The sequence below is a fragment of the Streptomyces pseudovenezuelae genome, from assembly GCF_029892565.1.
In the GTDB taxonomy this organism is placed as follows: domain Bacteria; phylum Actinomycetota; class Actinomycetes; order Streptomycetales; family Streptomycetaceae; genus Streptomyces; species Streptomyces pseudovenezuelae_A.
The window spans coordinates 112,756-169,286 of record NZ_JARXVH010000009.1; the positions used below are offsets into that span (position 1 = coordinate 112,756).

The following is a 56,531-nucleotide window of genomic DNA, read 5'->3' on the forward strand; positions in this document are numbered from 1 at the left end:
TCCACCGCCCACGACGCCGGCACGGCCGCTGCTCCGCCGGGATACGGGGGTGCGGTGTGAGCGATGCGTACCCTTCCGACGACGGGAGCGGGGACGAGCGGCGAGAGGGTGACCGACAGCCCGGCCAGGGCGACCCCGGCAGCCCCGACGCCTCCGACGCCACCGGTGGGAACGGCCTAGGCGGCCCGCCCGGCGCCGACCCGTCCCCCGCCCCCGACCGGCCGCCCCGCATACCCATGCCCCGTGCCTCGGTCGAGGACGGCGAGAGGCCCCTGCCGACCCTGTCGGCCGCGGAGAACCCGCCCGTTCCGGCGCTCGTGCTGGAGCACCCCGTGCTGAAGTCGCTGCTCGGGGCGTGGGCCCTGGCCGCGTGCTCGGCGGCCGAGGCCACGGCCGTCGAGGAGCATCTCGGCGACTGCGGGAGCTGCGCGGACGAGGCACTGCGGCTGCGCGAGGCGGTCGGGCTGCTGCATCCGCCGGAGAGCCTCGACCTGGACCCGGCCCTGCGCACCCGCGTCCTGGAGAGCTGCCTGGACCGGCGCCCGCCGCGCATCCCGGTGCCCGAGTGGGCGGCTGCGTACGACGCCGAGACGGCCCGCCTGGACGCGCTGCTGCAGGACATAGGGGACGCCGAGTGGCACGCCCCGGTGCGGTTGCGGTGGTTCGACGGGGAGGGCCCGACGAGCCGTCGTACGACCGTCGCCGGGGTCATCGCCCACCTGCTGAGCGTCGACGGGCTGGTCGCGCTCGCGCTCGGCCTCGACGACCCGCTGGCCGAGGTGAAGGCGGCCACGCGAGCACCGGCCGTCCGTACGGAGACGTACTGGCAGACCTCGCACTTCCCGCCCACGCGGTCCGTCCGGACGCCGTGGCGGGAGCAGAGCCACGACCTGGTCCGCACGGTGTCCTTCGCCGGCGGCTCCGACTCCGGCTCGGCCAAACTCGCCGTCTCCTACGGTGACTTCTCGCTCCCGCTGCATGACGCGATGCTCGACCGGGCCTTCGAGTGCTGGGTGCACGCGGAGGACATCGCCGAGGCGGTGGACTATCCGTACGGGCCGCCGTCCGGGCGGCACCTGAACCGGATGATCGACCTTGCGGCCCGGATGCTGCCGGTTGCCCTCGCGGCGCGTCGGCGGTCCCTGGTTGACGCGGGCAAGGTTGGGCGGACGCTTCGGTTGGAGATCGAGGGGTCGGGGGGTGGGGAGTGGTTGATCCCGCTGGATGGATCCCCGGCGGCTGGCTCCGCGACTGGCTCCGCCGGTGAGGAGGTGGCTCATATCGCGTTGGACGGGGTGGAGTTCTGTCACCTCGCGGCGGGGCATGTGCCTCCGGCCGAGGCGGCGGCTGGGCAGCTCGGGGATCGGGAGGCGATCAGGGATGTGCTGTTCGCGGCAGCGTCGTTGAGCCGGATGTAGCGGGGCGGCTGCGGGTGTGTGGGGGCTGGTCGCGCAGTTCCCCGCGCCCCTTGAGGTAGGCGCAGTGAACCGACCTTCTTTCAGGGGCGCGGGGAACTGCGCGACCAGCCACGAACCACCCGCAGCCGCCTTGCGACAGAACCCACCGAGCTCCTAGGCGAAGACGACCGTCCGGCGTCCGTTCAGCAGAATCCGACGCTCGGCATGCCACTTGACGGCCCGCGCCAGCGCCCCGCACTCCACGTCCCGCCCCACCGCCACCAACTGGTCCGGCGTCACCTCATGACCGACCCGCTCGACCTCTTGCTCGATGATCGGCCCCTCGTCAAGGTCGGCGGTCACGTAATGCGCCGTCGCTCCGATCAGCTTCACGCCCCGCGCATGAGCCTGGTGATACGGCTTCGCGCCCTTGAAGCTCGGCAGGAAGGAGTGGTGGATGTTGATGATCCGGCCGCTGAGTTGCTTGCAGAGGTCGTCGGAGAGGACCTGCATGTAGCGGGCCAGCACCACCAGCTCGACGTCCTGCTCGCGCACGATCTCCAGCAGCCGCGCCTCCGCGTCCGCCTTGGTGTCCTTGGTCACCGGGATGTGGTGGAAGGGGATGTCGTACGACCCCACCAGCTCCGCGAACTCCGTGTGGTTGGACACCACCGCCGCGATCTCCACCGGCAGGGCCCCGGTGCGGGCGCGGAACAACAGGTCGTTCAGGCAGTGCCCGAACTTGCTGACCATGAGGACGATGCGCATCTTCTCGTCGGCGCGGTTGAGCTGCCAGTCCATGTGGAAGGCGTCGCCGATCGCCGCGAAACTGGCCCGCAGCTTGTCCAACGTCACCGGCTCCTCGGCCGAGAAGTGGACGCGCATGAAGAACAGACCCGTGTCGTGGTCGCCGAACTGCTGGCTGTCCTCGATGTTGCAGCCGGTCATGAAGAGATAGCTCGACACGGCGTGCACGATGCCCTGCTTGTCGGGGCACGAGAGGGTGAGGACGTACTGGTCGGACGCGACCGCGGCTCGGCTGGACTGCTCATTCATGCAGGACAGGGTCCCACACCCGGCCCGACCCGCAGTTGAGCCGTCCGCTACGCGGACCTGGTCATGATCCGCAGCACCTCCAGCGTGCGCGGTGGTACGTCCGGGTCGTCGCCGTCGGCCATCGCCAGCCGTACGTGCGCGTCCCGCGCCGCCCGTACCGCCTCCGGCCAGGCCTCGTGCTCGACGTACACCGAGACATGGGCGTCCGGTCCGACCTGGTGCATGATCCGCAGCACCCGGAGCACGGCGGTGTCGACGAGGGCCGCCTCCTGGGAGTCCCGGAAGATCGTGCCGACGTACTTCTCGGCGGACCAGTTGTCGAGCCAGGTGTCCTCGACCAGGCGGTACACGGCGTCGGTGACGTCACCGTATCCGTCGACGCCGGCCAGCCAGACGTTCTGCTGGAAGGCCGGGTCGGAGAGCATGTGCAGCGCGGAGCGCACATTGCTGCGCCAGCGCCACCACGGGATGTCGTTCTGTGGCATGTCGCCCATGGTGGAGGAGCGACGGCCGCGACGGGAAGAGTTCTCCGAACCTTGCACGGTCACCGATCGTACGTTCTTACCGCGCGGCCCCTCGCCGACCCCCGTAATTCACCTCCAGGTCACTGCTCGCTAACCCTGGGTCACCCGGGCATTGGCGGGGTCCCGGAAGCGTGTGTGTCCATGACCGGCAGCCGACGCAACCGCAGCACCTTCCTCCCCAGGTTCACCGGGACCGGCGCGAGAACCGCCCGCGCGGCGGGTGCCCTGGTCGCGTGCGCGTCGCTCGCCGCCGGCTGCGGGGCCATCCCCGGCACCGCGGGGGCCGGGGGCGACGACTCGATCACCGTCATGACCTGGGCGCCCTCCGACACGAAGGCGACCAACAAGCCCGGCATGCCCGCCTTCGCGCAGGCCTACGCCCGCTGGATCAACGCCCAGGGCGGGATCAACGGCCGCAAGCTCAAGGTCATCACCTGCAACGAGCACAACGACAGCGTGGCCGCCGCGAAGTGCGCCCGTATCGCCGTCAAGCGGAACGTCGTCGCGGTCGTCGGCTCCTACAGCCAGTACGGCGACTCCTACCTCCCCACGCTGGAAGGCGCCGGCATCCCCTACATAGGCGGCTACGGCATCACCAACGCGGAGTTCACCAGCCCGCTGTCCTACCCGGTCAACGGCGGCCAGCCGGCCCTCCTCGCCGGTCTCGGCAAGGAACTGGCCGCGGGCTGCGGTCCCGTGGTGCTCGTGCGGCCCGACACCATCGCGGGCGACGAACTGCCCGCCATGCTCGACTCGGGCCTGACGTGGAACAAGCACGCGGCCGCGATCGACCAGCGCGCGGCGGACGACACCACCGAGTACTCGACACCGGCCGAGCGGTCACTGACCTCGGCGAGCGACGACCCCGAGAAGAAGGGGTGCGTGATACCCACGCTCGGGGATCGGACCGGCACCTTCATGGACTCCTTCCGGCGCTCCCGCGACCAGTACCCCAAGGTGAGCACCGCGGCCACGCTCGGCAACGTCGACCAGACGGTGATCAACGAGTCCGGCGGGGCGTCGAGTCCGTACGAGGGCTCCTACATCACCGGCTGGTACCCGGCGGCGACCGACCCGCTCTGGGACCCGATGAAGAAGGTCGTCAGCGAGCAGGCCTTCGGCGACAACCGCATCGACGCGGCGGACGCCGGGGTGCAGACGACCTGGATCGCGTACACCGTCCTCAAGGCGGCCATCACGTCCTTGGACGGCGGCGAGGTGACCGCCGAGACCGTGCGCCGGGCCCTGAACAACGGGCTGAAGGTGGAGACGGGCGGACTCACGCCGACGCTGAAGTGGGGCTTCCAGGGCAAGCTGGCCACGATCGGCTTCTCCCGCATGGTCAACGCCGACGTGACCCTCCAGGTGGTCCGCAAGGGCCGGCTCGTGGCGGCCCGCAAGGGCTTCCTGGACGTCACCAAGACCCTGCAGACCGCCGAGGTGAACTGAGCCCCTCGGGGCGGTGGTTGCTCCAAGCCGGGTTGCCGGTCGCTACAGCTGGGTCGGCTGGCGCTGGGTCAGGCCGTACGTCTTCGCGATCGCGTTCCACAGCTGCGAGGCCTTGACCTTCTGGGCGCTGGCGGTACCGCTCGCGGTGTTGCCCGCCGCCGTCTGGCCGGTGCTGCGGGCCTGGCCCTTGCGGCAGCCCTTCTTGCCTGCGGCCTGGTCGGCCCAGGCCGCGTAGTGGTTGTCGGCCGACGCGGACGCCTGCCAGGCCTGGGTGAGGGCGGTGGTCAGTTCGCCGTGGTTCGCCAGCTTGTCGACGGACAGGCCGGAGAGCCGGGTGACCAGCTGGGTGCGCTGCTTGGCCGCGTCACGCAGGTTGGAGGCGGCCTGGCCCAGGTTGTCGCAGCCCTTCACGTCGGCGACGGCCTTGATCACCGAGGCCCGGCTGTCGCCGCTGTCGGACAGCAGCTTGTCCAGGGCCACAGCCTGCGCCTTCGCCGGATCGGCGGCCGGTGCGCCGGAGCTCGCGTCGGTCACGGGCGCCGTCGCGGAGACGGTCTGGTTCTTGTCCTTGGAGTCGTCGCTCCCGCCGCCACCGAGCAGCGCGCCTGCCCCGACGCCGAGGACGACGATGCCGATGCCCACGGCGGCGATGAGCGGCACGCGTGAACGCGAACGCCCGCCGCGGCCCGAGTCCTGCGGCTCGTGGCCGTTGTGGCCGGACCCGTTCTGGGGCGGCTGCTGGCCGTAGCCCGGCCCACCGGCCTGCGGGTAGGGCTGTGACGGGGACCTCGGCGGCTGCGCCTGCGGCTGGGCGAAGCGCGGCAGTTGCTGGGTGGCCGGGGCCGGGGACCCGGCGCCGGGTCCGCTGCGGAAGAGGTTGTCGAACTCGGCGTGCGGCTGCCGGTCGCCGTACGGGGAGGCGGGATTCTGGTCGGTCACCGGCGGGATGTACTGCGTGGCATCGGAGTCGGACCCCGCGGCGGGCGGCAACGGCCCCGCCCCGGCCTGGGCCTGCGGCGGCCGTCCCAGGAAGCGCGTCTCCTCACCGTGCCCGGCTCCACCCACCTCGGGCGGCAGCGCTCCCGGCCCCACCGGGGGCAGGAGCTGGGTCGCCCCTTCGTTGTTCAGGGGCGCGGCGGGTACGGGCGGGATGAACTGCGTGGCCCCCTCGTCCCCACCGGGAGCACCCGCGCCGGGGACGGGCGGGATGAACTGGGTGGCTCCCTCGTCGACGGCGGGCGGAAGCGGGGAGCCGAAGGCGCCGGGAACCGACGGGACCACGGCGGACCCGGGGGCCGGAGTTCCCTGCGCGCCCTGGCCGCCGTACGGGCCGGGCGTCGCGGGGGTGCCGTACGTGTTGTCGTTGGTGGCCGGCGGCAGCGGCGCGCTCGGGGTCGAGGTCCCGTAGCCGTTGGTGCCGTAGGACGGGTTCGGGGCGTCCTCGCCCGGGAGGGGCTGGGACGGGGCGCCGGGCGCCTGGTCCTGCGCGCCCCAGGTGTGGGGGGCCTGCGGCTGGTGCTGGTCGGGGGAACTCCACGTCTGGGCCGGCGGGGTCGCCCAGCCCTGGTCCTGCTCCGGCGTCGGGGGCTGGTGCCGCTCGGGGCCCCACGGGGTGCCCCAGGCCTGGCCGCTTGGCGGGGCCGAGGCGGGTATCGGCGCGTTCGGCTGGCCGCCGGTGTAGGAGCCGCTCTGCTGACCGCCGTACGGGCCGGGCTGCTGCCCCGGGAAGGGGCCGCTCTGCTGGTCGCTGTAAGCGCCGGCTTGCTGGTCGCCGTAGGAACCGGCCTGGCGGTCACCGTAGGAACCGCCCGGCTCAGCGCTGTACGCCCCTGCCTGCTGGTCCCCGTAGGTCCCGGCCTGACGGTCCCCGTAAGGGCCGGTCTGCGGACCGGGGTAGGAGGCGCCCTGCTGGCCGCCGTACGGGCCGGGCTGCTGGTCGCCGCCGTACGAACCGCCGGACTGGGCGCCGTAGGAACTGCCCTGCTCAGCGCTGTAGGAATTGCCCGGCTGAGCGCCGTAGGACCCATCCTGCGGGGTGCCGTAGGACGACCCGTCCTGCTGCGTGCCGTAAGTCCCGTCCTGCCCGTCCCCGTAGGAGCCGCCTCGCTGACCGGCGCGTGGGCCCGGTGGGATGGGGGTCGCCCTGCCCGCCATGCCCGGGAGCAAGGGCTCTCCGCCGTCGGAGGGCAGCACGATGCCTTCGCGCGGCTGCCGCGCCGAGGGCTCCTCGCCCTGTCCACTCTGCGTCACCGGGACTCCTACGAATGGGGGACCTTCGGAATCATCGGCTCACGCTACCGGGTCCCCGGAGCCGGGTGCCACGCAGCTCAGGCCTCAACCTCCTTACCTGTGACAGCACTAACAACGCGCCTGTACAGCCCTGGGTATCTGTCCACCCTTTGCGCGCTTCTGCGCGTCAACCGGCCGTTCCCCGCGCATTCACGCAGCGGCCGGTCCCGCGTCAACTTCCGTCACGCCGCCGCCTGTAGCTCCATCCGGGCCCCGAACTCCCGTACCACCGGCTCTTCCTGGTACGGCTCCAGGCGTTGCTGGAAGTCCTCCAGGTACTCGGCGCCGCGGTTGGAGCGGACGGATTCGAGCAGTTCGACGGCCTTCAGGCCGGTGTTGCAGGCCTGCTCGATCTCCCGCTGCTGCACCTGCGCGGTGGCCAGCAGGACGTACCCGATGGCCCGTCGGCGCGCCTTCGACTCGGGGAGCCCGGCCAGCGCCTCCTCCGCGCGCCGTGCCGCCGCTTCGGCCTGGCCGAGGTCGCGGTGGCAGTGCGCCAACTCGTCGGCCAGGTACGCCTCGTCGAAGTGCGTGATCCACGCCGGATCGTCGCCGGCGGCGACGTCGGCCGACTCCAGCGCCGAGACCGCCCGCCCGGACGCCACCTGGGCCGCCCGCGCGTCGCCCATCAACGCGTGCCCACGGGCCTCCGCCGCGTGGAACATCGCTTCCGCGCGCGGGGTCACCCGCCCACGCGCCCCCTCCTGCGCCGCCCGCGCCAACTGCGCGATCTCCCGTGGGTTTCCGAGCTGCGCGGCGAGGTGGCTCATGGACGCGGCGAGCACGTAGCCGCCGTAGCCGCGGTCGCCCGCCGCCTGGGCCAGGCGCAACGCCTGGATGTAGTACCGCTGGGCCAGGCCCGGTTGGCCGGTGTCGATGGCCATGTACCCGGCCAGCTCGGTCAGTCGGGCCACCGCGGCGAACAGGTCGCGCCCGACCGCCTCCCGGTACGACCCGGCCAGCAGCCCGGAGACGACGCTGTTGAGGTAGTGCACGACGACCGGGCGCACATGCCCGCTGCCGTACTGGTGGTCCAGGTCGACCAGCGCCTGGGTCATCGCGCGCACGGCCGCCACGTCGGACTGTCCCACCCGCGGTCCCGCCGAGCGGGCCACCTGGGAGTCCGGCGAGGAGATCAGCCAGTCGCGGCTGGGCTCGACCAGCGCGGACGCGGCGACCGAGGAGCCGGACAGGAAGTCCCGGCGCCCCACGTCACTGCGCCACAGCTCGCAGACCTGCTCGATGGCGCCCAGGACGGTCGGTGAGAACTGGAGCCCGACGCCGGAGGCGAGGTTCTTGCCGTTGGCCATGCCGATCTCGTCGATCGTGACCGTACGGCCGAGCTTGCGGCCCAGCGCCTCCGCGATGATCGCCGGGGCACGGCCGCGCGGCTGCTGTCCGCGCAGCCAGCGGGCGACGGACGTCTTGTCGTAGCGCAGGTCGAGCCCGTGCTCGGCACCGCACATGTTGACCCGGCGGGCGAGCCCGGCGTTCGAGCACCCCGCTTCCTGGATGAGCGACTGCAGCCGTTCGTTCGGCTGCCGCGCGACGAGAGGCCTTGCGGCCATGGCGTAACCCCCTGCGAACCTCTGGAGCGAAAAGATCCGGCCGTGAAGATCAATGCCCCGCGGACATACCGACAATGCGAGACATGCGAGGATTGCCGGGGTAAAGGCGTCAGCCGACCCCACTCCTGGCTACCCAGCCCACGCCGCGGTTCCTCCTGCGCGCCCCCTCACGTGCATCCATGCGCCCCAGTTGCGGAATCGATGCCCCTCCCCCGCGCGCGCTACGCCCGTAACTCCAGGTGGGTGCGGGAGTTGAGTTCACCGTGGAAGAGACGATCGCGGGCACCGAAGCCGCTCAGATTCCGAAGCAGCGCGGGGAATCGCTGCTGGAGACCGCCGTACGCTACGCCGAGGAGCGCCACTGGGACGTCTTCCCCGGCACCTGGCTGGAAGCCGTCGACGGGGTGCAGCGCTGCTCCTGCGGCGAGGCCGCGTGCGCCGCCCCCGGCGCGCATCCGGCGCGCGAGGACTGGGCGACGCAGGCGACGGGGAGTGCGACGGTCGCCCGACGGATGTGGCAGAAGCAGCCGACGGCTTCGATCCTGCTGCCGACCGGGCGGACCTTCGATGCGGTGTCCGTCCCGGAGACCGCGGGGTTTCTCGCGCTGGCCCGCATGGAGCGTATGGAGTTGACGCTCGGTCCTGTCACGTTGACGCCTGATCGCCGGATGCAGTTCTTTGTGTTGCCGGGGGCGTCGGTGAAGATTCCCGACCTGGTGCGGAAGGTCGGGTGGGCGCCGGCCTCTCTTGATCTGGTGGCGCTCGGTGAGGGGGCGTATGTGGCTGCGCCGCCTACTCGGTTCGGGTCTCGGGGGGCTGTGCAGTGGGCCTGCCGGCCTACGCCTGCCAATCGGTGGTTGCCGGATGCGGAGGAGTTGATCTCGCCGCTCGCCTATGCGTGTGGGCGGGATCGGTAGTTTCGCGGGCTCCGGTCGGTGGGGGCTTGTCGCGCAGTTCCCCGCGCCCCTAACAGGTCGGACGCCTGGCCGTAGGGTGCTTGCATGACGTCTGCTGTACGCGTTGAAGGGCTCTGGAAGCGGTTCGGGCAGCAAATCGCCGTGGCCGGGATCGATCTTGAGCTGCCTGCCGGGAAGTTCATCGGGCTCGTCGGGCCGAACGGGGCCGGGAAGACCACCACGCTCTCCATGGTGACGGGGCTGCTCAGGCCCGATCAGGGGATCGTGGAGGTCGGGGGGCACGACGTGTGGCGGGACCCCGTGGCGGTGAAGGCGCGGATCGGGGTGCTGCCGGAGGGGCTGCGGCTGTTCGAGCGGCTGTCGGGGCGTGAACTGCTCGGGTACAGCGGGCGGTTGCGGGGGCTGCCCGGTGCCGAGGTCGACAAGCGGGCCAGCCAGCTGCTCGACGTGCTCGACCTGGCGGGCGCGCAGCACAAGCTCGTCGTCGACTACTCGACCGGTATGCGCAAGAAGATCGGGCTCGCCGCCGCGCTCCTCCACAACCCCGAAGTGCTCTTCCTGGACGAGCCGTTCGAGGGCGTCGACCCGGTCTCCGCGCAGACCATCCGCCGGGTCCTGGAGCGGTACACGGCCTCTGGCGCCACCGTGGTCTTCTCCTCCCACGTCATGGAGCTGGTCGAGTCCCTGTGCGACTGGGTGGCCGTGATGGCCGCCGGCCGTATCCGCGCCCACGGCACCCTCGCCGAGGTCCGCGGCGACGCCCCCTCGCTGCAGGAGGCGTTCCTGGAACTCGTCGGCGCCGGTGGCCGCGACGCGGGCTCCGACCTCGACTGGCTGGGCGGCGGGGCACGATGACGACCCCACTCGTACCGGCCGACATCACACCCGTCTTCGTACGGCTGAAGCTGTCCCTGCTGCGCAACGGGCTGCGGCAGTCCGGTGGGCGGCGGGCCGCGTACATCGCTTCCGCCGTCGTCGTGCTGCTCCTCGGGGCGCTGCAACTGCTCGGGCTGATCGCGCTGCGCGGGCACGCGCACGCCGAGTCGCTGGTCGTGCTGCTGATCGCCGTACTGGCGCTGGGCTGGGCGGTGATGCCGCTGTTCTTCCCCGGCGGCGACGAGACCCTCGACCCGACCCGGCTCGTGATGCTCCCGCTGCGGCCCCGGCCGCTGGTCCGGGCGCTGCTCGCGGCCTCGCTGGTCGGCATCGGGCCGCTGTTCACGCTCTGTCTGCTGGCCGGTTCGGTGATCGCGGTCGCGCACGGCGGAGCGGCCTACGCCGTCGGTGTGGTCGCGCTCTGCCTCGCGCTGCTGGTGTGCGTGGCCCTCGCGCGGACCGTGGCCGCCGCCAACATCCGGCTGCTGACCAGCCGCAAGGGCCGGGATCTGGCGGTGCTGAGCGGGCTCGTCATCGCGATCGGGGCGCAGTTGGTCAACTTCGGTGCGCAGCGGCTCGGTTCGTCCGGGCTCGCGCAGCTGGACCCGGTGGCCGACGTGCTGCGGTGGGTGCCGCCGGCGTCCGCGATCGGCGCGGTGGACTCGGTGAGCGAGGGTTCGTACGGTGTCGCGGTCGCCCAACTCGCGCTCAGCGTGGCCGCGTTGGTGCTGCTGCTGTGGGTCTGGTCGCGGCATCTGACCCAGCTGATGACCGCGCCCGACGGCTCCACCCTGCAGACCGCCGAGCCCGTCGCCCGCGGTCGCGCCGGCTCCGGCGGCCTCGCCCGGCTGCTGCCGGCCGGGCGCACCGGCACGGTCATGGAGCGCAGTCTGCGGTATGTGTGGCGGGACCCCAAGACCAAGGCCGCGTGGGTGACTTCGCTGGCCATCGGGCTGATCGTGCCGGTCTTCAACGCGCTGCAGGGCACCGGCTCGATCTACTTCGCCTGCTTCGCCGCGGGGATGCTCGGCATCCAGATGTACAACCAGTTCGGGCAGGACACGTCCGCGTTCTGGATGGTCGCGACGACGATCTCCTCCGCGCGCGACGCCTACGACGAACTGCGCGCCCGTGCGCTGGCCCTGCTGGTGATCACCCTCCCGTACGCCACCTTCGTGACCGTCGTGACGACCGCGATGCTCGGCGACTGGCCGCGCCTGCCCGAGGTGCTCGGCCTGTCCTTCGCACTGCTCGGCGCGATGCTGGCGACCGGCGCGTGGACCTCGGCCCGGTTCCCGTACTCCATCCCGCAGGAGGGCTACAAGAACGTGGCCCCCGGCCAGACCAGCATCGCCTGGATCTCCATCTTCGGCGGCATGGTCGCCTCGGCCCTCCTGTGCGCCCCCGTCATCGCCGCGACCATCACCCTGAACGTGATCGAGGGCGGTGACAGGTGGACCTGGGTCCTGCTGCCCCTGGGCGCGGTCTACGGAGCGGCCCTCACCTGGTCGGGCCTGCGTCTGGCGGCTCCGCGGACGGCGGCCCGGCTGCCGGAGATCCTGTCGGCGGTGAGCAAGGGGTGAGCGAGGGCTGACCCTGCCGGCGTCTACTCGTGGGCGCTGTCGGGGTGTTCGGGGGTGTCCGTGCCGGTGTCGATCCGGTAGCCGACGCCGGGCACCGTGGCGATGAGCCAGGGTTCGCCGAGTCGTTTGCGCAGGGCGGAGACGGTGATGCGGACGGCGTTGGTGAAGGGGTTGGCGTTCTCGTCCCAGGCCCGGGTCAGGAGTTCTTCGGCGCTGATGACACCGCCCTCGGCGGCGACGAGGACTTCGAGCACGGCGAACTGCTTGCGGGTGAGCGCGACATGGCGTCCGTCGCGGGAGACCTCCCGGCGGAAGGGGTCGAGGCGCAGGCCCGCGATCTCGCTGACCGGGGGCCGGGCGTACGCGCGCCGGCGGTCCAGCGCCCGCAGCCGCATGACGAGTTCGCGCAGCTCGAAGGGCTTGGTGAGGTAGTCGTCGGCGCCGAGCTCGAACCCGGAGGCCTTGTCGTCGATCCGGTCGGCGGCGGTGAGCATGAGGATCGGGATGCCGCTGCCGGAGGCGACGATGCGCCGGGCGATCTCGTCGCCGGAGGGGCCGGGGATGTCACGGTCGAGGACCGCGAGATCGTAGGCGTTGATGCTCAACAGCTCCAGGGCGGAGTCGCCGTCGCCGGCGATGTCCGCGGCGATCGCCTCCAGCCGGAGACCGTCACGGACGGCCTCGGCCAGGTAGGGCTCGTCCTCGACGACTAGCACGCGCATACCCGAAGCCTAGGCGGCACGGCATATCGCCGACGTATGCGAAGACGTATGCGAACCGGGCACGCGCCTGGGTCCTACGACGCCCACTTCGGTTTCTACGACGCCCACTTCGGTCCCTACGGCGCTTCGGCCGACCCGCGCCACCAGCCGCGTGACGCCAGCGCGGCCAGCCCGGCGCCGGCGGCGTTGAGCAGCACGTCGTCCACGGAGGACACCCGGTCCAGCCGCAGGACGTACTGCGCGGTCTCGACCAGGACCGAGCACCCGGCCCCGAGCGCCAGGACCCGCCAGACCGACGACAGTGCCGTGAACCGCAGCGGGGCGAGGAAGCCCAGCGCCGCGAAGACCAGCAGGTTGCCGATGATCTGGCCCGCGTCCATCGTGGCCAGGTCCCGCAGCGGGACCAGGCTCAGGACGGCGCCGTCCTCGTCGCCCGGCAGCAGGATGATCCAGACCCACGGCACGGTCCCGTACACGATGCCGACCTCGGCCAGCGAGAGCCGCCATGCCGAGGTGACGCCGGCGGCACGGCGACGGCGGGCCAGCACCCATGCCGTCAGCGCGGCCAGCGGCAGTGCGGTCACCGTGATGAGTGCGACGCCGTTGAACGTGCCGAACCAGACGTACCACCCGGGCGTGTGCAGCGGCATGAACAGCATCTTCGGAGTCATCCGGAGCGGGCCGAGCGCGGCGAGCGCCAGCACGCCGAGGACCGCCAGACCGAGGATCACGGCCCCGCGCGTACGACGGGCCGGGGCCGGAGGCGGCAGGGAGGTGCTGTTGTCCATGCCCTCATTGAAGACGGGCGCCCGTATCGCGGGCGTATCCGTTTCCCCACGCACCCTCCGGGATCTCGACGCCTCCTCCGGGCGACCCGCCTCACACGGTGAGCACCGCGTCCAGGAACGGCTCGATGGCCGCCCGCCAGGCCTCGGGCTGGTCGTAGTGGACCAGGTGCCCGGCGTCGGCCACCTCCGCGTACTCCCCGCGCGGCAGCACCCGCACCATCTCCTGCGCCTCGGCCCGCCCCAGCTCCCCGTCCAGCCCCCGCACGACCAGCGCCGGGCAGCGCACCTGCGCCAGCTCCTCCCAGTGCGCGTCGTACACCCACGTCTCCCGGGACTTCAGCATCTGGTCGGGGTCGAAGACGGGCCGCCAGCCGTCGGCGCACTCGTGCATCACCTCGGCGTAGAACTCCCCCCGCGCCGGATTGGGCCGCTCCACCCAGGGATCGTCCTCGCCGAACCACTTGCGCACATCGGCCAGCGTGGCGAACGGCATCGGCCAGGCCTTGAACCAGTCCGCCCATTCCCGCTGCGAGGCCGCGCCGAGCGCGGAGGCCCGCATGTCGCAGATGACCACGCCCCGGACCAGGTCGGGCCGCTTGGCGGCGAGCTGCCAGGCGGTCAACGCGCCCATCGCGTGGCCGACGAGGACGACCGGGGTGAGGCCGAGCTGTTCGAGCGCGGCCTCCGCGTCCTCGACGTATGCCTCGCGGGTGAAGGAGGCCTGCGGGGGCTTGTCGCTCTGGCCGTGGCCGCGCTGGTCGAGCGCGACGGCGCGATGGCGTCCGGAGAGCCAGCGGGCGGTGGACGCCCAGTGCGAGGCGCGGCCCATCAGGCCGTGCAGTAAGAGCACGCCGGGTGTGTCCTCGACCCCGGCGGCGGTCCGCCCCGGCAGGCCGGGTCGGCCCAGGGGTCCCGGCTGGTCCGGTACGAGCTTGGCCGGGTCGCTCTTGGGAGGGTCGCCGAACTCCCAGGCCGCGAGGCGTACGCCGCCCGCTCCGGTCACGTCGATACGCCGCGCCATTGGTCCCGGCACCCCCCTAGCTCCGCTCGGACCGATCGAGCCGTCGGCCCTGTGCACCGTGTCCTGCCGTTGCCGTGCAGCTGCCTTTCCGCGCTCACTCCAGAAGCGCACATTCCGCGTTTCGCGTCACCCGCAGGCTATCGAATGGGCATTCGAAATTACTCTCTCCGTGAGCAACACCCCTCGTTTGGGTGACCCTCCTCAAGGAATGATCGCCGCTGCCGAGGGGAGATCTTCAGCGGGAGGCGGGCCGCTCGGGGAAAACGGTCCGAGGGGATTGACCCTGGGAGCTCGGGGCTCCGGGTCAGCACAGGGGAGGACAGGCCCCGGCGCCATAAGGCGCCGGGGCCCTCCACACGTCTCCGGCACATCTTCCCGCCCCTCAGGTCATATGCCTCACGCGACAGCCTTGCACGCGAAGCGTCCGAGCGCTGCGATTCGACGGACTGAATCTTGAATTCGACAAGATCCACTCGGCGCCCCGCGCAACAGTTGACGGAACCGCACAACTGCCACCCGTTTCACGGGAGTTGACGCGGGGAAACGACGCTCAGCGCTTGGCCACGAACACGTGCGAGGCGACGTCCGCCTCCAGCTCGGCGGCCTCACCGCCGCTGCCCACCAGCACCCCGCCCGCCGACTCCGTCACGCTCACCACCGAGCCGGGCTGCACGCCCGCCCGACGCAGCGTGTACATCAGCTGGGCGTCGGTCTGGATGGGCTCGCCGATCCGGCGCACCACGACCGTCTTGCCGTCCAGGCCGGGGTCGAGGTCCGCCAGCGAGACCATGCCCTCGTCCAGGAACGGGTCGGCGCCGTCCTTCTCGCCCAGCTCCTCAAGGCCCGGGATCGGGTTGCCGTACGGCGACTCGGTGGGGTGGCGCAGCAGCTCCAGCACGCGGCGCTCCACCGCCTCGCTCATCACGTGCTCCCAGCGACAGGCCTCGGCGTGCACCTGCTCCCACTCCAGGCCGATCACGTCGACGAGCAGACACTCCGCGAGTCGGTGCTTGCGCATCACGCGCGTGGCCAGCCGGCGGCCCTCGTCCGTCAGCTCCAGGTGACGGTCGGTGGCGACGGACACAAGGCCGTCGCGCTCCATCCGCGCCACCGTCTGGCTGACGGTCGGTCCGCTCTGGTCCAGCCGCTCGGCGATCCGGGCGCGCATGGGGACCACACCTTCCTCCTCCAGCTCGAGGATGGTGCGGAGATACATCTCCGTGGTGTCGATCAGTCCGGACATACGTGCCCCTCGATGAGATCTGCCGGAAGCGCCACAGCTTCCCGGCGCGTGCGCTGGCCCTGGAGTCAATTCTGACGCATAGCACTGACAACCGTGCCGCGCCGTTGAAACCAAGGCGTTACGCGGGGTACCGCGGTGTCTGCGTCGACATTCGCACAGGTACGGCGCCTCGGCGGCGGCGGGCGCGTCACCGCCGTATCGCAGCCCCCTCACCGCCGTATTGACAGGGTGCTGGTCCAGACCGCACGGTGATCCGCGACACAGACCGCCCCACGCCGCCCCGGAAGGACCCGCATGAGCGACGGCACACCGGCCGACCAGTTCCTCGACGCCGCGATCGGCCTGTTGCGACGGGTGCGGGAAGAGGAGGCGGAGAGCATCGCCGCGGCCGGCACGCTGCTCGCCGACACCGTCGCCGCGGGCGGTCGCCTGTTCGCTTTCGGCGCAGGGCACTCCTCGCTCGCCGCGCAGGATGTCGTCTATCGGGCGGGCGGGCTCGCCCTGATGAACCTGCTCGCCGTGCCGGGTGCCGTCGGCGTGGAGATGCCGGCCACGCTGGGCTCCGCGCTGGAGCGGGTGGACGGTCTCGCGAGCGCCGTCCTGGACACCTCGCCGATCCGCGCGGGCGACGCCCTCGTGATCATCTCCCTCTCGGGGCGCAACGCCCTCCCGGTCGAGATGGCCATGAACGCCCGCGCCCTCGGTGTGAAGGTCATCGGCCTGACCTCGGTGGCGTACGCGTCCGAGACCCGGTCCCGGCACGTCTCCGGCACGTACATGCGCGACCACTGCGACGTCGTGCTCGACTCGAAGATCTCGATCGGCGACGCGGAACTCACCCTCGACACCATCCCGGCACCCTTCGCCCCCGCCTCCACGGTCGTCACCTCGGCGATCCTCCAGTCCGTCATGGCCACCACCGCCGCGACCCTGGCCGACCGCGGCATCGAACCCCCGCTGCTGCGGTCCGGGAACGTGGACGGCGGCCACGAGTGGAACGGGCGCGTGTTCAAGGAGTACGGGGACCGGATCTTCTACCAGCGGTAGGGCGTGCGGGGCTGAAGTACGCGCGCGTGGAATGCGGGTGCTGGAGTACGCGCGCGTTGGCGTGCGGGTGCTGGCTGTAAACGCGCGCGTGGCGTGCGGCTTGGGCGCTACGGCTTTTCCGTCGCGCCCGCCAGGTCCAGCGCCGCCGCGATCCGTACCGCCACGTCCTCCGCGTACACGGCGTCCGCGCGCTCGAACTGGCTGCGGGCGCCGCCGCGCAGGAACGTCACGACGCCCAGGGTGCGGCCGCGGCTGCGCAGGACCGCGCACAGGGCCTGCACCGCGTCCGTGGGCCACTGGCGGGCCGCGGCCCACTCGCGGGCCTGTTCGGGCGGCACCGAGCCCACGCTGGCCCGCACCGACCCGGTCCGCTCCACGCACTGCAGCGCGGGGTGCCCCTGCGCGTACCGCACGGGCAGCCCGGCCCGGCCGGTCAGCAGGCTCGGTCCGGGCGCCCCGGAGGGCGTGGCGGCGACCCGTACCAGGCGTACGGACGCCGTGGCCTCGCCGTCGGCGAGCGAACCGCCCGCCACCCGATCGATCAGGGCGTGGTCGGCGAAGCCGGCGAGCGCGAAGTCGAGGTGGACGGTGACCGCCTCCGCGGGGTCCTCGCACTCGGCGGCGGCGCGGGCGGCGCGGTGCAACTGGTTGGTGCGGAAGCGCAGTTGGGCCGCCTCCTGCTCGCCCTGCTTGGTCTCGGTGACGTCCTGGAAGAGCCAGGCGACGCCGAGCGGCACGGGCTCCTCGGCGAGCGGCGAGGCCAGCCGGACGAAGCCGCAGCGCCAGCAGCGCCGCTGCTCGCCCTCCGGAGTGCGCACGCCGACCCAGATCTCGGCGGGCGCGGGCGGCGCGCCCTCCGCGAGCACGTGGGTGAGCGCGCTCTCCAGCTCCTCGACGCCCTGGGCGAGCAGTTCGCCGAGGGGGCGGCCGAGCGCGGAGGTGCGGCCGATGCCGAGCGAGCGGGCCGCGTGCGCGTTGAGCACGGCGGGGCGCAGGTCGGCGTCGACGAGCACGACACCCCAGGAGGCGTCCTCGAAGAGGGCCTCGCTGAGCGCGATGGAGCGCTCCAGGTCGATCTGGGTGTGCACCTCGCTGAAGGCGCAGTACACCCCGGCCGGCTTGCCGTCGGGGCCGCGTACGGCGGCGGACTGCGTGCGCACCAGCACGCGCCCGCCGTCCTTGGTCAGCAGCGCGAACTCGTGCACCTGGCGCCCGGGGGCCTCCATGGCGGACATCAGCCGCGCCTCGACCTCCTCGGCGTCCGCGCTGCGCACGGCCCAGCCCGCGAACCCGTGCCGCCCCACGGCCTCGGCCGCGGTCCAGCCCAGAATCCGCTCCGCCTCGCGGTTCCAGTGGGTGACGACGCCGTCCGCGTCGAAGGCGCACAGCGCCGCGTCCATCCCGTCCAGCAACGCCGCGAGCAGATCCGAGCCGTCGGGGCCCACGGGGCCGGCCCGCTCGGGCTCATCGGGCCCGAGCTCGTCGGTGGCCCCACTACGCCGGGAAGCACTCACCTGGACCCCCTGCCAAGCTGCGTCCGCACGTACGGCGCGGCGGTTCGCTCACTCGCAATCATCTAACTTGAACGTGATGCAGCCCACACCGAGTTCCCCAAGATTGAGAGAATCGTTGTACGCCGCTGTCCGGCTGCGCCTACCCCAGTCTCAGGTCGATCCACACATCCGACATCCCATCCAGTACGTACTGTTCCACCTCCACGAAGCCATGCGCCTCGGCGAACCGCAGCCCGTCCTCGTTCACGGCGAGCACACACGTCTCGACCACCCGGCACCCAGCACGCGCGCGTGGGCCAGCCCCTCCTCGTACAGGACCGTCCCGTAGCCGCGTCGCCGGTACTCGGGCAGCACGCGCGCGATGACCGTCGCCGCACCGCCCTCCCGCTCGGGCGGCCGCACGGTGGAGCAGCCGACGAGGACGTCCTCCACGTAGGCGTTCTCCAGCCGGTACCGGCCCGCCCGCTCCCGTACCTCGGCCAGGTCAAGCGCGGCCGACGGCACGATCACGTTGTGGACGTGCCGCCACTGCTCCAGCATGGCGTCGCCGCGCACGGCCTCGGTACGGAGGTCAGTCACCCGTGATCACCGTCAGGTACTCCTCGGTGCGGAAACCGGCCGCCGTGTAGACCGGCTCGCCCATCTCGCTCGCGTAGAGGTAGGTGGTGGGGGCGCCGGTGGTGAAGGTCGCGCGGATCATGTCCAGGGTGATGGCGCGTCCGTAGCCGCGGCGGCGGTGGGCCGGGAGCGTGGTGATGTTGAAGAGGCCCGTCAGGTCGCCGGTGACGGCCGTCATGCCCGTGCCCACCGGTACGCCGTCCAGTTCCGCCAGGTAGAACGTCATGCCGTCGATCTCCGCCAGGGACGGGTCGGTGAGGACCTTGAACAGCTCGTGCGGCGCCTCGAAGCCGTCCGCGACGGTCCCGGCGTAGAGGTCGAGTTCGTCGCCCGACACGGGCCGCACGGTCAGGGAGTCGATGCCCGACTCCGGCGGCAGACCCTGGTCGGGGTGGCGCACCATGAGGGGTTCCCGGGTGAAGCGGGTCAGGCCGTGGCTCGCCGCCAGCGCGGTGACGGGCGGGCTCGGCACCCCGCGGACGTGGATGCTCCAGGGCAGCTCCCACGGGCTCTCGGAGGCCGCCAGGGCGGCTATCTCGTCGGTGCTCGGCTCCGGGGCCGGACTGATGATCGCGTTCAGCGAGGCGATCTGCGCGCCGGAGATCGCCAGCACCGCGCCGTCGGGACCGCGTCGCGTGCGGCCCGTGGTGGCGGTGGCCAGCTTCTCGAACACGGCGGCGTACGCGGATACGACCGCCCCCGATGGGTCGCTTCGGTTCATACGGTGATCGTAGGCGCACGCGGTCGGCCGCAACCGGTGCCGTCAAGATCTCGGCAGCATCCCGAAAAACCGGTTGAACGGTCGCCGATCGGTTCCTAGTGTGTGGCACACGCATGAGAGGAGGTGATCGGGTACATGAGTGAAACCCGGACGCGCGAGGTGGCTGCGGGCTGACGGCCCAGCACCCCACCCTGTGCGGTGCCGGACCAGCGTGTGCGAGATGCACGCGGCCGGCCCAATCCAGTGCAGTCACCCGACCCGCGAGCTCGCCGGTACGTCCGGCCGGCTCCCCAGCCGTCAGGCGGGGGACCCGAGTTCGCGGGTCGTCTGCGTTCGTGAGTGCGTGCGTTCATGACGGAGTGTTCGGCGGTCGGTCCGCGCCGGGTACGGATCCTTCGGCGCGCAGTAGTCTGGGCCAATGTTTCCGATACTTGTTCGACGCCGACACGTGGACTACGTGCGCGTCACGAGCACGGGCTGTCGGCGCTCCGCCTGACCCAGCCCCTGCTTCTCCTTCGGAATTCGCTCCGCCTCTCCTTTCGGACGCATCTCATGACGCACCCCGCCACGGCTCCGTCGTACGACCAGCTCCCGATCATCGACCTGTCGGCCGCCGACCGCGGTCTCCAGGCCCGTGCGCTGCTCCATGCCCAACTGCACAGCGCCGCCCATGAGGTGGGCTTCTTCCAGCTAGTCGGGCACGGGGTCACGACCGCCGAGACCGACGCGCTGATCCGGGCCACGCACGCCTTCTTCCGGCTGCCCGAGGCCGACCGGCTCGCCCTCGACAACGTCAACTCGCCCCACTTCCGCGGCTATACGCGCACCGGCGACGAGCGGACGGGCGGACTGCGGGACCGGCACGACCAGTTGGACATAGGCGCCGAGCGGCCGGCCCGCACACCCGCGCCCGGCGAGCCCGCCTACTGGTGGCTGGAGGGGCCGAACCAGTGGCCCGCTGCCCTCCCCGAACTCCGTACCGCCGCGCTGGCCTGGATCGACCGGCTGAGCGCGGTCGCCAGGCGGCTGCTGCACGAACTGCTCACCGCGATCGGGGCGCCGGCCGACTTCTACGACCCGGTGTTCGGCGAGCACGCCCATCCGCATCTCAAGCTCGTGCGGTGCCCGGGCGGCGCCGGTGCCGGTGCCGCGACCAGGGCCGATCAGGGCGTGGGCGCCCACAAGGACTACGGCTTTCTGACCCTCCTGATGCAGGACCAGGTCGGCGGGCCGCAGGTGCAGCGCGCGGACGGGTTCTTCCACGAAGTGCCGCCGCTGGAGCGGACGTTCGTGGTCAACCTGGGTGAGCTGCTGGAGGTGGCGACCGACGGGTACCTGATCGCCACCAACCACCGGGTGGTGTCCCCGCCCGGCGCCACCGAACGGTTCTCCGTGCCCTTCTTCTACAACCCGCGCCTGGACGCCCGCGTCGAACCGCTCCCGTTCCCGTACGCCTCGGCCGCCCCCGGCGTGACCGTCGACCCGGCCGACCCGCTCTTCGCCGAGTACGGCCACAACGAGCTGAAGGGCAAGCTGAGGGCGCACCCGCTGGTGGCGGAGCGGCACCACGCGGGCCTGTTGGCCCCGGCGTAACTCCGGGGTGGTCCTCCCTCAGTCCCGTCAGTCGCTGTCAGTCAGCGATGTCTCCGTACCCCTCGATCTCCTGCGGGTTGCGCGTGCCGGGGCCGATGTACCGCGCGGACGGCCGCACGAGCCGGCCCGTGCGCTTCTGCTCCAGGATGTGCGCCGACCAGCCCGCCGTGCGGGCACAGGTGAACATCGACGTGAACATGTGCGCCGGGACCTCCGCGAAGTCCAGGACGATGGCCGCCCAGAACTCGACGTTGGTGGCCAGCACGCGGTCCGGGCGGCGGGCGTGCAGCTCCGCCAGGGCCGCCTTCTCCAGGGCCTCGGCGATCTCGAAGCGCGGGGCGCCCAGCTCGCGGGCGGTGCGGCGCAGCACGCGCGCGCGGGGGTCCTCGGCGCGGTAGACGCGGTGGCCGAAGCCCATCAGGCGCTCGCCCTTGTCGAGGGCCTGCTTCACATACGCCTCGGCGTCGCCGGTCCGCTCGATCTCCTCGATCATGCCGAGGACACGGGAGGGGGCGCCGCCGTGCAGCGGCCCTGACATGGCTCCCACCGCGCCGGAGAGGGCCGCGGCGACGTCTGCGCCGGTGGAGGCGATCACGCGCGCGGTGAAGGTGGACGCGTTCATGCCGTGCTCGGCGGCGGAGGTCCAGTAGGCGTCGACGGCGGCCACGTGCTTGGGGTCCGGCTCGCCCCGCCAGCGGATCATGAACCGCTCGACGACGGACTGCGCCTTGTCGATCTCGCTCTGCGGCACCATGGGCGTGCCTTGGCCGCGGGCCGACTGGGCGACGTAGGACAGGGCCATGACGGCGGCGCGGGCGAGGTCGTCGCGGGCCTGCTCGGCATCGATGTCGAGCAGCGGCTTGAGGCCCCACACGGGCGCGAGCATGGCCAGCGCGGACTGGACGTCCACGCGGATGTCGCCGGAGTGCACGGGGATCGGGAAGGGCTCGGCGGGCGGCAGGCCGGGGTTGAAGGCACCGTCGACGAGCAGGCCCCAGACGTTGCCGAACGAGACGTGGCCGACCAGGTCCTCGATGTCGACGCCCCGGTACCGCAGGGCGCCGCCCTCCTTGTCCGGTTCGGCGATCTCCGTCTCGAACGCGACGACTCCCTCGAGTCCGGGTACGAAGTCGGACATCAGGCGGCTCCTCGTGATGTGTGCGACAGATGGTGTTGTGGGGTGGGACGACCATGTGTCATACGGCGGAAACGGCGGCTCGGCCGGTGGATCCGCGGTCGTCGATCGACTCGCGGTCCGGGTGGCCATCCTGGTGATGCCCCGTGCGGCTGGCGGTCACCCAACCGGAACGGCATCAGCACGATATCCCGGAGTGTCACCTTTGGGGAGTCCCTACGGCACTGAGTGCCACTCGGCTGTCGAGGACACCGCGTCGGACGGCGACCGCGATACGGCAAGATGACCGCGTGACCGACCGAGACGCCGTTCCCCTCGATCCCTCCACGATGCGCAAGCAGTACCGGGCCGAGGGCATCGCCGAGCCCGATCTGGCCGCCACCCCGGTGCGGCAGTTCGCCCGCTGGTTCGAGCAGGCCGCGACCGAGGGGCACCTCTTCGAGCCGAACGCCATGGTCGTGTCCACGGCGAACGCCGAGGGGCGGATCAGCTCCCGCACGGTGCTGCTCAAGCACTTCGACGAGCAGGGCTTCGTCTTCTACACCAACTACGGCTCCCGCAAGGCCACCGACCTCGCCGAGAACCCGTACGTCTCGCTGCTCTTCCCCTGGCATCCGATGGCCCGCCAGGTCATCGTCTCGGGCGTCGCCCGGCGTACCGGCCGTGACGAGACCGCCGCGTACTTCCGCACCCGCCCGCACGGCTCCCAGCTCGGTGCTTGGGCCAGCGCGCAGTCCAGCGTCATCCCCTCCCGCGCCGAGCTCGACGCCTCCTACGCGGAGCTCGCCGCCCGCTACCCCGAGGGCGAGCAGGTGCCCGTCCCGCCGAACTGGGGCGGTTTCCGGGTGGCCCCGCAGTCGGTGGAGTTCTGGCAGGGCCGCGAGAACCGGCTGCACGACCGTCTGCGGTACGCGGCCGAGCCGGACGGCGGCTGGCGGGTGGAGCGGCTGAGCCCGTGACCGCGCGGCAGTCTCCATGGCCTGAACCGTAGCTCCCGCCACTGACAACGGGATCGGGGATCGGGGCTGCTCAGCCCAGCGCCTCGTCCAGCAGGGCCGCCCACTGGGCCACCACGCGCGCGCGGCGCGGTCCGTCGTCCGTGAGCAGGTTGGCCAGGCCCAGGCCGCGGGCCATGTCGAGGAGGCCCTGGACGGTTTCACGGACGCCCGGTCCGGACTCGTCGGCGTTCAGCAACTCCACGGCGATGCGATGGGTCTCGCGGCCGACGCGGGACTCCAGTTCCGTCACGCGGGGGCGCAGCTGCTCCTCGTCGGAGGCGGCGACCCACAGGTGCAGGGCGGCCCGGAAGAGCGGGCCCGTGTAGAGGTCGACCAGGGCGGCCACGACCACCCGGCGGTCTTCGTGCGCGCCCTCGGGGAAGAGGGCGCGCAGGGCCGTGGAGCGTTCCTCGGCGACGTACTCGACGGCCGCCGTGAAGAGGTCCTCACGGGTCGGGAAGTGGTGCTGGGCGGCGCCGCGGGAGACGCCGGCTCGTTCGGCGACCACGGCGACCGTGGAGCCCGCCCAGCCGTACTCGGCGAGACAGGCCACGGCGGCCTCCAGGAGCCGTTGCCGGGTGGCCCGGCTGCGGTCCTGCTTGGGAGCGCGGTCGTGTTCCGCCGTACTCACACCCATCGTGCGCTCACACCGTCCCTGCGGATTCCGCCCATGCGGGATCCACCCACGCGGGATCCCGTCGTTCCAGGAAGGCCGTCATCCCCTCGCGGGCCTGCGCGGAGGCGAACAGCCGGGCCGAGAGCGCGGTGAGGTCGGCCGCGTCCCGGTCGAATGCCTCCAGCACCCTAGCCGTGAGCAGCCGTTTCGTCTCCGCCAGGCCCTGCGGCGAGGAGCGGCGCAGACCGTCCAGGATCGATTCCAGTACGGCGTCCACGTCCTCGCCCGCCGCCGTCAGCAGGCCGATGCGGGCGGCCTCGGCGGCGTCGAAGCGCTCGCCGGTCAGGTAGTAGCGGGCGAGTGCGCGGGGGTCGGTGCGGGGCAGCAGCGGGAGGGAGATGACCGCCGGGGCCACGCCGATCCGCACCTCGGTGAACGCGAACGTCGACGCGGTCGACGCGGTCGCGATGTCACAGGCGCCCAGCAGCCCCAGGCCGCCCGCGCGGACGTGTCCCGTGACGCGGGCCACGACCGGTTTCGGCAGGTCGACGATCTGCCGGAGCAGGCCCACCAGGGCGTCCGGGTGGGGCGGGTCCTTGAGGTCGGCGCCCGCGCTGAAGGTGTTGCCGGTGTGGGTGAGGACGATCGCGCGTACGTCGGTGTCCTTGGCGCACTCCGTCAGCGCGTCGGCCAACTCGCCCACCAGGGCGGCCGACAGGGCGTTGCGGTTGGCCGGGGAGTCGAGGGCGATGGTCTCCACGCCACGCGCGCGTGTACGTCCGATCAGTGTCACAGGCGCTCCCTGAGTTCGCGGCGCAGGATCTTGCCGGAGGCGGCCCGCGGGACGTCCTTGATGAAGGTGACGTTGCGGACGCGCTTGTAGGGGGCGACGCGTTCGGCGACGTACATCATCACCTCTCCCTCGGAGAGGTCGGAGGCGGCCTGCTGGCGGACGACGTAGGCGTGCGGGACCTCGTTGCCCTGGTCGTTGTACCGGCCGACGACGGCGGCGTCGGCGATGCCGGGGTGGGTGAGCAGGAGTGCCTCCAGTTCGGCGGGGGCCACCTGGAAGCCCTTGTACTTGATGAGTTCCTTGACGCGGTCGACGACGAACAGCCAGCCGTCGGCGTCGACATGGCCGACGTCGCCGGTGTGCAGCCAGCCGTCCTTGTCGATCATCGCGGCGGTGTCGTCGGGGCGGCCCAGGTAGCCCTTCATGACCTGGGGGCCGCGGATGAGGATCTCGCCGGGCTCGCCGATGTCGAGGTCCTTGTCGGGGTCGTCGAGGGTGACGATCCGCATCTCGGTGCCGGCGACGAGCTTGCCGACCGTGCCGGGCGGGGCCGCGTGCATGGCGTCGAGGGGGACGATGTGCGTGCCCGGGGACAGCTCGGTCATGCCGTAGGCCTGGCCGACGGGCGGCAGGCCCAGCCGCCGCGCGCAGGCGGCGGCGAGCTGCGCGTCCAGCGGGGCGGCGGCGCTGATGATGTAGCGCAGGGACGACAGGTCGTACTGCTCGACCAGCGGGTGCTTGGCCAGCGCGAGGACGATCGGCGGGGCCACGTACAGGCCGGTGATGCGGTGGTTCTGGATGGCCGCGAGGAAGCTGTCGAGCGTGAAGCGGGGCAGGACGACGACCGTGGCGCCCTTGCGCAGGGGCGCGTTCATGAGGGCGGTCAGGCCGTAGATGTGGAAGAACGGCAGGACCGCGAGGATGCGTTCGCCCGGGCCGGTCGGGACGAGCGGTTCCATCTGGGCGAGATTCGTGGCGATCTGACGGTGGGTCAGCATCACGCCCTTGGGTATGCCGGTCGTCCCCGAGGAGTACGGCAGCGCGGCCACGTCCGCCACCGGGTCGATGTCGATCTCCGGCTCGGGGGCGGTGGACGCCAGCATGTCGATCAGCGAGCGGTGGCCGGGCGCGCTGTCGCAGACCAGGATCTCCTCGACGCCGCCCGCGAGTTCGGCGGCCCGGCGGGCGGTCTCCAGGAGCGGTGACACGGTGATGATCCAGCGGGCCGCGGAGTCCGTGAGCTGCTTGGCGAACTCCTCGGGCGTGGACAGGGGATGGACGGTCGTGACCGACGCCCCCGCGCGCGTGGCCGCGTAGAAGGCGGTCGGGAAGGCCACCGTGTTCGGGCTGTGCAGGGCCACCACGTCACCCTTGCGCACCCCCGTCTCCACGAGCGCGGCGGCGATCCGCCGGTGGAACCGGTCCAGTTGCTCGTACGAGAGCGTGGTGCCGTCCGTGCCGTCGATCAGGGCGGGCGCGTCACCGAACTCGGCGGCCCGGCCGAGCACCGCCTCGTGGATGGGGAGTTCTACGGGCGAAACGTCTGCGTACTCGCTGCGGAACACGGTTCCTCCTCGCACGTCGCTGTGCCGGATCACTACGAGCTGTGCCGGATCAGTACGACTTGGGCAGGCCCAGGGTCTGGTGGGAGACGTAGTTGAGAATCATCTCCCGGCTCACCGGAGCAATACGAGCCACGCGGGAGGCGGTTATCAATGTGGCGAGCCCGAATTCACGGGTGAGCCCGTTGCCCCCGAGGGTGTGCACGGCCTGGTCGACGGCCCGCACACAGGCCTCTCCGGCCGCGTACTTCGCCATGTTGGCGGCCTCACCGGCCCCGACGTCGTCCCCGGCGTCGTACAGGTGCGCCGCCTTCTGCATCATCAGGCGGGCGAGTTCGAGGTCGATGTGCGCCTGGGCGAGGGGGTGCGCGATGGCCTGGTGGGCGCCGATGGGGGTCTTCCAGACGACACGGTCGCGCGCGTACTCGACGGCACGCGCGAGTGCGTAGCGGCCCATGCCGATCGCGAACGCGGCCGTCATGATCCGCTCGGGGTTGAGCCCGGCGAACAGTTGCAGCAGGCCGGCGTCCTCGTCCCCGACGAGCGCCTCGGCGGGCAGTCGTACGTCGTCCAGGGCCAGCTCGAACTGCTTCTCCGCGCCGTGCAGTTCCATGTCGATCTTCCGGCGCGTGAAGCCGGGGGCGTCGCGCGGGACGATGAACAGGCAGGGCTTCAGGTTGCCCGTGCGGGCGTCCTCGGTGCGGCCGACGATCAGCGTCGCGTCCGCGATGTCGACGCCCGACACGAAGACCTTGCGGCCGGTGAGAAGCCAGTCGCCGGTGTCCGCCTCGCGGCGGGCCGTGGTGGTGATGCGGTGGCTGTTGGAACCGGCGTCCGGCTCGGTGATGCCGAAGGCCATCGTGCGGGTGCCGTCGGCGAGGGCGGGGAGCCACTCCTGTTTCTGGTCCTCTGTGCCGAAGCGGGAGATGACCGTGCCGCAGATCGCCGGGGAGACGATCATCATGAGGAGGGGGGCGCCGGCGGTGCCGAGCTCTTCGAGGACGATGGAGAGTTCGGCTATGCCGCCTCCTCCGCCGCCGTAGGTTTCGGGGAGGTTGACGCCGAGGTAGCCCAACTTGGCGGCCTCCAGCCAGAGTTCCTTGGGATAGCCGCCGGAGTCGATGATGTCGGTCATGTAGTCGCGGCCGTAGCGTTTGCCGAAGGCGGCGACGGCGGATCGGAGGGCCTTGTGCTCTTCGGATTCGATGAGGGCCATTCGGTTTCCTTCGGAGTGCGGGTTGTGTGTGGCTGGTCGCGCAGTTCCCCGCGCCCCTTAGGTGGGTTGCACTACCGCCAGCAATGAGCCGGGCTCTACCTGTTGGCCAGGTACCACCCGCAACTCGCTCAGCGTGCCTGTGACGGGGGCCGTGATCTTGTGTTGCATCTTCATCGCCTCCAGCCACAGGAGGGGGTCTCCGGCCTGGACCGTGGCCCCTACGGTCAAGCCCTCCGCCACCTTTACGACCGTGCCCGGCATGGGGGCCACCAAGGAGCCGGGGGCCAGTTGGGTGGTCGGGAGGGGGAAGCGGGGCAGGGCGGTCAGCGCGGTCGTGTTCACGTACACCTGGTCGCCGTACCTCGCGACCTCGAACTTCCTTCGTACGCCGTCGACTTCGAGTACGACGAGACCGGCGTCGGCGTGCACTACGCGCACCCCGTCCGCGCTCAGGCCCTCCCTCGTGTGCCGGTAGTGGACCTCGTGCTCCTCGCCGGCCGTCGCGTAGCGCCTGGTCTGGGGCTGGGAGGGCAGGTTGCGCCAGCCGCCGAAGCGGGAGCGGCCGTGGGCGTCGGCGAGGGCTGCCGCCAGGGGGGCGTGCGGGTCGGGGGTGCGCTCGGTCAGTGACGTGAGGTGGCGGTCGTAGAAGCCCGTGTCCATGTGGGCGGTGGTGAACTCCTTGTGGCGCAGGGAGCGTACGAGGAGGTCGCGGTTGGTGACGGGGCCGTGGACGACCGCGCTCTCCAGGGCGCCGGAGAGTCTGCGGACGGCATCCGCGCGCGTGGGGGCGTGGGCGACGACCTTGGCGAGCATCGGGTCGTAGTGGACGCCGATGTCGTCGCCGTCGGTGTAGCCGGTGTCGAGGCGGACGGAGTCCGGTACGGCGAGGCGGTACAGGGTGCCGGTCTGCGGGGTCCAGTCGTGGGCCGGGTCCTCGGCGTAGAGACGGGCCTCGATGGCGTGGCCACGCGCGCGTGGGGGGTCGGTTTCGAGCGGTCGACCCTCGGCTACCGCGATCTGGAGCGCCACCAGGTCCACGCCGAACACGGCCTCCGTGACGGGGTGTTCGACCTGGAGGCGGGTGTTCATCTCCAGGAAGTGGGCCTTGCCGTCGGGAGAGACCAGGAACTCGACCGTTCCGGCGCCCTCGTAGGCGACCGCGCGGGCGGCACGTACGGCCAACTCGCCCAATTCCTCCGCGAGTTCCTCGGAGAGACCCGGTGCCGGGGCCTCCTCGATCACCTTCTGGTGGCGGCGCTGGAGGGAGCAGTCCCGGGTGCCGAGGGCCCACACCGCGCCGTGCGTGTCGGCGAGGACCTGCACCTCGACGTGCCGGCCGCCCTCCACGTAGGGCTCGACGAAGACCTCGCCGTCCCCGAAGGCACTCAGGGCCTCCGCCCGGGCGGCGGTCAACTCCTCGTCCAGGGCGGCCAGTTCGCGGACGACCCGCATGCCGCGTCCGCCGCCGCCCGCCGCCGCCTTCACCAGCACGGGCAGGTCGGCCTCGGTGACCTCCTTGAGAGGCTCCAGGCCCATCAGCTCCTTGGCGCGCGTCTTGGAGGCCATCGCCTCGATCGCCCCGGGCGGCGGCCCGATCCACACCAGCCCGGCGTCCAGGACGGCACGCGCGAAGTCGGCGTTCTCGGAGAGGAAGCCGTAGCCGGGGTGCACGGCGTCCGCGCCCGCCGCGACGGCCGCCTTCACGATCAGCTCGCCGCGCAGATACGTCTCCGTGGGCGTGGCCCCCGGCAGCCGTACCGCCGCGTCGGCCACGCGCGCGTGGAGCGCGTTCTCGTCCGCGTCGGAGTGCACGGCGACCGTGCGGATGCCGAGTTCACGGCAGGTACGGAAGATCCGGCAGGCGATCTCGCCCCGGTTCGCCACGAGGACGGACGTAATCACAGGAACCACCGGTGTCATTGAGGGCCTCACATCCGGAAGACGCCGAAGCCACCGCGCGCGCCCTCGTAGGGCGCGGTGTGGAGGGCGGACAGGCACAGGCCGAGGACGGTGCGGGTGTCGCGCGGGTCGATGACGCCGTCGTCGTACAGCCGCCCGGACAGGAACATCGGCAGCGACTCGGACTCGATCTGCTGCTCGACCATGGCGCGCAGGGCCGCGTCCGCGTCGTCGTCGTAGGGCTGGCCCTTCGCGACCGCCGACTGCCGGGCGACGATCGACAGGACGCCGGCGAGCTGCTGCGGGCCCATGACGGCGGACTTGGCGCTGGGCCAGGCGAAGAGGAAGCGCGGGTCGTACGCCCGCCCGCACATGCCGTAGTGCCCGGCCCCGTACGAGGCGCCCATGAGCACGGAGAGATGCGGTACGCGGCTGTTGCTGACCGCGTTGATCATCATCGCGCCGTGCTTGATGATGCCGCCCTGCTCGTACTCCTTGCCCACCATGTAGCCGGTGGTGTTGTGCAGGAAGAGCAGCGGGATGTCGCGCTGGTTGGCCAACTGGATGAACTGGGCGGCCTTTTGGGACTCCTGGCTGAAGAGCACGCCCTGCGCGTTGGCGAGGATGCCGACGGGATAGCCGTGCAGGGTCGCCCACCCGGTCACCAGACTCGTCCCGTACAGCGGCTTGAACTCGTCGAAGTCCGAGCCGTCGACGATCCTGGCGACGACCTCGCGCGGGTCGAAGGGGATCCGCAGGTCCCCCGGGACGACGCCGAGCAGCTCCTCCTCGTCGTACTTGGGCGGCGCGGCCGGACCCGGATCGACGTACGCCTTGCGGTGGTTGAGCCGGGCCACCACCCGCCGCGCCTGCCGCAGCGCGTCCTGCTCGTCCACGGCGAAGTAGTCCGCGAGCCCCGACACGCGTGCGTGCATCTCGGCGCCGCCCAGCGACTCGTCGTCGCTCTCCTCGCCGGTCGCCATCTTGACGAGGGGCGGGCCGCCGAGGAAGACCTTGGCGCGCTCCTTGACCATGATGACGTGGTCGGACATGCCGGGGATGTAGGCGCCGCCCGCCGTGGAGTTGCCGAAGACGACCGCGACCGTGGGGATGCCGGCGGCCGAAAGCCGGGTCAGGTCGCGGAAGATGGCGCCCCCGGGGATGAAGATCTCCTTCTGGGACGGCAGATCGGCCCCGCCCGACTCCACCAGGCTGATGCAGGGCAGCCGGTTGGCGAGCGCGATGTCGTTCGCCCGAAGGGCCTTCTTCAGCGACCAGGGATTGCTGGCTCCGCCGCGCACGGTCGGGTCGTTGGCGGTGATCAGACACTCCACGCCCTCGACGACCCCGATCCCGGTGACCAGCGAAGCCCCGACGGCGTAGTCGCTGCCCCAGGCCGCCAACGGCGACAACTCCAGGAAGGGCGTGTCCGGATCCAGCAGCAGCTCGATGCGCTCCCGCGCGAGCAACTTCCCGCGCTTGCGGTGCCGTTCGACGTACTTGGGCCCACCCCCCGCCAACGCCTTCGCGTACTCGGTGTCGAGGTCGGCGAGCTTGGCGAGGAGCGCCTCGCGATTGGCCCGGTAGTCCGGGCTGTTGATGTCCAGGGCGGAGTCGATGACCGTCACAGGAGAGCCTCCGGAATGTCCAGGTGGCGGGAGCGCAGCCACTCGCCGAGGGCCTTGGCCTGCGGATCGAAGCGGTGCTGGGCGGCGACGCCCGCGCCGAGGATTCCCTCGACGACGAAGTTCAGGGCACGGAGGTTGGGGAGCGGGTGGCGTACGACGGTCAAGTCGGCGGTTTCCGGGAGGAGTTCGCGGAAGCGCTCGACGGTGAGGGTGTGCGCGAGCCACCGCCAGGCCTCGTCCGTCCGGGCCCATACACCGACGTTGGCGTTCCCACCCTTGTCACCGCTACGGGCGCCGGCGACGAGGCCGAGGGGGGCGCGGCGGGTGGTGCCTGAGCCCGGGGGCGGTGGTTCGGGGAGCGGGGGCTGCGGCGACTCTTCCGGTACGACGGTCTCGTGGGCCGGTGCCGTCTCGGGGGCCGGTGCCACCGGGATCCGGCGTCCGTCGTGGACCACCGCCACCTGGGCTATGTCGCCCTGGGGGACGTACGCATCCTCGAAGACCCCATAGGGCGAGCCCTTTCCGGGCGGGACGAGCACATGGAAGCCGGGGTAGCTCGCGAGGGCCAGCTCCACCGCCGCCCCACTCAGCGCACGCCCTACCGCCCTCTCCTCCGGGTCGCGTACGACGAGCCGAAGCAGTGCGCTCGCGGTCTCCTCGGTGTCGGCGTCGGGCCGGTCCGTGCGGGCCAACTCCCAGCGCACGTCGGAGACTTTGGCGAGCGCCGGCTCCATCTGCTCCCGCACCAGCGCGGCCTTGGCGTCGATGTCAAGGCCGGTGAGGACGAAGGCGACCTCGTTGCGGAAGCCGCCGAGGCGGTTGAGGCCGACCTTGAGGGTGGGCGGCGGGGCCTCGCCGCCAACGCCGTCGATGCGGACGCGGTCGGGGCCGTCCTGGGTGAGCCGGATCGTGTCGAGGCGGGCGGTGACATCGGGTCCCAGATACCGCGCCCCCTGTGTCTCGTACAGGAGTTGGGCGGTCACCGTGCCGACGTCGACGAGGCCGCCGGTGCCGGGGTGCTTGGTGATGACGGCGGTGCCGTCCTCGTGGATCTCGGCGAGCGGGAAGCCGGGGCGCCGGAGGTCTCCGGGGGCCTCGGCGAAGAAGGCGTAGTTGCCGCCGGTGGCTTGCGTCCCGCACTCCAGCACGTGCCCGGCGACGACGGCGCCCGCGAGGCGGTCGTACTCCCCCGGCTGCCAGCCGAAGTGGGCGGCGGCGGGCCCGGTGACCAGGGCCGCGTCCGTCACGCGCCCGGTGACGACGATGTCCGCGCCCTGCCGCAGGCACTCGGCGATACCGAAGCCGCCGAGGTAGGCGTGGGCGGCGAGGCTGCCCGGGTGGGCGGCGGTGAGGTCGTCGCCCTCGACGTGCGCTACACGGACGGGAATGCCGAGCCGGTCGGCCAACTCCCGTACGCGGCCTGCGAGTCCGGCGGGATTGAGTCCACCCGCATTGCTGACGATCTTCACCCCGCGCGCGTGGGCGAGGCCGAGGCCCTCCTCCAACTGGCGCAGGAAGGTACGGGCGTACCCGCCGGACGGGTCCTTCAACCGGTCCCGTCCGAGGATCAGCATGGTCAGTTCGGCGAGGTAGTCGCCGGTCAGGACGTCCAGTTCGCCGCCGGTGAGCATCTCGCGCATGGCGTCGAAACGGTCGCCGTAGAACCCGGAAGCGTTGCCTATTCGGATGGGTCGGACAGGCTGGCTACCGGGCGTCATCCGGCGGCTCCCTTCGGGGCGGATCCCTTCGGGGCGCGACCGGGTCCGGGCGGGCCGGCGAAGGCCTGGGCGAGGTCCAGCCAGCGGTCGGCGTCGGGGCCGTTGGCGTGCAGAGCGAGGTCGGCACGGTTCGCACGCTGCGTGACGAGGAGGCAGAAGTCGAGGGCGGGGCCGGTGACGCGGTCGTCGGCGTTCTCGGGACCGTAGACCCACAAGTCCCCTGAGGGGGCGGTCAGTTCGATCCGGAACTCCTCAAACGGCGGCTGCGCCCCGTGCACGCCGAAGGCGAAGTCGCGGGTCCGGACGCCGAGCCGGACGATATGCCGGAGCCGGTCGGTGGGGGTGCGTTCGACACCGAGCGCCTCGGCGACGTCCAGGCCGTGGGCCCAGGTCTCCATGAGACGGGCGGTGGCCATGGAGGCGGTGGCCATGGGCGGCCCGTACCAGGGGAAACGGGCACCGTCGGGAGCGGCGCGCAGGGCGTTCTGCAGGGCCTCACGCCCGGCCCGCCAGTCCGCGAGCAACTGCTCCGGCGCCTTCCCCGCCCCCTCCTCCGCCCCGTTGTCCACGAAGTCGCCGGGCTCGGCCAGGGCCTTCTCGACCTCACGAGAGAAGGCCTCCCGGTCGGTCACGGTCAGCACCGATTGGTGGTCGGTCCAGGCGAGATGCGCGATCTGGTGAGCGACGGTCCAGCCAGCGGCGGGGGTCGCGAGCGCCCAGCGTTCCGCGGGCAACTCGGCCACGAGAGCGTCGAGTTCCTCGCTCTCCGCGCGCAGGTCGTCGATGACGGGCGTGGGGTCGGCCATGGGGGGAGCATGGCAGCGACACCGGAAACAATCAAGCGTGCTTGTATTGATTTGGTTTTCCACAGCCGGGACGACAATGGGCGCCCATTTGACTACTATGCGTAATCGTAGGTGGTCAGCATGGTGCTAGGAATTTGCTCGGCTGAGCTGTCAGGAGTGAGGGTCGGGCGTGACCTGCCAGACGGTGACGAACTCCGAGCGTGGCGTGACCATGTAGACGAAGAAGCCACCGGCCACGAAGGCGTGTTTCGCGCCCTCGTCCAATCCCTGGTATCCCGCTCCGTGGAGATAGAGGGCTTCAGCGGCCCGGACCAGTTCGTCGGCCTTCTTCTCCACCTCGGCGAGGAACGCCGGAGGGGCCCCGGCCGCCACGGTCTCCTCGTCCGGGACGTACTCCCACTGCCAAGTCACCCCGCGTGCACCGCTTTCGCGGCGGCGCGGTAGATGGCGCTGGCGGCGGCGAGGTGTTCGCGTGCCTCCTCCGGCGCGGTGGCGACATGCGCCAGATACTCGGCGCGGTGGTAGGACCGCGCCGTCTCCGGGTGACGTTCGATGTCGATCAGGGCGGCCCAGTGATCGAGATAGGCGTGCACGGGCTTGAGCGAGCCGTGCTCCACGGCCTCGGCCAATGCCTGGTCCTTGGCCTGGTCGTAGGCCGCAAGAAGCTGCGGGGCAACGACGGCGCAGGCTGCGCGCAGACCACCCGGGGTGCGTTCCGGACGGGGAATCAGCGGCCCGTCGCCCGCCGCTTCGGTGTGCTGCAGACTCATGCTGCCGTTCCCTTCCATGTGCCGGCGGCCGGGCCGACCGCGCGCCAGGGCCGGGTGCCGGATTCTTCAGGGCACGCGCCCGACTCTAATCCCAACGCGTCGCACCTCGTCGCACGAATGGTCAGGAAACGGGCTCCAACCCCTTCACCTTCCCCCGCCCCACCTGCGTCCGCACCGCCCCCATGCTCGCCACCACCACGAGGGCGATGGCCGCGGCCTGGAATGCGGAGAGGGCCTGGTCCAGGATCAGGAAGCCGGCCGTCGCGGCGAGGGCCGGTTCCAGGCTCATCAGGATGGCGAAGGTGGAGGCGGGGAGGCGGCGCAGGGCGAGGAGTTCGAGGGTGTACGGGAGGACCGAGGACATGATCGCCACTGCCGAACCGAGCGCGATCGTCACCGGGTCCAGCAGCTTCGTGCCGGACTCCGCGATCCCGAGCGGCAGCATCAGCAGCGCCGCCACCCCCATGGCCAGCGCGAGCCCGTCCGCCTGCGGGAACCGTCGGCCCGTCCGCGCGCTGAAGACGATGTACGTCGCCCACATCGCCCCCGCGCCCAGCGCGAAGGCGACTCCGGCCAGGTCGAGGTCTCCGAACCCACCGCCGCCCAGCAGGAAGACGCCGGCCAGGGCGAGCCCGGCCCAGACGAAGTTGATCGCGCGGCGGGAGGCGAGGACCGACAGGGCCAACGGGCCGAGGACTTCGAGAGTGACCGCCGCGCCTAGCGGGATGCGGGCGGCGGCCTGGTAGAAGAGGCCGTTCATCGCGCCCATCGTGACACCGAAGACGATCACCGTGCCCCAGTCCGTGCGCGAGTGGCCGCGCAGTCGGGGGCGGCAGATCACCAGGAGCACCACGGCCGCCGCGAGCAGGCGCAGCGTCACGACGCCGAGCGCGCCCGCCCTGGGCATCAGACCCACCGCGAGCGCCGCACCGAACTGCACCGAGACACCGCCCGCCAGCACTAGCCCGACGGGGCCGAGGGAACCACGGCGGGGCGAGGTCGCTTCGCTGTGCACCGCTGAGGGTGAGGAAGTGGTGGCGGCTGCGCTGGGGGTGGTCACGGGCGGTCCTGGGGCTCGGCTCGGGGTTCGCGATAGGTCCATCACGATGTACTACCGAGTCGAGGGTAGTGGACTTCGACAGGCGTGAAAACCCATTTTGCAACTGTCCTGAATGCTGGACTCAGATGCCGGGCCAGGGCTCCTCGTCGCGGAACAGAGGGCGGCCGTCGGGGAAGGTGGTCGGGACCGTCCCGTACTCGTATCCGACGGGTGCTCCGTAGCCGGCGTACCCGTCATAGCCGTAGGCACCGTACGAGCCGGCGTTCACGTCGTACGCAGCCGGCACTGGCACCGGCTCCTCCGCAAACTGCGGCAGCCTCAACTCCCCCGTATCCATCACCGCGTTGTTCTGCGACCGATGGAGCCGCGAGTACGCCCCGCCCCATGCGAGCAGCTCGCCGTGGCGGCCGGTCTCCACGATCCGGCCGCCGTCGACGACCAGGATGCGGTCGGCGTCGGGGGCGAGGTTGAGGTCATGGGTGATCATGATGGTGGTGCGGCCGGCCATCAGGCGGCGCAGGGGTTTCACGACCCGGCGGGCGGCGATCGCGTCGAGGCCGGTGGTCGGCTCGTCGAGGACCAGGACCGGTGCGTCGCGCAGGATCGCGCGGGCGATGGCGAGGCGTTGGAGCTGGCCGCCGGAGAGGCGGGCGGTGCCGGGGTCGATCCTGGTGTCGTAGCCGGCGGGGAGCTTGCCGATGAAGTCGTGCGCGTCGGCCGCCCGCGCCGCGTCCTCGATCGCCTGCTCGCTGGCGCCGGGGCGCCCGCACGCGATGTTGGCGCGGACCGTGTCGTGCAGGACGAGGGTCTCCTGCGGGAGCAGGGTGACGTACTCGCGCAGGCGGGCGAGCGGGAAGTCGCGCAGGGGGACGCCGTCCAGGCGGATGTCGCCCGCGTCGGGATCGTAGAAGCGGAGCAGGAGCTTCGAGACCGTCGACTTGCCGGCCCCGCTCGGGCCCGTGACGATGACCAACTCGCCGGGGTTGACGGTGAAGGAGAGGTCGGAGAGGGCGGTGCTGTCGGCGCCAGGGTAGGTGAAGGAGACACCTGTCACCTCGACCGTGCCGTCGGGGCGGCCGACGTCCGCGCCGCGTCGTGGGTCCGCGACGGACGGGCGTACGTCGAGGATCTCGATGAGCCGTTCCGCGCCCGCCGTCGCCGCGGTGATCGTCAGGCCGAGTTGGGCCAGGCCCCGCACGGGCGGGTAGAGGTAGCCCAAGAAGGCGGAGAAAGCGAGGAGTTGGCCGAGGGTCATGCGGCCGGTGGAGATCTCCCAGGCGCCGATGCCGATCACCGCGAGCACGCACACCGTCTCGATGACGGTGACGAGTTGCTCGTACGCCTCGTTCAGCCGCGTCGAGCGGACCGAGGCCCGGAACCAGGCGCTCGCCTCCTCGTGCAGCCGCCGGCGTTCGGCGTCCCGGCGGTCGTAGGCCTGCGTCAGCACGATGTTGCCGAGCGACTCCTCGACCACCGATGTGATCGCGCCGTCGGCGACCCGGCCCTCGCGCGAGACGTCCCTGATGGAGCCGGAGAAACGGCGGGCCGCCAGCCAGAAGAGCGGCGCGAGGACGAAGGTGGCCGCGGCCAGGTCCCAGCGCAGCCAGAACGCGGCGGCGGCGTAGAAGAGGGCGGAGAAGATCGCGGAGGCGGTGCCCACGACGCCGGACACGACGAGCGTCTCGATCGCCTCGACGTCACTGGTCAGGCGGGACAACAGGTCGCCCTGGCGGTGCAGTTGGAAGAAGTGCGGCGGCAACTGCTGTACGTGGTCGAAGACATGCTCGCGCAGCCGCAGCACGAAGCGCTCGGTCGCCCACGCGGCGAGGGAGTTGCCGGCGTACGCGATGACCGCGCCGACGATCGCCACGCCCAGCCACTTGACGGCCGGGCTCCAGAACGCGCTCAGCGACCCCTTCGCCAGGGCACGGTCGGTGAGGTCGCTGAAGAGGAGGATGGCCTCGGTCTCGGCGAGTGCGGCGAGCACCGTGCAGACCCAGACGAGGATCAGCCAGCGTCGCAGGCCGCGGGTCAGCGGCCAGAAGCGACGGAAGGCCGTGCGGGCGGGAATGGTGGGGGTGTCGTCGTCCTCGTATTCGAGATCGTCATCGTTCTCGTATGCGAGGCTTTCGGCTTCCTTGCCCATGGCGCATCCCCTTCGCTTTCCGTCGCTTCGCATCGCCGGAATTCAGGTATGGATTCAGGTATGGATTCAGGCCTGGATTCCGGTTCGAATTCGGGAAAGAAAAGAGGGCCGACTGCGTGGGTCGGCCCTCCTTCTACTGCCGGATCAGCTGTCCTGGCCGGGCAGCGGCTTCGGCAGTGGCTTCGGCTGGTGCTTCTTCCGCGGCTTCGGGGGCGGGGGCGGGAGCTGCTTCGACTTGGGCTTCGGGGGCAGCGGGGCGAGCTTCTTGAGGCTCATTCCGGACTCCTTGGGTTGTGCAGTGGATTTTGCGTCAAAGTCGAGCGCGTTACCGCCCGGGGAATTCCCGACACCCAGGAACCTACACGGCCCTGAACCCAAGGAGCAGCAAAGTCGGCGAGAGAAAGGCAAACAACCCCTGTGAAAACCTTGGCATTTCCTGAGAGAGGACGCCGTACCTGAGAGTTCCCTTATGAACCTGAGAGCAGCCTTATGGTCGGCGGGCCATGTACAGCTCCAGCGCCTTGTGCAGCACCCGGTTCAGCGGGAAATCCCACTCCCCGAGGTACTCGACGGCCTCACCGCCCGCGCCGGCCTTGAACCGCAGCAGCCCCAGCAGGTGGTTGGACTCCTCCAGGGTGTCGGTGATGCCCCTGAAGTCGTATACGGAGGCGCCGAGTTCATGGGCGTCGGTCATCATGCGCCACTGCATGGCGTTGTTGGGCTGCACCTCGCGCCTGCGTGCGGTGGAGGCGCCGTAGGAGTACCAGACGTGGTCGCCGACGGTCAGCATCGTGGCCGCGGCGAGGACTTCGCCGTCGTGGTGGGCGAGGTAGAGGCGCATCCGGTCGGGGTCCTCGGCGGTGAGGGCGGTCCACATGCGCTGGAAGTACGGCAGCGGACGCGGGATGAACCGGTCGCGCTCGGCGGTCTCGGCGTACAGCTCGTAGAAGGCCGGCAGTTCCTCGTAACCACCCCTAGCGACCGTCACCCCCGCCTTCTCGGCCTTCTTGATGTTGCGCCGCCACTGCTGATTGAGGCCTCGATGGACGTCCTCCAACGACCGGCCGGCGAACGGCACTTGGAACACGTACCGCGGCTGCCCGGCCGCGAACCCCTCCTCACCGCCCGCCTCGGCCTGCCGCCACCCCGCTCCGCGCAGCCGTTCGGCGATCTCGACGGCCCGCGGTTCGTACGAGGTCGCCTCGGCGTCCCGCAGCCGGTGCGCGTCCGGATCGGCGATCGCGGCCTTCACCGCGTCCGCGCTCCAACGGCGTACGACGACGGGCGGGCCCATCTTCACCGTGAAGGCGCCCCGCGACTTGAGGTACGCGAGCATCGGGTCGAGCCACCGGTCGAGATCGACGTCGTACCAGTCGATGACCGGCCCCTCGGGCAGATACGCGAGGTACTTCTTCAGCTTGGGCACGGGCCGGAACAACACCAGCCCGACCCCGACCGGTTGCCCGCCCTCCTCCTCGAACCACCCCAGGCTCTCCGCCCGCCAGTCCGGCTTCACCGCGCCCCAGGAGGGGACCTGCATGTGGCTGGCGGAGGGTCGGGCCGCGACGAACGCGAGGTGCTCGTCCCGGGTGATGGGCCGGAGGCGGAGGTTCGTCATACGCGGGGCTCCCTGGCTGGTCGAATTCGTGGTCGAACCGCCAGCCTAGGCAGTCACTCCCGCCCGTCCCGCCCGCCGAACACCCCCAACGCCTCCGTGTCCGACGCCCGTGCGTTGAGGAAGTAGTCCGCCCACTCGGCGATCTCCGGGTATCCGGACTCCCGGGTGAGGCGGGTGATCGCGGCCGGGATGTCGTACGGCGTCACCCGCAGGTCCGTCCCCGGGCCCAGCAGGCACCAGTGGGCGCCCGGGCGGCCGTACGGCATGCCGACGCTCCCCGGGTTGACGATCAGGCGGCCCCCGGCGAGGCGGACGTACGGCATGTGGGTGTGGCCGCAGACCACCGTGCGGATGGTCTCGTCGAGGCCGGTGAGGACCTCCGTCCAGCGGGCGGGGCGGGAGTCGACGAGGACGACCTCCTCGTCGTCGCGGGGTGTGGCGTGGCAGAAGAGGACCCGGCCCAGGCCGCGGACAGTGAGGGTCAGGGTTTTGGGGAGCGTGGCCAGGAAGTCGATCTGGTCCGCGCGGAGGGCCTTCGCCGCGTACGGGGCGATCGGGTCGGGGATCTCGTCGCGCTCGCCCCTGCGGTACTCGACCAGTTCGCGATCCGCGTTGCCCGACAGCCACAGGACGCGGTCACCCTGTTCGCCCAACAGGTCGAGTACTTCGGACGGTTGGGGGCCGGCCGTGATGTCGCCGGTCAGGACGATGCGGTCGGCGGCGGTCACCTCCGGTTCGGCCAGGACCGCTTCCAGGGCGGGCAGGACCCCGTGGATGTCCGACAGCACGGCCACCCGGCCCACTTCGTACGTCGACGTCATCTCACTCCCCCTCCTGCTTCTCCAGCGCATCCGCCAGCACCTCCGCCAGATGCCGCCCCCGCACCCCACCCACCTGCTCCAACTGCGTACGACACGAGAAGCCGTCCGCCAGGATCACAGCGTCCGCCGGGGACTCCCGTACCGCAGGCAGCAGTTGCTCCTCCGCGCACACTGTCGACACCTCGTAGTGCCCCTTCTCGAAGCCGAAGTTGCCCGCCAACCCGCAGCATCCGCCGGCCAGTTCACCGGTCAGACCCGCGGCGGCGCGCACGCGGCGGTCGGCCGTGTCGCCCAGGACCGCGTGTTGGTGGCAGTGGGTCTGGCCGGTGACCGGACGGTCGACGTGGGGTGGGGTCCAGTCGGGGGCCAGGCGTTCCAGGGCCTCGGCGAAGGTGACGACCATCGCGGCGAGGCGGGCGGCGCGGGGGTCGTCGTGGAGGAGTTCGGGGAGGTCGGTGCGGAGGGCGGCCGCGCAGCTGGGTTCCAGGACGATGACCGCCGGCAGGTCGGCCGACTCCAGTTCCGGGAGCAGGAAGGGTTCCATCAGGTCCAGCGTGTGCCGCAACACCTCGCGGGCGCGGTCGAGTTGGCCCGTCGAGAGGTACGTCAGTCCACAGCAGACCCGGCTGCGGCGGACCCTGAGCCGCCAGGAACCGCCTGCGCCTTCGATCTCGCCGTCCGCCGACCGGTGCACGCGCCACGGCCGTGGCGGCGGCTCCAGGACCCCGACTCCCGCCGCCTCCAACACCTTTACGGCCGCCCGGCCGACCTCCGGCGAGAGGTGTTCCGTGAAGGTGTCCGGCCACAGGAACGCGGTCGGCTCGGGGATGCCGGGCCGGCCGCCCGCCCGCAGCTCCGCCCGCCACGTCCGCGCCCGCTTCCTGAACCGCCGCCGCAGCCACCGGCTGAGCGTCTCCGAGGCCACCCTCGGGATCCCCCGTTCCGGCGCGATCCCGCCCAGCCGCTTCGCCGCCCACGCCAACGGCCGTACGGAAGCAAGGGCGTTGACGAGTGGCGCGGTGCGCGTACGGTCCACCCAGCGCAGCCAGACCGGCAGCCACCCCATGCTGTAGTGGGCGGCCGGGCGGCGCCGTCCGGCGTAGTGGTGGTGCAGGAACTCCGCCTTGTACGTGGCCATGTCGACCTCGACCGGGCAGTCGGAGCGGCACCCCTTGCAGGACAGGCACAGGTCCAGCGCGTCCCGGACCTCGGTCGACCGCCAGCCGTCCGTCACCACCTCACCGGCGAGCATCTCGTGCAGCAACCGGGCACGCCCGCGCGTGGAGTGCGTCTCGTCGCCGGTGGCCCGGAAGGACGGGCACATGACGGCGGAGCCGGTCACCGACGTCGTACGGCATTTCGCGACCCCCACGCAGCGGCGGACCGCCGCCGAGAAGTCGCCGCCGTCGGACGGGTAGCCGAAGGCGACGTCGACCGGTTCGCGGGGCAGGACGGCGAAGCGGAGGTTCGCGTCGAGGGGGGCCGGGCGGACCAGCATGCCGGGGTTGAGGAGGTCGTCGGGGTCCCAGACGCCCTTCACGCGCGCGAAGAGATCGACCATCTCGGCGCCGTACATCTTCGGCAGCAACTCGGCCCGGGCCTGGCCGTCCCCGTGCTCCCCGGACAGCGATCCGCCGTGCGCCACGACGACTTCGGCCAGCTCCTCCGAGAAGCGCCGGAAGCGGGCGACGCCCGGTTCCGTCAGCAGGTCGAAGTCGATGCGGACGTGGATGCAGCCGTCCCCGAAGTGCCCGTACGGCGTACCGCGCAGCCCGTGGGCGGTCAACAGGGCGCGGAAGTCCCGGAGATACGCGCCCAGTCGCTCCGGCGGCACCGCGCAGTCCTCCCACCCCGGCCAGGCCTCGCTGCCGTCCGGCATCCGCGTCGCCGTACCGCTGGCGTCCTCCCGGATGCGCCACAGCGCCCGCTGCCGGCCGGCGTCGGTGACGACGAGCGCGTCGACCACGTCGGCGGCCCGCACGATCGACTCCGCACGCGCGCGTGCCTCCCCCTCCGACTCCCCGCCCGTCTCCACGAACAGCCAGGCTCCGCCCCGCGGCAGCCCGACCGCGTCCGCGGGCACCAGATCGGCCGCCATGCCCTCGACCGTCAGGGGGTGGTGGGGCAACAACCCGGCCGCTGCCTCGGCGGCGGCGCCCTCCTCGGCGTAACCCAACACGGCCAACGCACGCGCGCGTGGCGCCTCGACGAGCCGTACGACCGCCTCGGTGAGAATCCCGAGCGTGCCCTCGCTGCCGCAGAAGGAACGGGCGACATCGGCGCCCTTCTCCGGCAGCAACGCGTCCAGCGCGTATCCGGAGATACGGCGGGGCAGCTCCGGAAACCCGGTCCGCAACCGCGCCAACTCCCCCTCCACCAGCGCCCGCAGTCCGTCCGGCGCACCGGCCCAACCCGGCCCGAGCCGCAGCCGCTCGCCGCGCGCGGTGACGACGTCCAGCTCGCGCACGCTGTCGGCGGTCGTCCCCCACGCGACGCTGTGCGAGCCGCAGGAGTTGTTGCCGATCATTCCGCCGAGCGTGCAGCGGCTGTGCGTGGAGGGGTCGGGCCCGAAGCGGAGCCCGTGCGGGGCGGCGGCGTCCTGGAGACGGTCGAGGACGAGGCCGGGCTGGACGACGGCGGTCCGTGCCTCCGGGTCGAGCGTCAACATGCGGTTCATGTGGCGGGTGAAATCCAGTACGACTCCGGTGCCGGTGGCCTGCCCGGCGATGGAGGTGCCTCCGCCACGGGCCACGACCGGCACGCCCTGCTCGCGGCACACCTCCAGTACGGCGGCCACGTCGTCGGCGTCCCGCGGGGCGACGACCCCGAGCGGGACCCGGCGGTAGTTGGACGCGTCCATGGTGGTCAGCGCACGGGCGGTGACGTCGAAGCGCACCTCGCCCTGGACGACCCTGCGCAGCGCTGCCTGGAGATCCGTCATGGCTCCAGCAAACCAAAGACTCCGTCTCACCGGACGGACGAGGTTTCACCCAGGTTTCCTCCAGCGGCTAACCTCCCTCTCGTGGCTGAGATCCAGATCCCCTCTGACATCAAGCCCGCGGACGGACGTTTCGGCGCGGGACCCTCCAAGGTGCGGACGGAGGCGCTGGACGCCCTGGCCGCCACCGGTACGTCACTCCTCGGCACCTCCCACCGGCAGGCCCCGGTGAAGAACCTGGTCGGCCGGGTTCGCGAGGGCATCTCCGAGCTGTTCCAGCTGCCGGACGGCTACGAGGTCGTCCTCGGCAACGGCGGCTCCACCGCCTTCTGGGACGTGGCGACGCACGGTCTGATCGAGAACAAGTCGCAGCACCTGACCTTCGGCGAGTTCAGCTCGAAGTTCGCCAAGGCGGCCAAGCTGGCCCCGTGGCTGGCCGAGCCGACCGTCATCGCCTCCGACCCCGGCACGCACCCGGAGCCGGCCGCGGAGGCGGGCGTGGACGTCTACGCCTTCACGCACAACGAGACGTCGACGGGCGTCGCGGCCCCCGTCAAGCGGGTCGCGGGTGCCGACGAGGGCGCACTGGTCGTGGTCGACGCCACGTCCGGCGCGGGCGGTCTCCCGGTGGACGTCTCGGAGACGGACGTCTACTACTTCGCCCCGCAGAAGTCCTTCGCCTCCGACGGCGGCCTGTGGATCGGCGTCTTCTCGCCGGCCGCGATCGAGCGTGCGGAGCGTATCCACGCGTCCGGCCGCCACGTACCGGAGTTCTTCTCGCTCCCGACGGCGATCGACAACTCCCGCAAGAACCAGACGTACAACACCCCGGCGCTGTCCACCCTGTTCCTCCTCGACGAGCAGCTGAAGTGGATCAACGGCCAGGGCGGCCTGGCCTGGTCGACGTCCCGCACGAAGGACTCCTCGACCCGCCTCTACACCTGGGCGGAGGAGTCCAAGTACGCGACCCCGTTCGTCGCGGACGCCGCCAAGCGCTCCCAGGTCATCGGCACGATCGACTTCGCCGACGAGATCGACGCGGCGGCCGTCGCCAAGGTCCTGCGCGCGAACGGCATCGTCGACACCGAGCCGTACCGCAAGCTGGGCCGCAACCAGCTGCGCGTGGCGATGTTCCCGGCGATCGACCCGGCGGACGTCGAGGCGCTGACGAAGTGCGTCGACTACGTCATCGAGAAGCTGTAGCAGTCGTCCAGTTCAATGGCTCTACGCCGATGAGAGGCGCCCCGCGGACCAACTGCGGGGCGCCTCTTCCGTGTTCGCGGCCGCCGCCCTCGCCCCTTCACTCCTCGTCCGTGAGCGACAGGGCGTCGGCGATGATGCGGGTGGCGAAGTCGGGGTCGTCGGTCATGCGGTTGATGTGCTCCGCGAGCAGGAAGGCGGTGGCTTCCAGGGGGTTCATCTCGTCCGCGGTCCAGTCCCCGTACTGGTTGCGCCAGAGGTTGGGGCTCAGGCCGATGCCGGCGGCCACGACCAGGCCGCTCATGGTGGGGATGACCTCGGAGGGAACGCTCTTGGGCATCCTGCGCAACGTGGCCACGAGGGTCGGCACCACGTACTCGATGACGTCCTTGTCCTGGGCCTCGTGGGCCTTCCGCAGCCACGTCATGAACATGTAGATGAGGGTGCACGTGCCGTCCAGCACGTCATCGACTCCCCCGGGGCCCAGCGACGCCGCGAACTGGTTGATCAGCTCCTGCTGTTCGGGGTCCATCGCGGTCTTGCCGGCATGGATGCTCTTGAGCCGGGAGTCGACCATCATGAGGGCCGCGCCCACATCTCCGACAGGAGCGTGTTCGGGGCCGCAGGGCGATGACACAGGATTCCTCCCCAGGTACCCGCCATGAACAGCGGGGCATATCCGTACAGTAGTCGGCCGGTGACACGCGGGTCGGCGGCTTGACGCCTTTACCTCGGCGGCGACTTCGTCGAGCCTGGGACCCGTTCCGCAGCCCGATCCACATGAAGATCCGCACCGGGAGACAAAGCCGATGGACATGTTCCTCACGCTCGTGAGCGGCATCGCCTGGACGATCGTGTACATCGAGGCGAGCCGGATGGGGCTGCGCGACCGCACCTACGCGATTCCGGCCGTGGCGCTGGGGCTGAACTTCGCCTGGGAGTGGACGTACGCGGTGCGCAGCCTGGTCGTCGACCCGTCCGTGCAGGGTGGCGTCAATCTGGTGTGGGGCATTGCCGATCTCGTGATCGTCTACACGTTCTTCCGGTACGGGCGGGCCGAGTTCCCGGCCTTCGTCGCACGCTGGATGTTCGTCGGCTGGGGTGTGGTGCTGTTCGGGATGTCGTTCGCCGTGCAGTGGCTGTTCCTCGCGAGGTTCGGCGCGGAGGACGGGGCCGCCTACTCGGCGTTTCTCCAGAACCTGCTGATGTCGGGCCTGTTCATCGCGATGTTCGTCGCGCGGCGCGGACTGCGCGGGCAATCGGTGACGATCGCCGTGGCCAAGTGGCTCGGCACGCTCGCGCCCACGATCCTTTTCGGCGCCCTTGAGCACGACGGGTTCCTGCTCGGCCTCGGCATCATGTGCAGCGTGCTCGACCTGGTCTACATCGGGCTGTGCGTACGGGCGAAGCGGGACGGCGGCATGGGTGACGTACCCGAACCCGAACCCCGCACCGTGACAAATCGGGCCGACAGTGCCTCTATGGAGGTATGACCGGTTCGAGCACGAACCCCGAGTTCGATCCCTTCGTCAAGCAGTACGCCGTCCTGCTCACCACCCACAAACGGGACGGCACGAGCGTCGGCACCCCGGTGAACCTGGCCGTCGAAGGCGACCACGCGTACTTCCGCACACCGGGCAGCGCCTGGAAGGCCAAGCGGATCCGCAACAACCCCGAGGTGGAAATCGCCCCCTCCACCGTCCGCGGCAAGCGGACCGGCCCGGAGATCCACGCCCGCGCCCGGCTGCTCGACCACGGCAGCCCGGAGGACAGGCACGCGGCGAAGCTGCTGCGCCACAAGCACCCATTCCTGCAAGGGGTGTTGGTGCCGCTGGCCCACAAGGCGATGCGGACGCCCACGCTGCACTACGAGGTACGGCCCGTGGAAGAGACGGTGGGCGACGGCACGTAGCGCCCCCGCCCCTCAGTTACGGCGAGTCAGCCGTCGCAGGCCGAGGAAAGCCGCAAACACGACGGCCACCGCCACGGCACCGACCTTGATCCCGCTGCCGGTACCCCCGCTGTCGTCGCCGCTCGCCGAACTCCCGCCCGAAGAAGGCGACTTGCCCGACCCGCCCCCACCGCCCGGCGCGTCCTCCGCCTGGACCGAACTGTCGGAGCCCTCGCTGCCGTACAGGAGCTTGGTGCCGTCGTCGGTGTAGGTGACGGACTCGCCCTGGCCCTGGAGGGGCACGTTGAGGCGGCCTGCCCGCTTGATCTTCCCGCCGTTCCAGTCGTAGTAGATGCCGCCGAAGTAGCCGCGCACGGCGAGTTGCTTGCCGTTCGGGGAGATGGCGGCATCCGTGGCCCAGAGGTCGACCGTGGCGACGGGCTTGAAGATGTTGGTGCCGGAGGCGGAGAGCTTGGCCGGGCCCTCGTACAGGTGCCCGCCGTCCTCGTTCTTGTCGATGATGTACGCGCGGCCGGTCTTCGGGTCGACGACGAGCGACTCGGCGTTACGGGGCCCGTCCGAGTACTTCACGATGTACTGCGTGGCCCGCAGGGTCTGGTCCTTGAGTACCTTCGGCTCGGGCAGCCGGTAGATCCACACGTACGGCCAGGTGCCGCCGAGGTTGTCGCCGATGTCGCCGACGTAGATCTGGTTGTCGGGCCCGATGGAGATCGCCTCGACGTCACGCGGCGAGCCGATGCCGGTGAGCGTGAGCCGGGCGACGGTCTCGCCGGTGGCGCTGTCGACGGCGTAGAGGTAGGGCCCGTCGTCGCTGTCGTTGTGGGTCCAGTAGATGCCGGGGTGCAGTCGGGAGGCGGCGAGACCGCTGGACTCCGTGATGCGTGAGTCCTTGATGGTGAATCCCTTGTCACCGTCGGCGGCGGAAGCGGGCAGCGCGAAGGCAGCCACGAGCAGGACCCCGGCGAGGAGGGCGAACGGTCGGCGCATGCCTCAAGCCTGCCATCCCGCGCCCGCGTTCCGGCGGGGTGACGAGCCTCAGCGGGTGCCAGCGGGCCCCGGGCCTCAGTGAGGTGTCCGGCTTCACACGCCACCCGGCCCTCCGGCCGCCGCCGATCGTCCATCATGAGCGGATGCTCAGGTTCATGCCCGTCGGCGACTCCCAGACGATCGGAAGCGCCGGCGAACACACTTGGCGTTACCGGATGTGGCAGCACCTGCGCGACACATACGGCGGCCCGTTCACGCTGGTCGGCCCGCGCGAGACGCTGTATGACAAGGCGACGGACACGCCGACCTCGTACGAGTACGCCGAACCGGACTTCCCCCGCGCCCACCTGGCCGGCTGGGGCGAGGGCTGGCTGCATATGGCCCCGCTGATCGGCGAGGCGGTACGCGCCTGCCGGGCCGACGTCCTCCTGGTCGCACTGGGCCTGATCGACCTGGGCTTCTACACGAACGCGCGGCAGACCACCGACAACGTACGGGCCTTCGTGGCCGAGGCCCGCGCCGCGAAGCCGTCCGTACGGATGGTGTTCCTGCCGGTGATCCCGAACATCCGCGCCCAGACGGACGCCCCCTTCGCCGCCGAGGTCACCCTCTTCAACGAACTCCAGGCCAAGGCCGTCGCCGACCTCGACGACCCACGCTCCCCTCTCCTCCTGGCCTCCCTCCCGGAGTCGTACGACGTCAACCACGACACCTACGACGGCACCCACCCGAACGCGTCCGGCGAGCACAAGATCACGGCGGCGTTCGCGGGGGCGATGCACCAGGCGTGGGGGTGGGGCGAGGAGTACTACGGCGATGACGGTGGCGATGGGGAGGGAGATGGTGGCGTTGACGGTGCCGGCTTCGACTTCGGCTCGGTGATCTCGTCGGCCTCAATGCCTCCGCTGCCTCCGATGACCTCCACGCCCTCGATGGCCGAGACCAGGGATGCGGCACAGTCCCGCGCCTCGGGCAGAAGGTCGCCCCACCGGTCCTCCCGCAGACCGAGGTAACCGTCCCGCGCCCGCTCCAGCACCGGCCGGTGCGCCGCCGGGAGCCGTTCGAGCACCCAGTCCGCGGCGCCGTCCTTGGAACGGATGGCCCCCGTGGCGAGGGTGGACCGGACGCGGGCGAGGGTCAGCAGGACGTTGCGGGTGTCGGTGTCCAGGTCGGCCATGAGCTGCGGCACCCCGGCGACGATCCCGCGCAGGAGATCGGCGTGCGGGACGGGATCGAGGAGTTCGGCGGGCGGCGGGCCGTAGAGCGGGGTGTCTCCGAGCAGGACCATGCTGATCAACGGGGCGAGATCGGGACTGACTTCGGCCTCCGGCACGACCCCGCACTCGAACCCGCCCCGCAGCCACTCCCCGTACAGGAACTCGCAGTTGGGCGGATACCGCCAGGGCCGTACGTCGTCCTGCACGACGACGATCAACTCGACGGGCCGGTGAGCACCTCTGCCAGAGACCGCCATCAACTCCCGTACCAGCACCCGGCGTTGCCCGTCACTCATCCGCCGCCGTACGACGACGAGCACATCGAGGTCACTGTCCGGCCGCAGCCCGCCGAGAACGGCGGAGCCGTGCAGGTGGACGCCGAGCAGATCGTCCCCGAACACCTCCTGGAGGAGGGGCAGCAGCCGATACCGGGCCATCCACTCCTCGTTGAGCCGATCGGCCTGGCGTTGGTGACTGGGGGTGACCTGCCGCCCGGCCGGCAGGGCGAGCCCGAGGAAGTCGAGGACACCGTGGGTGACGGCGTGCGGATCGGCGGAGAGGTCCTCGTACCGGATGCGATGCGGTTGAACTCCGTAGGCCTCGAACCATCGCTCCCACCCGGCGTTGTGCTCCTCGATGGTCCGCATGGTGCGGGTGACGGCGTCACGGTCGAAGCGGGGCCGGTCGTCGGCGCCCTGACCTCCACCTCCAGCTCCGCCTCCGCCGATCTCCCCTTTACCGCCGATGAACCAGACCCCGGTCTGCTCGGCCCGCAGCCACGAGACGGCTTGGGCGAGGATGTCGTCCCGGTACAGATACACGAACCGGATCCGCCCGAACTCCCGCTCCAGCAGCCGCAGTTCGTTCCCGGCGAGGTCAGGATGAAGTCCCGCCAGCCTGCCGGCAAGTTCGGCGTGCGTCCCCCACATGAGCTTGGCCCCGAAGACCCCGTTACCGGTCCGGCCTTCCGCCAACGCCGCCCGCACGAAGTCCCCGTAATCCAGGGCCCCTTGAGACATATGCGCGATCCCCCACCGCTCCGACCACGCCACCTCGTCCGGCGACCGGAAGTAGGCCTGCGGGTGGCCGGCGACCCCGGTGGAGTCCAGCAGACCGAGGAGAAGCGAGCTGCCGGTTCGGGGTGTGGCGCAGATGAAGTAGGTGTCCGTGTCCGCGTTCGTCGGCTTGGTCACGGCGACCAGGGTCGGGGGTGGGGGTGGGGGCGGCAACCGAATTACGACGGTGGATGGCTTGATCACTGCGTGGCACGGTCACCGTGCGTATCGTTGTACTGCGCGGCTGCACTTGTGCGGAGGGCAGCCGGGGAGGAGCGCCACGATGACCGTCCTTGAAGACAGGATCGCGATGGCCGACGCCGACGCCAACACCAAGCGCCTGGACGAGTGGTTCGAGCGCCTTGAGCGGATGCCCGTCCCCGAAGGATTCAGGGTTGAGATCGTCGGGGGCAACGTCTTCATGACACCGCAGCGGAACACGCATTGGCAGATCATTCGCCGGATCCTGCGGGCCTTGGAAGACAGGTTCGGGGAGGATGTCCTGGTCTTCAGCGACGTGCGTGTCGATTTCCCCGGCTTCGAGAACGGCTTCTGCCCGGACATCGCCCTGCTCAAGGACGGGGCGAAGCCCGACGACACGGGCCACTGGCGCTACCAGGACGTGGAGTTCGTCGCCGAGGTGATCTCCAAGGGCACGGCGGCCAACGACTACGGCCCGAAGAGGACCGCGTACGCGGAAGCCGAAGTCCCCGTCTATGTCATCGCCGACCCCTACCAAGGGCGCTGCCACGTCTACACCGACCCCAAGGACGGCGACTACGCCGACCCCGTACGGGTGGACTTCGGCACCGACGTCGACCTGACCGGAACGGTGGTCGGCCTCGTCCTCACGACCGACAAGTTCCCCCGCGACTGACCCCCCTTGCGTAGAGCGCACTCGAAGTCGTTGGCTAGATACTCATGAAGTACACGCAGCTCGGACGCACAGGCCTCAAGGTCAGCCGACTGGTCCTCGGCACGATGAACTTCGGACCGCAGACGAACGAGGCGGACAGCCACGCGATCATGGACGCGGCGCTGGACGCGGGCATCAACTACTTCGACACCGCAAACGTGTACGGCTGGGGCGAGAACAAGGGCCGTACCGAGGAGATCGTCGGCAACTGGTTCGCCAAGAGCCCCGACCACCGCGACAAGACGGTTCTCGCCACCAAGGTCTACGGCAACATGGCCGCCGACGGCGACGCCTGGCCCAACCACGACAAGCTCTCCGCGGTCAACATCCGGCGGGCCGTGGACGCCAGTCTGAAGCGGCTGCAGACCGACTACATCGACATCTACCAGTTCCACCACGTCGACCGCGCCACCCCCTTCGAGGAGATCTGGCAGGCGATCGACACCCTGATCCAGCAGGGCAAGATCCTGTACGTCGGGTCCTCCAACTTCCCCGGCTACAAGATCGCCCAGGCGAACGAGATCGCCGCGCGGCGGGGCGGCACCATCGGCCTGGTCAGCGAGCAGTGCCTCTACAACCTCGCCGAGCGTCGCGCCGAGATGGAGGTCATCCCGGCCGCGCAGGAGTACGGCCTCGGGGTCATCCCCTGGTCGCCGCTGCAGGGCGGGGTGCTGGGCGGGGTCATCAAGAAGGAGGTCCAGGGTGGCCGACGCGCCTCCGGCCGGGCCGCCGACACCCTCGCCAACCCCACCTCACGCGCCCAGATCCAGGCCTACGAGGACCTGCTCGACAAGCACGGGATCGAGCCCGGCGAGGCCGCCCTGGCCTGGCTCCTCACCCGCCCCGGCGTGACCGGCCCGATCGTCGGCCCGCGCACCGCCGAGCAGTTGGAGTCCGCGCTGCGGGCCGTGGAGCTGGAGCTGAGCGAGGAAGTCCTCGGCTCGCTGGACGAGATCTTCCCGGGTCCCGGCCCGTCTCCGGAGGCCTTCGCCTGGTAGGAGCGGACGGCGCTCAGTCAGGTCGCGCGACTGTCGCGGTCCCCGATTCCGACGGTCCCGCGACCTGACATCCTCCTCACAACCCACCGCTAGCGTCCCGGCCATGAATCGACGCAGACGCAACAGCGGATTCACCCTGTCCCCCGGGCGCCGCCTCCTCCGGCCGGCCACGCTCGCCCTCGCCGCCACCGCCTTGCTCTGGCAGGCGGTGCTGCCCGGCGGGGCCGTGGCGCAACCGAGCAGTGGTGCGGAAACGCCTCCCGGGGCGTCGTTACGGGTGGCGACAGCGGCGTACGACCTGGGCGGCATCTACACCGACCCCGACATCAGCACGCCGCTCGACGTGTCCGCAGTGGTGCACTATCCCGCCGACCTGGGCCGCGGCGGCCGGCCCCGGCCGCTGATCGTGCAGGAGCACGGGCTCTGGTACACCTGCGCGGACCGCGAGGCCGAGCACGTCGTCGACACCACCCCGCCGCCCCCGATCCCGCCCAAGGACGGCCCGGTCCCGCCGCCCACCCCGGAGTCCGAGGCGCTGGACCGCGCCTATCACCAGCTGACGCAGTGGCCCTGCCGTCCGGGCGTCGAGCCGCTGCCGAGCGACGCGGGCTACGACTACCTCGGGGAGTACCTGGCCGCCCAGGGCTTCGTCGTGGTGTCGATCGACGCCAACGCGATCAACGCCGTGGCCGACACGGACGCGGTGACCGGCGACGAGTACGCGGCCCGGGCGAATCTGGTCAACGAGCACCTCGCGCTGTGGCAGCGGCTCGTGAGGACCGGACGGGGGCCGCTGGCGGGGAAGTTCACGGACGCGGTCACCGGCCGGCCCGCGCGGGTCGACTTCAGGGGCCGGGTCGATCTGCGCGAGGTCGGCACCATGGGCCACTCCCGCGGCGGCAAGGGCGTGCTGTACCAGGCCGCCGACGTGCACCGCGACCAGTGGCCGGCCGGCGTCGAGATCAAGGCGGTGGCCGCGGTGGCGCCCGTCTACGACTGGTCGGACGGCGCCGATCACAACGCCACCCTCGTCACCCGCGCGGCCGTCGCCGGCCTGACCGGAACCTGTGACGCGTCCGGCGGAAACAGCACGCCCTATTTCGACAACGCCCTCGGCAGGAACCACACCGGCCTCTACGACTTCAAGGTGCACGGCGCGGAGCACAACTACTTCAACACCCAGTGGTCACCGCGGAGCGGCCAGGTCATGGCGTCCGACGACGCGGAGCCGTACGGCGAGGAGGGCTCCGGGCTGTGCACCGAGCGGGACACCCGGACCGGGGAACGTGAACTCACCGAGGCGCAGCAGCGCCGGGTCGCCGAGGTCTACCTCTCGGCCTTCTTCCGGCGCCATCTGCTGAACGACACCCGGACGGACCCGGTCCTGCGCGGCGACGGCCACCCCTTGGCGGACGTGACCCGGATCGACGTACAGGCGGGATAGCGGGCTACCTGTTTGCCGCGGCCGCCACCGCGACGACGACGAACAACAGCACAAGCACACCGGCCATGATCCGGTTCCGGGTTTTGGGGTCCACGCCCCGAGCCTAACCGTCCGCGCCGAGCGCCCAGCGGGCGACCGCCTCGTACCGCGGCTCCTCCCCCGACACCCCCGCCGCCCCCGCCCTCGGCAGGTTGCTGCGTACGAGGACCACCTCGCCCACCGTCCACTCCCGCCCCGCGAACTCATCGAACCGCGCCAGATACGACCGCACGTCCACCGCCTCCCGACTCCGCGCCACGGTCAGGTGGGCCCGATACCGCCGGTGCTCCCCCATCCCCACCCCCGCCTCCCGCGCGGCCCCCTCACACCGCTCGGCCAGCAGCCCCATCGCCGCCAGGTCCCCCTCCACCCCGACCCACAACGCCCGCCCCTGCCCGAACTCCCCGCCCCCGCGCACCGCCAGCCCGAACGGCTCGCCCGCCCGCGCCACCCGCTCCAGCCGGGCCGACAGTTCCGGTACGACGTCGTCGTGGACCTCGCCGTAGAAGGCGAGCGTGAAGTGCCAGCCGGGCCGGCCCGTCCAGCGCAGCCCGTCCGCGCCCGGCAGCCGCCTCAACTCGTCGACCGCCGAGCCGAGTTCGGCCAGCACGCTCTCTGGTGGCAACAGCGCCGCGAAGAGTCTCATGGCGTCACCCTTCCAGGGCATGGATCACCCGGCCAACTCGCCCTGGAACGAACGGGAGTGGTCACCTAGCCTGCCCCCATGACGAACCGGGAGATCAGCATCAGAGCCGGCGGGCCCGACGACATCCCCGCGATCCTCGGCATGTTCGACAGCGCCATGGAGTGGCTCGTGGCGCAGGGGCGGACCGGGCAGTGGGGCAGCACGCTCTGGTCGGACAGCCCCAAGACCGTGGAGCTGGTGACCGGTTACGTCACCCGGGGCGCGGCCTTCGTCGCGGAACTGGACGGCGTACCGGCGGGGACTCTGAGCCTCACCGACGGTCCCGGGACGTATCTGCCGCCCGTCGACGAACCCGAGCGGTACGTCCATCTCCTCGCCTCCGACCGCCGCTTCAAGGGCCGGGGCGTCGGCGCCGCGCTGCTCGCGCACGCCGTCGAGGAGACCCGGCGGGCCGGCGTCTCCCTGCTGCGCGTGGACTGTTACGCGGGCGACGACGGCAAGCTCGTCCGCTACTACGAGAGCAACGGCTTCACCCGCACCGAGGCCTTCACGGGCACGGACGACTGGCCGGGACAGATCCTGGCCCGAAGGGTCTAGCCCGCGCCGTCAGGCCGCCGCAGGCACCGGCTCCTTCTCTTGCCGCTCCCGCGGCACGAAGCGGACGTGCGGGTGGCCGCGGTTCCAGCCGACCGACAGGCGGAGGTTGCCGACGCGGGCCAGGACCAGGCCGATCGTCAGGGCCGCGAGGGCCGAGATCGCGCCGCCCACCGCGAGGCCCGCGCGGACGCCGTACGCGTCCGTGACCCAGCCGGCGATCGGTGCGCCCACCGGGGAGCCGCCCAGGAAGACCATCATGTAGAGGGCGAGCACGCGGCCGCGCATGGCCGGGTCGGTGCTCATCTGGATGCTGGTGTTGGCGGTGACGTTGACCGTCATGCCGAACATGCCGATCGGGGCCATGAGGAGGGCGAAGAGCCAGAGGCTGGGGGCTGCCGCCGCGGCGAGTTCCATCGCGCCGAAGGCGACCGCCGCCGCGATCATCACCCGCATCTTGGCCGTGCCGCGTCGGGCCGCGAGCAGCGCGCCGCCCAGGGAGCCGACCGCCATCAGCGTGTTGAAGAGGCTGTAGGAGCCGGCGCCCGCGTGGAAGACGTCGTCCGCGAAGGCCGAGAGGTAGACCGGGAAGTTGAAGCCGAAGGTGCCGATGAAGCCGACCAGGACGATGGTCCACATCAGGTCGGGGCGCCCGGCGACGTACTGGAGTCCTTCTCGTAGTTGGCCCTTGGCGCGCGGGGCACGCTCGACGACGTGCAGTTCGCGGGCCTTCATGAGGAGCAGGCCGGTGATGGGCGCGACGAAGGACAGGCCGTTGAAGAGGAACGCCCAGCCGGTGCCGACGCCGGTGATCATCAGGCCCGCGACGGCGGGGCCGACCAGGCGGGCGGACTGGAAGTTGGCGGAGTTGAGGCTGACCGCGTTCTGCAGCTGGTCCGGGCCGACCATCTCGGAGACGAAGGACTGGCGGGCCGGGTTGTCCATGACCGTGGCCATTCCGGCGGCGAAGGCGGCGAGGTAGACGTGCCAGACCTGGACGTGGCCGGAGAGGGTGAGAGCGGCGAGCGCGAGGCCGATGAGGCCCATCGAGGTCTGCGTGAACAGCAGCGTGCGGCGCTTGGGCAGCCGGTCGACGAGGACACCGCCGTAGAGACCGAAGAGCAGCATCGGCAGGAACTGCAGGGCCGTCGTGACGCCGACGGCGGTCGCGGAGCCGGTGAGGCTGAGGACCAGCCAGTCCTGGGCGATGCGCTGCATCCAGGTGCCGATGTTGGAGACGACCTGGCCGGAGAAGAACAGGCGGTAGTTCCTGACCCGGAGGGAGGAGAACATCGAGGACTTCGAGGACTTCGAGGACTTGGCCGAGGCCGCATCAGGGGTGGGCGGGGATTCGTGGGTGGACGGTGCGGGGGCGGAGTCTGCTCCGGGTCCCGAACTCAAAAGTGTCGCCTCCTTGTTGGCACTGCTTACAGGTGTGCGAGCTTCTCCAGCACGGGGGCGGCGGCGCGGAGTTTCGCCCACTCGTCCTCGTCGAGATCCTCGACCAAGGTGGCCAGGAAGGCGTTGCGCTTGGCGCGGCTCTCCTCGAGCATGGCCTCGGCCTGCTCGGTCTTGGTGACGACCTTCTGGCGCCGGTCCTCGGGGTGCGGCTCCAGCCGGACCAGTCCCTTGGCCTCCAGCAGCGCCACGATGCGGGTCATCGACGGCGGCTGCACGTGCTCCTTGCGGGCGAGTTCGCCCGGCGTGGCACTGCCGCAGTTCGACAGGGTGCCCAGCACCGACATCTCGGTGGGGCTCAGCGACTCGTCGACCCGTTGGTGCTTGAGTCGGCGTGACAGCCGCATGACAGCTGATCGAAGCGAGTTCACGGCGGCTGCGTCGTCGCCATGGGTAAGGTCCGGCATGTCCTTAGCGTAACTCATTACCCTCCCTAAAGACCACCTGCGACACGCGAGATGCCCATGGCCCCCGTCACCGAACCCTTTCGTCACCCATATGAGTGAGCCAGAACGCGAAAGCGAGGCACGCCCCGCGGTGCTCCCGCGACCCTCGTCTCCATGGGGACCAGCGTGCTCAGCCTGCGGATAGACGGGGAGCTGCTCGACCGGCTCCGGGACCATGCGGCAAAAAGGGGAATGAGCGTCCAGGACTACGTCGTCCAGACGCTCATTCGCGACGACTTCGACGAGCGGTTCCAGACCGCCGTCGAGGAGACAGAGAAGTTCTACGGGGTTCCGTGAGCCGAGTTCACACGACGGGCCGGGCTCACGTGAACCGAGTTCACACGCGCGCGCCGTCGGCGCCGATCACGTCAGACCCAGGGCCGGCATCAGGTAGTAGAAGCCGAAGACCGCCGCCACGACGTACATGGCCACCGGAATCTCGCGCCCGCGCCCGGCGGCCAGCCGCAGGACCACGAAGGTGATGAAGCCCATCCCGATGCCGTTGGTGATCGAGTAGGTGAAGGGCATCATCACCATCGTGACGAAGGCCGGGATCGCGATGGTGTGGTCGGCCCAGTCGATCTCCTTGACCGAGCCGGCCAGGATCAGGAAGCCCACCGCGAGCAGGGCCGGGGTGGCCGCCTGGGAGGGGACCATCGTGGCCACGGGCGTCAGGAACAGCGCGACGGCGAACAGCGCACCGGTGACGACGTTCGCGAAGCCGGTGCGCGCGCCCTCGCCGACGCCCGCCGTGGACTCCACGAAGCAGGTGGTCGCCGAGGAGGAGCTGGCGCCGCCGACGGCGACCGCGATGCCGTCGACGAAGAGGACCTTGTTGATGCCGGGCATCTGACCCTCGGCGTCGGTCAGCTTCGCCTCGTCCGAGACGCCCATGATCGTGCCCATCGCGTCGAAGAAGCACGACAGCAGCACGGTGAAGACGAACAGGACGCCGGTCAGCACCCCGAC

The 56,531-nt window shown here is 71.0% G+C and carries 51 protein-coding genes and 2 pseudogenes (2 of these 53 only partly in view); 18 read left to right on the forward strand and 35 right to left on the reverse strand.

Annotation, left to right across the window (positions count from 1 at the left end; all coding sequences use genetic code 11):
* Positions 1-60: the final stretch of a sigma-70 family RNA polymerase sigma factor gene (locus M2283_RS28065; RefSeq protein ID WP_280879197.1), read on the forward strand. 522 nt of this gene lie to the left of the window's left edge; the window shows 60 of its 582 coding nt (coding positions 523-582); its start codon lies beyond the left edge, outside the window; its stop codon occupies positions 58-60.
* A complete protein-coding gene (locus M2283_RS28070) occupies positions 57-1,418 on the forward strand; it encodes a zf-HC2 domain-containing protein (RefSeq protein ID WP_280879198.1) in 1,362 nt (453 codons plus the stop codon). The genes M2283_RS28065 and M2283_RS28070 overlap by 4 nt, the downstream gene beginning before the upstream one ends.
* A 153-nt stretch (positions 1,419-1,571) precedes the next feature.
* Here the strand turns inward: M2283_RS28070 and purU are convergent, their stop codons facing one another.
* Both purU and M2283_RS28080 read right to left on the reverse strand, forming a co-directional pair.
* Positions 1,572-2,453 carry a formyltetrahydrofolate deformylase gene (purU, locus tag M2283_RS28075; protein ID WP_280879199.1) on the reverse strand — a complete coding sequence of 294 codons (882 nt, stop codon included), beginning with the start codon at positions 2,451-2,453 and terminating at the stop codon, positions 1,572-1,574.
* Between the two features lie 47 nt (positions 2,454-2,500).
* Positions 2,501-3,001 carry an SCO4402 family protein gene (locus M2283_RS28080; protein WP_280879200.1) on the reverse strand — a complete coding sequence of 167 codons (501 nt, stop codon included), beginning with the start codon at positions 2,999-3,001 and terminating at the stop codon, positions 2,501-2,503.
* A 117-nt stretch (positions 3,002-3,118) separates the two neighbouring features.
* Between M2283_RS28080 and M2283_RS28085 the strand changes: the two genes are divergently transcribed.
* The gene (locus tag M2283_RS28085) at positions 3,119-4,426 is read left to right on the forward strand and encodes an ABC transporter substrate-binding protein (protein ID WP_280879201.1); all 1,308 of its coding nucleotides are present in this window, start codon (positions 3,119-3,121) and stop codon (positions 4,424-4,426) included.
* 42 nt (positions 4,427-4,468) lie between these two features.
* Here M2283_RS28085 and M2283_RS28090 read toward each other — a convergent pair whose 3' ends face one another.
* Positions 4,469-6,079, reverse strand: a complete 1,611-nt coding sequence (locus tag M2283_RS28090; protein WP_280879453.1) for a hypothetical protein — start codon at positions 6,077-6,079, stop codon at positions 4,469-4,471.
* A gap of 818 nt (positions 6,080-6,897) precedes the next feature.
* Positions 6,898-8,283, reverse strand: a complete 1,386-nt coding sequence (locus tag M2283_RS28095) for a transcriptional regulator (protein ID WP_280879202.1) — start codon at positions 8,281-8,283, stop codon at positions 6,898-6,900.
* A 263-nt stretch (positions 8,284-8,546) separates the two neighbouring features.
* Here M2283_RS28095 and M2283_RS28100 point away from each other — a divergent pair, with 263 nt between their 5' ends.
* From M2283_RS28100 to M2283_RS28110, 3 genes are all read left to right on the forward strand, one after another.
* Positions 8,547-9,200: a bifunctional DNA primase/polymerase gene (locus M2283_RS28100; RefSeq protein ID WP_280879203.1), complete on the forward strand. Its 654-nt coding sequence runs from the start codon at positions 8,547-8,549 to the stop codon at positions 9,198-9,200.
* 84 nt (positions 9,201-9,284) lie between these two features.
* The gene (locus tag M2283_RS28105; RefSeq protein WP_280879204.1) at positions 9,285-10,055 is read left to right on the forward strand and encodes an ABC transporter ATP-binding protein; all 771 of its coding nucleotides are present in this window, start codon (positions 9,285-9,287) and stop codon (positions 10,053-10,055) included.
* Positions 10,052-11,659 carry a transporter gene (locus M2283_RS28110; RefSeq protein ID WP_280879205.1) on the forward strand — a complete coding sequence of 536 codons (1,608 nt, stop codon included), beginning with the start codon at positions 10,052-10,054 and terminating at the stop codon, positions 11,657-11,659. Before M2283_RS28105 ends, M2283_RS28110 begins: the two co-directional genes overlap by 4 nt.
* Positions 11,660-11,682: 23 nt before the next feature.
* Here M2283_RS28110 and M2283_RS28115 read toward each other — a convergent pair whose 3' ends face one another.
* The 4 genes from M2283_RS28115 to M2283_RS28130 all read right to left on the reverse strand — a co-directional run bounded on the left by M2283_RS28115 (position 11,683) and on the right by M2283_RS28130 (position 15,433).
* Complete coding sequence (locus M2283_RS28115; protein ID WP_280879206.1) at positions 11,683-12,381, reverse strand: response regulator transcription factor; 699 nt, start codon at positions 12,379-12,381, stop codon at positions 11,683-11,685.
* Positions 12,382-12,497: 116 nt separating this feature from the next.
* Positions 12,498-13,169, reverse strand: coding sequence for a VanZ family protein (locus M2283_RS28120; protein WP_432423134.1), 672 nt, complete (start codon positions 13,167-13,169; stop codon positions 12,498-12,500).
* 91 nt (positions 13,170-13,260) lie between these two features.
* Positions 13,261-14,190 carry an alpha/beta fold hydrolase gene (locus M2283_RS28125; RefSeq protein ID WP_280879207.1) on the reverse strand — a complete coding sequence of 310 codons (930 nt, stop codon included), beginning with the start codon at positions 14,188-14,190 and terminating at the stop codon, positions 13,261-13,263.
* A gap of 550 nt (positions 14,191-14,740) precedes the next feature.
* Positions 14,741-15,433 carry a metal-dependent transcriptional regulator gene (locus tag M2283_RS28130; protein WP_124004016.1) on the reverse strand — a complete coding sequence of 231 codons (693 nt, stop codon included), beginning with the start codon at positions 15,431-15,433 and terminating at the stop codon, positions 14,741-14,743.
* Between the two features lie 294 nt (positions 15,434-15,727).
* Here M2283_RS28130 and M2283_RS28135 point away from each other — a divergent pair, with 294 nt between their 5' ends.
* Positions 15,728-16,480 carry an SIS domain-containing protein gene (locus M2283_RS28135; RefSeq protein WP_280879208.1) on the forward strand — a complete coding sequence of 251 codons (753 nt, stop codon included), beginning with the start codon at positions 15,728-15,730 and terminating at the stop codon, positions 16,478-16,480.
* 107 nt (positions 16,481-16,587) lie between these two features.
* Here the strand turns inward: M2283_RS28135 and M2283_RS28140 are convergent, their stop codons facing one another.
* The 3 genes and pseudogenes from M2283_RS28140 to M2283_RS28150 all read right to left on the reverse strand — a co-directional run bounded on the left by M2283_RS28140 (position 16,588) and on the right by M2283_RS28150 (position 19,333).
* Complete coding sequence (locus tag M2283_RS28140) at positions 16,588-17,994, reverse strand: PAS domain-containing protein (protein WP_280879209.1); 1,407 nt, start codon at positions 17,992-17,994, stop codon at positions 16,588-16,590.
* A 139-nt stretch (positions 17,995-18,133) separates the two neighbouring features.
* Positions 18,134-18,534 (reverse strand): annotated as a pseudogene (locus M2283_RS28145) (GNAT family N-acetyltransferase).
* A 31-nt stretch (positions 18,535-18,565) separates the two neighbouring features.
* Complete coding sequence (locus M2283_RS28150) at positions 18,566-19,333, reverse strand: GNAT family N-acetyltransferase (RefSeq protein ID WP_280879210.1); 768 nt, start codon at positions 19,331-19,333, stop codon at positions 18,566-18,568.
* A gap of 552 nt (positions 19,334-19,885) precedes the next feature.
* Between M2283_RS28150 and M2283_RS28155 the strand changes: the two genes are divergently transcribed.
* On the forward strand, positions 19,886-20,926 hold the full coding sequence (locus M2283_RS28155; protein WP_280879211.1) for an isopenicillin N synthase family dioxygenase: 1,041 nt from the start codon (positions 19,886-19,888) through the stop codon (positions 20,924-20,926).
* Positions 20,927-20,963: 37 nt separating this feature from the next.
* Here M2283_RS28155 and M2283_RS28160 read toward each other — a convergent pair whose 3' ends face one another.
* Positions 20,964-22,064: a citrate synthase 2 gene (locus tag M2283_RS28160; RefSeq protein WP_280879212.1), complete on the reverse strand. Its 1,101-nt coding sequence runs from the start codon at positions 22,062-22,064 to the stop codon at positions 20,964-20,966.
* Positions 22,065-22,351: 287 nt separating this feature from the next.
* Here M2283_RS28160 and pdxH point away from each other — a divergent pair, with 287 nt between their 5' ends.
* A complete protein-coding gene (gene pdxH, locus M2283_RS28165; RefSeq protein ID WP_280879213.1) occupies positions 22,352-23,020 on the forward strand; it encodes a pyridoxamine 5'-phosphate oxidase in 669 nt (222 codons plus the stop codon).
* A gap of 70 nt (positions 23,021-23,090) precedes the next feature.
* Here pdxH and M2283_RS28170 read toward each other — a convergent pair whose 3' ends face one another.
* The 16 genes from M2283_RS28170 to M2283_RS28245 all read right to left on the reverse strand — a co-directional run bounded on the left by M2283_RS28170 (position 23,091) and on the right by M2283_RS28245 (position 42,653).
* Positions 23,091-23,696 (reverse strand): TetR/AcrR family transcriptional regulator, encoded by a 606-nt coding sequence (locus tag M2283_RS28170; protein WP_280879214.1) that lies wholly within the window; start codon positions 23,694-23,696, stop codon positions 23,091-23,093.
* Positions 23,697-23,703: 7 nt separating this feature from the next.
* Complete coding sequence (locus M2283_RS28175) at positions 23,704-24,468, reverse strand: enoyl-CoA hydratase family protein (RefSeq protein ID WP_280879215.1); 765 nt, start codon at positions 24,466-24,468, stop codon at positions 23,704-23,706.
* Complete coding sequence (locus tag M2283_RS28180) at positions 24,465-26,033, reverse strand: 4-coumarate--CoA ligase family protein (RefSeq protein WP_280879216.1); 1,569 nt, start codon at positions 26,031-26,033, stop codon at positions 24,465-24,467. The genes M2283_RS28175 and M2283_RS28180 overlap by 4 nt, the downstream gene beginning before the upstream one ends.
* Before the next feature lie 49 nt (positions 26,034-26,082).
* Positions 26,083-27,246, reverse strand: coding sequence for an acyl-CoA dehydrogenase family protein (locus tag M2283_RS28185; protein WP_280879217.1), 1,164 nt, complete (start codon positions 27,244-27,246; stop codon positions 26,083-26,085).
* A 57-nt stretch (positions 27,247-27,303) separates the two neighbouring features.
* Positions 27,304-29,148, reverse strand: a complete 1,845-nt coding sequence (locus M2283_RS28190) for an acetyl/propionyl/methylcrotonyl-CoA carboxylase subunit alpha (protein WP_280879455.1) — start codon at positions 29,146-29,148, stop codon at positions 27,304-27,306.
* Between the two features lie 26 nt (positions 29,149-29,174).
* Positions 29,175-30,773: an acyl-CoA carboxylase subunit beta gene (locus M2283_RS28195; protein ID WP_280879218.1), complete on the reverse strand. Its 1,599-nt coding sequence runs from the start codon at positions 30,771-30,773 to the stop codon at positions 29,175-29,177.
* On the reverse strand, positions 30,770-32,491 hold the full coding sequence (locus M2283_RS28200) for an acyclic terpene utilization AtuA family protein (protein WP_280879219.1): 1,722 nt from the start codon (positions 32,489-32,491) through the stop codon (positions 30,770-30,772). Before M2283_RS28200 ends, M2283_RS28195 begins: the two co-directional genes overlap by 4 nt.
* Positions 32,488-33,297, reverse strand: a complete 810-nt coding sequence (locus M2283_RS28205) for a TIGR03084 family metal-binding protein (RefSeq protein ID WP_280879220.1) — start codon at positions 33,295-33,297, stop codon at positions 32,488-32,490. Before M2283_RS28205 ends, M2283_RS28200 begins: the two co-directional genes overlap by 4 nt.
* Positions 33,298-33,447: 150 nt before the next feature.
* A complete protein-coding gene (locus tag M2283_RS28210) occupies positions 33,448-33,708 on the reverse strand; it encodes a hypothetical protein (RefSeq protein WP_280879221.1) in 261 nt (86 codons plus the stop codon).
* Positions 33,705-34,067: a DUF6247 family protein gene (locus M2283_RS28215; protein WP_280879222.1), complete on the reverse strand. Its 363-nt coding sequence runs from the start codon at positions 34,065-34,067 to the stop codon at positions 33,705-33,707. Before M2283_RS28215 ends, M2283_RS28210 begins: the two co-directional genes overlap by 4 nt.
* A 121-nt stretch (positions 34,068-34,188) precedes the next feature.
* Positions 34,189-35,127, reverse strand: a complete 939-nt coding sequence (locus M2283_RS28220; protein WP_280879223.1) for an EamA family transporter — start codon at positions 35,125-35,127, stop codon at positions 34,189-34,191.
* A gap of 121 nt (positions 35,128-35,248) precedes the next feature.
* Complete coding sequence (locus tag M2283_RS28225) at positions 35,249-37,273, reverse strand: ABC transporter ATP-binding protein (protein WP_280879224.1); 2,025 nt, start codon at positions 37,271-37,273, stop codon at positions 35,249-35,251.
* A 144-nt stretch (positions 37,274-37,417) separates the two neighbouring features.
* A complete protein-coding gene (locus M2283_RS28230; protein WP_019057298.1) occupies positions 37,418-37,549 on the reverse strand; it encodes a hypothetical protein in 132 nt (43 codons plus the stop codon).
* Between the two features lie 211 nt (positions 37,550-37,760).
* Positions 37,761-38,891, reverse strand: a complete 1,131-nt coding sequence (locus tag M2283_RS28235) for a lipid II:glycine glycyltransferase FemX (protein WP_280879225.1) — start codon at positions 38,889-38,891, stop codon at positions 37,761-37,763.
* 53 nt (positions 38,892-38,944) lie between these two features.
* Positions 38,945-39,712, reverse strand: coding sequence for a metallophosphoesterase family protein (locus M2283_RS28240; protein WP_280879226.1), 768 nt, complete (start codon positions 39,710-39,712; stop codon positions 38,945-38,947).
* 1 nt (position 39,713) lies between these two features.
* Positions 39,714-42,653: an FAD-binding and (Fe-S)-binding domain-containing protein gene (locus M2283_RS28245; protein WP_280879227.1), complete on the reverse strand. Its 2,940-nt coding sequence runs from the start codon at positions 42,651-42,653 to the stop codon at positions 39,714-39,716.
* An 81-nt stretch (positions 42,654-42,734) separates the two neighbouring features.
* Between M2283_RS28245 and serC the strand changes: the two genes are divergently transcribed.
* Complete coding sequence (serC, locus tag M2283_RS28250) at positions 42,735-43,853, forward strand: phosphoserine transaminase (RefSeq protein WP_280879228.1); 1,119 nt, start codon at positions 42,735-42,737, stop codon at positions 43,851-43,853.
* Between the two features lie 97 nt (positions 43,854-43,950).
* Here serC and M2283_RS28255 read toward each other — a convergent pair whose 3' ends face one another.
* Positions 43,951-44,487: a hypothetical protein gene (locus tag M2283_RS28255; RefSeq protein ID WP_280879229.1), complete on the reverse strand. Its 537-nt coding sequence runs from the start codon at positions 44,485-44,487 to the stop codon at positions 43,951-43,953.
* 172 nt (positions 44,488-44,659) lie between these two features.
* On the opposite strand from M2283_RS28255, the gene M2283_RS28260 reads away from it, so the two are divergent.
* Entirely contained in the window at positions 44,660-45,343 is a 684-nt protein-coding gene (locus tag M2283_RS28260) for a hypothetical protein (protein ID WP_280879230.1), read from the forward strand.
* A complete protein-coding gene (locus M2283_RS28265; RefSeq protein WP_280879231.1) occupies positions 45,340-45,762 on the forward strand; it encodes a PPOX class F420-dependent oxidoreductase in 423 nt (140 codons plus the stop codon). The genes M2283_RS28260 and M2283_RS28265 overlap by 4 nt, the downstream gene beginning before the upstream one ends.
* 12 nt (positions 45,763-45,774) lie before the next feature.
* Here M2283_RS28265 and M2283_RS28270 read toward each other — a convergent pair whose 3' ends face one another.
* On the reverse strand, positions 45,775-46,749 hold the full coding sequence (locus M2283_RS28270) for a WD40 repeat domain-containing protein (RefSeq protein WP_280879232.1): 975 nt from the start codon (positions 46,747-46,749) through the stop codon (positions 45,775-45,777).
* A 143-nt stretch (positions 46,750-46,892) separates the two neighbouring features.
* Between M2283_RS28270 and M2283_RS28275 the strand changes: the two are divergent.
* A pseudogene (locus M2283_RS28275) lies at positions 46,893-47,558 on the forward strand (SGNH/GDSL hydrolase family protein); the annotation flags it as partial.
* On the opposite strand, the gene M2283_RS28280 reads toward M2283_RS28275, so the two are convergent.
* A complete protein-coding gene (locus M2283_RS28280; protein ID WP_280879233.1) occupies positions 47,558-49,159 on the reverse strand; it encodes an aminoglycoside adenylyltransferase family protein in 1,602 nt (533 codons plus the stop codon). The pseudogene M2283_RS28275 and the gene M2283_RS28280 overlap by 1 nt on opposite strands.
* A gap of 145 nt (positions 49,160-49,304) precedes the next feature.
* Here M2283_RS28280 and M2283_RS28285 point away from each other — a divergent pair, with 145 nt between their 5' ends.
* From M2283_RS28285 to M2283_RS28295, 3 genes are all read left to right on the forward strand, one after another.
* A complete protein-coding gene (locus tag M2283_RS28285; protein ID WP_280879234.1) occupies positions 49,305-49,898 on the forward strand; it encodes a Uma2 family endonuclease in 594 nt (197 codons plus the stop codon).
* 44 nt (positions 49,899-49,942) lie between these two features.
* Positions 49,943-50,935: an aldo/keto reductase gene (locus tag M2283_RS28290; RefSeq protein ID WP_280879235.1), complete on the forward strand. Its 993-nt coding sequence runs from the start codon at positions 49,943-49,945 to the stop codon at positions 50,933-50,935.
* Between the two features lie 103 nt (positions 50,936-51,038).
* Entirely contained in the window at positions 51,039-52,379 is a 1,341-nt protein-coding gene (locus M2283_RS28295; protein WP_280879236.1) for an alpha/beta hydrolase, read from the forward strand.
* Positions 52,380-52,482: 103 nt separating this feature from the next.
* On the opposite strand, the gene thpR is transcribed toward M2283_RS28295, so the two are convergent.
* Entirely contained in the window at positions 52,483-53,064 is a 582-nt protein-coding gene (gene thpR, locus M2283_RS28300) for an RNA 2',3'-cyclic phosphodiesterase (RefSeq protein ID WP_280879237.1), read from the reverse strand.
* Positions 53,065-53,142: 78 nt separating this feature from the next.
* On the opposite strand from thpR, the gene M2283_RS28305 reads away from it, so the two are divergent.
* Positions 53,143-53,661: a GNAT family N-acetyltransferase gene (locus tag M2283_RS28305; protein ID WP_280879238.1), complete on the forward strand. Its 519-nt coding sequence runs from the start codon at positions 53,143-53,145 to the stop codon at positions 53,659-53,661.
* A 9-nt stretch (positions 53,662-53,670) separates the two neighbouring features.
* Here the strand turns inward: M2283_RS28305 and M2283_RS28310 are convergent, their stop codons facing one another.
* Both M2283_RS28310 and M2283_RS28315 read right to left on the reverse strand, forming a co-directional pair.
* Positions 53,671-55,059, reverse strand: coding sequence for an MFS transporter (locus tag M2283_RS28310; RefSeq protein WP_280879239.1), 1,389 nt, complete (start codon positions 55,057-55,059; stop codon positions 53,671-53,673).
* A 26-nt stretch (positions 55,060-55,085) separates the two neighbouring features.
* Positions 55,086-55,523: a MarR family winged helix-turn-helix transcriptional regulator gene (locus M2283_RS28315; protein ID WP_124004046.1), complete on the reverse strand. Its 438-nt coding sequence runs from the start codon at positions 55,521-55,523 to the stop codon at positions 55,086-55,088.
* A 153-nt stretch (positions 55,524-55,676) separates the two neighbouring features.
* Between M2283_RS28315 and M2283_RS28320 the strand changes: the two genes are divergently transcribed.
* Positions 55,677-55,859 carry a ribbon-helix-helix protein, CopG family gene (locus M2283_RS28320; RefSeq protein ID WP_124004047.1) on the forward strand — a complete coding sequence of 61 codons (183 nt, stop codon included), beginning with the start codon at positions 55,677-55,679 and terminating at the stop codon, positions 55,857-55,859.
* A 66-nt stretch (positions 55,860-55,925) separates the two neighbouring features.
* On the opposite strand, the gene M2283_RS28325 is transcribed toward M2283_RS28320, so the two are convergent.
* Positions 55,926-56,531, reverse strand: partial view of an NCS2 family permease gene (locus tag M2283_RS28325; protein ID WP_280879241.1) — the 3' end only. 798 nt of this gene lie beyond the right edge of the window; the window shows 606 of its 1,404 coding nt (coding positions 799-1,404); its start codon lies off the right edge, out of view; it ends in the stop codon at positions 55,926-55,928.

Coding starts and splice junctions, on each gene's coding strand:
- purU (WP_280879199.1), bottom strand. CDS start 2,453: ATGAATGAGCAGTCCAGCCGAGCCGCGGTCGCGTCCGACCAGTACGTC.
- M2283_RS28085 (WP_280879201.1), top strand. CDS start 3,119: ATGACCGGCAGCCGACGCAACCGCAGCACCTTCCTCCCCAGGTTCACC.
- M2283_RS28095 (WP_280879202.1), bottom strand. CDS start 8,283: ATGGCCGCAAGGCCTCTCGTCGCGCGGCAGCCGAACGAACGGCTGCAG.
- M2283_RS28105 (WP_280879204.1), top strand. CDS start 9,285: ATGACGTCTGCTGTACGCGTTGAAGGGCTCTGGAAGCGGTTCGGGCAG.
- M2283_RS28110 (WP_280879205.1), top strand. CDS start 10,052: ATGACGACCCCACTCGTACCGGCCGACATCACACCCGTCTTCGTACGG.
- M2283_RS28115 (WP_280879206.1), bottom strand. CDS start 12,381: ATGCGCGTGCTAGTCGTCGAGGACGAGCCCTACCTGGCCGAGGCCGTC.
- M2283_RS28120 (WP_432423134.1), bottom strand. CDS start 13,169: ATGGACAACAGCACCTCCCTGCCGCCTCCGGCCCCGGCCCGTCGTACG.
- M2283_RS28125 (WP_280879207.1), bottom strand. CDS start 14,190: ATGGCGCGGCGTATCGACGTGACCGGAGCGGGCGGCGTACGCCTCGCG.
- M2283_RS28130 (WP_124004016.1), bottom strand. CDS start 15,433: ATGTCCGGACTGATCGACACCACGGAGATGTATCTCCGCACCATCCTC.
- M2283_RS28135 (WP_280879208.1), top strand. CDS start 15,728: ATGAGCGACGGCACACCGGCCGACCAGTTCCTCGACGCCGCGATCGGC.
- M2283_RS28150 (WP_280879210.1), bottom strand. CDS start 19,333: ATGAACCGAAGCGACCCATCGGGGGCGGTCGTATCCGCGTACGCCGCC.
- M2283_RS28155 (WP_280879211.1), top strand. CDS start 19,886: ATGACGCACCCCGCCACGGCTCCGTCGTACGACCAGCTCCCGATCATC.
- M2283_RS28160 (WP_280879212.1), bottom strand. CDS start 22,064: ATGTCCGACTTCGTACCCGGACTCGAGGGAGTCGTCGCGTTCGAGACG.
- M2283_RS28170 (WP_280879214.1), bottom strand. CDS start 23,696: ATGGGTGTGAGTACGGCGGAACACGACCGCGCTCCCAAGCAGGACCGC.
- M2283_RS28185 (WP_280879217.1), bottom strand. CDS start 27,246: ATGGCCCTCATCGAATCCGAAGAGCACAAGGCCCTCCGATCCGCCGTC.
- M2283_RS28200 (WP_280879219.1), bottom strand. CDS start 32,491: ATGACGCCCGGTAGCCAGCCTGTCCGACCCATCCGAATAGGCAACGCT.
- M2283_RS28205 (WP_280879220.1), bottom strand. CDS start 33,297: ATGGCCGACCCCACGCCCGTCATCGACGACCTGCGCGCGGAGAGCGAG.
- M2283_RS28215 (WP_280879222.1), bottom strand. CDS start 34,067: ATGAGTCTGCAGCACACCGAAGCGGCGGGCGACGGGCCGCTGATTCCC.
- M2283_RS28225 (WP_280879224.1), bottom strand. CDS start 37,273: ATGGGCAAGGAAGCCGAAAGCCTCGCATACGAGAACGATGACGATCTC.
- M2283_RS28230 (WP_019057298.1), bottom strand. CDS start 37,549: ATGAGCCTCAAGAAGCTCGCCCCGCTGCCCCCGAAGCCCAAGTCGAAG.
- M2283_RS28235 (WP_280879225.1), bottom strand. CDS start 38,891: ATGACGAACCTCCGCCTCCGGCCCATCACCCGGGACGAGCACCTCGCG.
- M2283_RS28240 (WP_280879226.1), bottom strand. CDS start 39,712: ATGACGTCGACGTACGAAGTGGGCCGGGTGGCCGTGCTGTCGGACATC.
- M2283_RS28245 (WP_280879227.1), bottom strand. CDS start 42,653: ATGACGGATCTCCAGGCAGCGCTGCGCAGGGTCGTCCAGGGCGAGGTG.
- M2283_RS28260 (WP_280879230.1), top strand. CDS start 44,660: ATGGACATGTTCCTCACGCTCGTGAGCGGCATCGCCTGGACGATCGTG.
- M2283_RS28265 (WP_280879231.1), top strand. CDS start 45,340: ATGACCGGTTCGAGCACGAACCCCGAGTTCGATCCCTTCGTCAAGCAG.
- M2283_RS28270 (WP_280879232.1), bottom strand. CDS start 46,749: ATGCGCCGACCGTTCGCCCTCCTCGCCGGGGTCCTGCTCGTGGCTGCC.
- M2283_RS28285 (WP_280879234.1), top strand. CDS start 49,305: ATGACCGTCCTTGAAGACAGGATCGCGATGGCCGACGCCGACGCCAAC.
- M2283_RS28290 (WP_280879235.1), top strand. CDS start 49,943: ATGAAGTACACGCAGCTCGGACGCACAGGCCTCAAGGTCAGCCGACTG.
- M2283_RS28295 (WP_280879236.1), top strand. CDS start 51,039: ATGAATCGACGCAGACGCAACAGCGGATTCACCCTGTCCCCCGGGCGC.
- thpR (WP_280879237.1), bottom strand. CDS start 53,064: ATGAGACTCTTCGCGGCGCTGTTGCCACCAGAGAGCGTGCTGGCCGAA.
- M2283_RS28305 (WP_280879238.1), top strand. CDS start 53,143: ATGACGAACCGGGAGATCAGCATCAGAGCCGGCGGGCCCGACGACATC.
- M2283_RS28315 (WP_124004046.1), bottom strand. CDS start 55,523: ATGCCGGACCTTACCCATGGCGACGACGCAGCCGCCGTGAACTCGCTT.
- M2283_RS28320 (WP_124004047.1), top strand. CDS start 55,677: ATGGGGACCAGCGTGCTCAGCCTGCGGATAGACGGGGAGCTGCTCGAC.